The sequence below is a fragment of the Halomonas sp. FeN2 genome (genome assembly GCF_020595105.1).
Classification (GTDB): Bacteria; Pseudomonadota; Gammaproteobacteria; order Pseudomonadales; family Halomonadaceae; genus Vreelandella; species Vreelandella neptunia.
This window is the reverse complement of sequence record NZ_CP074200.1, coordinates 1-57671: the sequence shown is the minus strand read 5'-3', so window position 1 is coordinate 57671 and position 57671 is coordinate 1. Positions and strand designations below refer to the sequence as shown.

Sequence of the window (57671 nt, the reverse complement as noted above, 5' to 3'; positions counted from 1 at the left end):
GGTTGATGCATTTGGTGATGCTAGTGACGACCTTACTGAGCAGCTGGTCAACTGGCTAGCCAATCAGCAGGAAGCTAATACCCTTGATTAAGCTAGCATTAACTAAGCCAGCGTGATTAGGACGTTGTTGCCCTGCGGGCATACTCCCGCGGGTCGCGGGGGTAGTAGCGTTCCGGCTGACTTTCAAGATGAGTGAAGTATCGAGTGTCCTTGTAGGGCATTTTCATGTAGCCCGAGACGCCTAGGCCCTCGATTTGGTCTACCGAGGCGAGAATGCTCGCCAGCAGCGTACGGAACTCGCCCTTTCGAGCCGGATCCAGCAGACGGTAGTAGCTATGTATTTTGAGGTGCTGTGGCAGCGCTTCAAAAATGATCATGCCGGTATGGTGTATGTCATTGAGCTGCAGCAGCACATGCATAATCGCCTCGGGCAAAACCAACAGCTCTTCTGGGTCGGGGCCATCTTCGAAATAGCTGTGCTGACGGGTGCGATCTTCAAGCTCCGGCACTGCGCTCAACTCATAACCTATCGCCATGCTGGGTTCGCTGACAAACGCCTCATCGACAGAAGCTCGCTCTAAGTGCAGTGTTTGGCGCGCATTAAACAAGCAGCTTTTAAACACGCCCTGGCGGTGAATCGCCCGCGCCAGGTGCACCATATTATTGACCGCTTCAATAAAGGCAGGCTTCAACGCCGGGTCGTGTAAATTCAACGACGAATCGATATACACCCCTTCACGCTCCCAGCGAACCGCCAAGCCCCCCACCACCGGATATTTACCCAGTCGGCTGACCGAGGCCAAAAAGGCCTTTTCGGTTTCCCCCATACCCTGCATAAACTGCTTATAGTAGCGGTCTAACTGCACATCATTGACATCATTCAGGGTTTCCTGGGCATTCGCCTCGCGTAAAAAGGCTTTGCGCGAGCTATAGACCACGGTATCGATCTCCTGATGCGCGGGTCGCGCCCATACAGGCACCAGCGGTACATTGAGCGATGCAGGCAGATCGATCATTACCACCCTGGCCATTCGCGGCATGTTGTCTAAAAAGTAGTCGCCCGCTTTGCGCCGCACCTGAGGGTCGGGGTCGAGCATGCCATCCAGGGTGCGGGCAAACTCCATCGGCAAACCCAGCGAACTGGCGGGAATCGCCCGATGGCCAAATCGACACGACTGCGCCGACGCCAGCGCATACAGGGTTCCCGCTGCGCCCTGCTCATCGAACCGCGGCGATGACAGTGCGCCGTTTAACTGCTCTTCGCCGATAAAGTAAACATCGCCCAGGCGGGCATTGGTTTGCTGCAGATTATCCGACATCAGCTCCATGACGTTGGCGCCCACAAACTGCAGTTGAGCATCTAATTGGGCAAATACCGACGAGCCCCAATCGATCAGCGCAATAGACTCCTGCTCGGCGTCATACACCAAGTTAGAGGGCTTAATATCGCCATGCACCACCGGCCGCGCCTGGGGGCCTGACTCCCGGCGCAGGGCAGTCAGTATGTCGGCCAACTGCGCCGCTATGCGCACAATCAAGCGTGGAGAGAGGCGTCCCTGCTTAAGCGATACCTGCTCTAAATTCCAGCCGGGGGCACGCTCCATTACCAGAATGGACTGCCCCCGGGAGCGCTGGTAGGCGATCAAGCCCGGTATTCGCGGATGTGAGACTTGACCGAGCATAAACGCCTCTTCCTCGAGGCGCTCCTGCAAGTGCGTGGGCAGGGTAATGCGGGAGAACTTAAAGACATAGTGCGCTATAGCGCCTTGGTGGACGGTGCTGCCAGCAAATACAAAGCCGTAGGCGCCCTTGCCAATGAGCTCGATGTCCTGATAACCCAACTGGGTGAGCTGCGCTTGGCACAGCGCCACCCAATCTTTTAGCTTACGGGCATCGTGATGACTCAGCAGGTAGACCGACTGCTCTTCGGGTATATAAAACTGCTGAAGCGGTGCCTGATACATTGATTTACACCAACAGTGATTTACACCAACAGTGATTTACACCAACACCGTTTTCACGCCAAGTGAAGCAGCATGGTTTCAGGGGCTTCCAGGAAAGCCTTCCAGGCATTACAGAAGCGCGCAATGGTACCGCCGTCTATAAAGCGGTGATCGCCCGCCCAGGTGATGGTCATAATCGCCCGGCGCTGCACCGCGCCCTGCTCATCAAAGCGCGGTAGCCACTGGGTTTTACCAATCGCCACAATAGCGGCCTCGGGGGCGTTAATGATCGGCGCGGCGTAGGTGCCTCCAAGCGCTCCGATATTGGAAATACTAATGGTGCCGCCTTTTAGATCCGCCTGATCAACCCGCCCCTCCCGGGCTGAGTTGGTTAACCGGCCGACTTCCCGGGCAATTTCCAACAGAGTTAAGTGCTCAACGTTTTTAACATTGGGCACCATCAGGCCTGACTTGCTATCTACCGCCATACCGATATTGCACTGGTGGTAGTAGTGCAGCTCATCCCTCGCGGCATTTAACTGGGCATTAACGATGGGCTCTTCGGCAACGGCTAGCGCCATGGCTTTCATAAAAAACGGCATTAGCGTCAGCCGTTCGCCCTGGGCCTCGGCTAGCGGCTTTAAGCGCTCCCGCAGCGCCAGCAGTGCAGTTACGTCGATCTCTTCACCGTAGTGAAAATGTGGAATGGTGCTGGCTGCCTCGACCATGCGCTTGGCCATGACCGCCCGCACGCCGCGGAGGGGTTCCACTCTGGGCGCCTGGGTTTCGGTTGGGTTTTTAACAGTTTGATTGCTAACAACGTTGTTGTTCGATGAAGCTGCACCTGGGGATGCTTGGTCTAGATGCGCCAGCACATCCTCTTTTAGCACCCGACCATCTTTGCCGCTGCCAGCGATCTCCGTGAGCTGTAAAGAATGTTCACGCACCAGGCGCCTGACGGCGGGGCTGGCTGGCACCTTGTCATATAAGCGACCAGCAGCCGGGGTACTTGTAGCAGTGGACGGTTCAGTCGTCTGTGCAACCGGCTTATCTCTGGAGGCCGATTGCGCCACTTCTGGCTCGGCCTCGCTCATATTGTTACTCGCCCCATCCACTTGATAGGCATACAGCGGCGCATGCACTTTGGCAATTTGGCCCTGGGCCACATACAGCTTGGTCACGATACCGGCTTCGGGGGCGGTAATCTCCACCAGCGCCTTGTCGGTCATGACTTCAACGATAGGCTGGTCTTCTTCAATTTGATCGCCTTCCGCGACGCGCCATTCGACGACTTCGCACTCGACGATACCTTCGCCAATATCAGGCAGTAAAAAATCGCTCATTGTTTTTCTCCCCATGCGTACTTTGGCATTAATAGGCGCTAAAAGTTGACGCTTTCGCGAATCGCTTCAAAAATCTTCAGGTGATCAGGCAGATACTCTTTTTCCAGCACCAGCGGAAAAGGCGTATCCAGACCCGTCACCCGGGCAATGGGCGATTCCAGGTAGAGAAAACAACGCTCTTGAATAGTGGCTGCAATTTCACCGGCAAAGCCACCGGTTAACGGAGCTTCATGGCTCACCACGAGGCGGCCGGTTTTAAATACGGATTCAGCTACCGTGTCGGCATCCCAGGGCAGCAGTGAGCGCAGATCGATCACTTCACAGGCGATGCCCTGCTCTTCGGCTAACTCGACCGCTTTGCCGATTACCTCCATCTGCGCGCCCCAGCCCACCACGGTAATATCGGTGCCCTCTTTGGTGATTTCGGCTTCGCCAATGGGTAGCTGGTAATCCTCTTCGGGCACTTCGCCGACTGAAGCGCGATAAAGACGCTTCGGCTCCAGAAAAAGCACCGGATCCGGATCGCGAATAGCGGCGAGCAGTAGCCCTTTGGCCTGATAGGGGTTGCGCGGCACCACCACCTTTAATCCAGGTGTATGGGTGAAATAGGCTTCCGGTGATTGAGAGTGATAAAGGCCACCAGCGATACCGCCACCGTAAGGGGTGCGAATGGTCAGACCACCAACGTTAAACAGATCGCCTGAGCGGTAGCGGAACTTGGCGGTTTCGTTAACGATCTGGTCAAACGCCGGAAAGATATAGTCGGCAAACTGTATTTCTGCCACAGACACCGAGCCTTGGGCCGCCAAGCCATTGGCGAAGCCGATAATGCCCTGCTCGACAAGTGGCGTATTGAAACAGCGTGCTTTGCCGTACTTCTCCTGCAGGTGACTGGTGGCCCGAAATACACCGCCAAAAATACCCACGTCTTCACCAAAGCAGATGACTTTTTCATCCTCTGCCATGGCGATATCCAGTGCATTATTAATTGCCTGGAGCATGTTCATGGTAGCCATGTTACGCCTCTCCCTGAGTATCAGTCTCGGTGCCCACGTCTAAATCCAACGACTGCGCCCCGCGGGGATAAGCCTCTGGGTAGCGACGAATATGGCGTTTTAACTGATCGAATTGGCGCTGCAACGCTGGGGTGATATCGGCATACACATCGCTGATCAGGCTCTCTAGTGGCGGCGATGAGCGCTTCTCAGCCCGCTTCATGGTTTCTAGCACTTCACGTCGCAGGATTTCCTGCTGGGTGGCCTCCTCCTCTTCGCTCCACCACTGTTTCTTCAGGAGCCATTTTTGCAGCCGCAGCAGTGGGTCTTTGGCGCGCCACACCTCCTCCTCATCTTTCGAGCGGTAGCCAGAAGGGTCATCGGAAGAGGAGTGTGCGGCAAGGCGATAGCTCATGGCCTCGATCAATACCGGCTGATTTTGCTCAACGGCGATCTTACGTGCCAGCCGGGTTGCCTCGTAAACAGCCAGCACGTCGTTGCCATCTACCCGGATCACATGCATGTGATAGCCAAAGGCACGCGGTGCGATACCGTCTGCCGCAAACTGCTCGACGGCAGGAGTGGAAATCGCATAGCCATTGTTACGGCAGAAGAAAATCACCGGCACCTGATGCACTGAGGCCATATTCAGCGCGGCGTGGAAATCACCCTCTGAGGCAGCGCCTTCACCAAAAAACGTTAACGTGCAGTGACCGTTGCCGGCGAGTTTTTGCCCGTAGGCGTAGCCCGTGGCCTGAGGAATCTGAGTCGCTAAGGGAGACGAGATGGTCATGTAGTGCAACTTGCGCGACCCATAGTGAATCGGCATTTGACGGCCTTTGCCGTAGTCCAGCTCGTTGCCGAACAGCTGATTCATAAATTCGTCGATGGAGAAGCCACGATACATTAAAGCGCCCTGCTCACGGTACTGCGCCATAATCATATCGGCGTCATTGAGCGCAGCAGTGGCGCCCACTACGGCGGCCTCCTCCCCGGTACACTGCATATAGAAGCTCAGCCGCCCCTGGCGCTGAGCCGCCATCATGCGTTCATCGAGAATGCGCGTGGCCAGCATTGCCTGATAGATACGCCGGGCATGATCACGCTCAAGCGCGGGCTCATCAGCGCCGCTATGCAGCTCACCCTCGGGGTTAAGCAGACTGAAGGTAGGAATCGAAAATTCGTCGCCGGTCATGAAGTCCGGCTGGTGTACATACTGTGTCATCATTATTGTCCTTGTTTTACCCCTTTTGAGGGCAGTGTTGTTGGTATTGACCGTTTATGCCAGTGGATTTATCTGTCATAGGCCAACGCAACATCTAGCTACCACAACGTTAAGGACAATAACGCAGCGCAAGGACTTTAGGGATGCTACTTAAGACGCAGAGAAGTTAAAACAAAGGGTTATTAAGACACAGGAAAATTAGGCATCGGAGATGCGTGCACGCAGCTGACGCTGCAGCACTTCAAACAAGCTATCGATCGTCAGAGCCAACAACGCAATGGTCAGCGCCCCTTGCACCACATAGGCCATATTGCCGTTCACAATGCCGGAGATAATCGGGTCGCCCAGGTTACTGGCTCCCACGGTAGCCCCTAACGCGGCAGTGGCAATATTAATGGTCACCGAGGTACGGATGCCCGCCAGGATGACCGGCGCTGCCAGAGGCAGTTCAACTTGGCGCAGGATTTGCCCAGGCTTCATGCCCATCGCGTGAGCAGCCGCTTTTAAATCGCCCTCGACGCCCTGCAAACCGGCAAGGGTATTGCGCACGATAGGCAGTAGCCCGTAGAGCATTAACGCAACAATAATGGGTAAGGTACCAAACCCCAGAACGGGCACCGCCAGCGCTAAAACCGCCACTGGGGGAAACGTTTGTCCAAGCGATGCCAACTGCGCCACCAGGGGTAAAAAATCACTGCCCCAACTGCGGGTAACGGCGATGCCCGCCGCTACTCCCACGATAATGGTTACCAGTGCTGCAATGCCGACCACAAAGAGGTGGCGGCCTAGCAAGGTTACAAAGCCGGCGCGATCGTAGATGACCTGCCGGGCCTCGGGCTCTATCCAGCGAAACAGAGGCTCGGCGGCCGACATGGTAACGACGCTAATCATTAGCAGCGCTCCCCAAAGCAATGGCCATAGCCATGGCGGGGCTTTTTTGTGGGACTGGGCGACGCTTAGCGAGTTACTCACGCGGGTTTCCATTATCCAGTTGAGCCTCCTTGATAATTCTCCGCAACGATAGCTCGCCGACCGGTACATCATGTTGATCAACAACGGTCAATCGGTCGCTATGATCGCGCAGCATCATGGAGAGCGCCTGACGGAGTGAAAAAGTCCCCGGGATGCGCGACTGCGAGGGCAAAGTAGGCCCCATGGAGGTCATGTGATCTTTCACACGGGTTAACGCTGCTTGTTTAAGGCCTCTTTCCAGACCACCCAAAAGCGACTCGACAAAAGGGTCAGCGGGGCTTTGTAATAGCGCCAGCGGAGAACCTTGTTGCACGATTTGGCCTTCGCGCATTACCACCAAATGATCTGCCAGCTTAAGCGCTTCATCCATATCGTGGGTCACAAATACCACGGTTTTGTGCAACCGTGCCTGTAGCTTGGCCAGTTCATCCTGTAGCTTTTCACGGGTAATAGGATCAAGCGCGCCGAAGGGTTCATCCATCAGCAGAATATCCGGGTCTGCCGCCAAGGCACGTGCAACACCCACTCGCTGCGCCTGCCCCCCGGAAAGCTGATGCGGGTATTTATGGCCAAACTCATCCACCGGCAAACCGAGCAAATGCATCAATTCGGCTACTCGTGACTGGACGTCCGTTGCTGACCACTTCAATAACCGTGGCACCAGACCGATGTTGCGCGCAACGTTCCAATGGGGAAACAACCCGGTGTGCTGAATCACATAGCCAATCCGGCGGCGTAACTTCACCGGGTCGTAGGCGTCAATCGCCTGACCATCAAGGATGATGTCGCCTTCGCTGTGCTCAATTAAGCGGTTGATCATACGTAGCGTGGTCGATTTACCACAGCCAGAGGTACCCACCAAGGCACAGAATTTACCCTTAGCTACCCGTAGCGAAATATCGTCCACCGCGGTTTCATCTCCAAACCGCTTGGATACGTGGGAGAGTTCAATCATCTTGTTCCTCCGGGGCGCAGCGCTTCTGCCAAGGCACCTAAGCCCGCATCCACCACCAGAGCCAACATTAAAATAGGCAGCGCGCCAAGCAGCACCATATCCATGGCGGCCTGACCCAAGCCTTGAAAAATAAACGTACCCAGCCCGCCCGCACCAATCAGAGCCGCAACGGCGGTGAGTCCAATGGCCTGAACAGTGGTAATACGCACCCCTTCCAACAGCACCGGCAGCGCCAACGGTAACCGCACCTGCCAAAAGCGCTGCCCGGCACGCATGCCCATTCCTTTGGCGGCTTCTAAGGTCTCGGGACTCACTTGTTCAAGCGCGGTGTAGGTATTGCGCACAATAGGCAGCAGGCTATAGGCAATCAGTGCAATTAAAGCGGGCGTAGTGCCAATACCGCTAACGCCAAGCTGGCCTAAAAATGGCACGTTGGCGGCAAGCCAGGCTAGTGGCGCCAGCAATAGACCGAATAGCGCCAAGCTGGGAATGGTTTGAAGAAAATTGAGCACTGCGAACACGCCCTTCTGAAGCCTGGCATAGCGTCTCATCAGCATGGCAAGCGCTAGCCCAAGCACAATACTCACGCTGACGGCGATACCGACCAGCTTAATATGCTGCGCGACGGCACTTAGAAACTGCTGATCACGGGCTTTAAATTCTTGAACGAGAGCCAGCGTTTCCAGCCCAAAAGCTGCACATAGCCACCACACCACCGCAACACCACATAACAATAGCGTGGGCCATATCCGCGTGAGATTTAAGCGTAAACGCAGTTCCACTAAGCACAGCAGCAGTACAAACAGAACAACCCAATACGCCGTTCCCAAGCCTAAACGCGCTTGGGGCCTCTCAGGGTCAATCAGTAAATAGCTGCTCGCCATCAACCCCACCGGCATTAGCGCCATGATCACTATCACCGCCGCTAACAGCGCTCGATAGTGGCGATGGGTTGGCTGACACGCGAGAATACCAATAAAGGAAAGCAGTAGCGTTGCTAATAGCGCGCCTGGCCAGCCAAAAGCCTCCAGTGCGCCATACCCTGTCCCCAACACAATCCGGTTTGGGGCCATGCTGACCACATCAAAGAACCAGAATGCGGCCAGCATAATAAGGCTCAGGCTAACGAGCACAACGTTAGGGTGCCACCCTTCCCAACGAAGTCGCGGGGTGGGCAGTGCATCCATCAACGACATTAATTAGTTATCCCGAGCGTTAGCATTAATTTATAAGAGTACCAGGCATTAATTATTAAGCGTATCGAGGTAGTCGCTGGCCACTTGGGATGGAGACAGCCCGTTAACGGCGACATCGGCATTGAGCGCTTGCAGTGTGACCAGATCAAGACTGGTGAAAACCTCATTGAGCAGCGTTTCTATTTCTGGATAGCTTTCAAGCACGCTTTCACGCACTACCGGGGCAGGCTGATACACCGGTTGCACGCCCTTGGTATCTTCCAGCACGACCAGCCCCAGCGCACTTAAGCCACCGTCCGTGCCATAGGTCATAGCGCCATTAACACCGCTGGTCTGTTGGGCGGCAGCACGCATGGTAGCGGCGGTATTACCACCAGAAAGCACCAACAGTTGATCATCACTCAACTCAAAACCGTAGGCTTCCTGGAATGCGGGCAGTGCTTGTGAAGATTCGACAAACTCAGCGCTTGCAGCAAATTTGAACTCACCGCCGTCAGCCAAATAGGCGGCGAGATCTTCTAGACTCACCAGCTCATTTTCCTCAGCCACATCCTCGCGGACGCTCATTGCCCAAGTGTTATTAGCGCTGGCAGGCTGCAGCCATATCAAGCCTTGCTGCGCATCCCGATCGCGCACTGTTTCATAAGCTTGATCTGCATTATTCCATACTGGACTATCGGTCATATCGAAAAAAAACGCGCCATTACCCGTGTATTCTGGGTAAAGGTCAATTTCACCCGCTTCAAGCGCAGTGCGGACAACGCTAGTACCGCCCAGCTGTAAGCGGTTTTCGGTCGCAATGTCATTGCGCTCCAGGGTCTGAATAATCAGCTCACCCAGAACAGAGCCTTCTGTATCGATTTTCGATGACACCACCACGGGCTCGTTAGCGCTGGCTTGGGAGAATGCCGCAAGGGATACAGCACATGCAGCGATTAAGGGCTTAGCAATGAAAAAATTGGCTGAAAAGCGCATCTTTGAATTCCTTTTGAAGCGGGCTTTTAAACGACGGAGGCTCTTATATAGTCATTATAAGAGCCTCCTGCATTTAAGTTAGCGCATAAGCCACCAACGAGAGAGAAAGGTTTTGGGTTAAGGTGCTTCAAATACCCAAGACGTGCCTTCTCGGGAGTCCTTGAGAATAATCCCTAATGCGGCAAGCTCATCGCGGATCGCATCCGCCTGGGCGAAGTCTTTATTCGTCTTAGCCTCAATGCGCTGAGCAATTTTCGCTTCGATCTCGCTCTCACTGAGCGGCATACCCTGCTGCTGTGTGCCTTTTAAGAACGTTTGTGGCACCTGCTGAAGAAGCCCCAAAACAGACCCAAGCTGCTTTAACTCGCCCGCCAGCCTGGCAGCTTCATTAGGCTGCTCTTGCTTGGCGCGATTGACCTCCCGAGCCAGCTCAAACATCACTGCCAGGGCTTCTGGCGTATTGAAGTCATCGTCCATTACCTGGGTAAAGCGTTCACGGTAAGCCGAAGCGTCCCCACTTGCATCACCATTTGCGTCAGCATCGCCTAGCTCAATACCTTCCAGCGCGGTGTACAAGCGCGTTAGCGATTTACGTGCCTCGGTCAGTGAATCAACCGAGTAGTTGATCGGGCTACGGTAGTGGCTAGCCACCAGCAGAAAGCGCACCACCTCTGGGTCGTGCTCGGCCAGCACATCGCGAATGGTGAAAAAGTTGCCCAAGGATTTGGACATCTTTTCCTGATTCACCCGCACGGCGCCGGCGTGCATCCAGGTATTGACGTAGGTTTTGCCAGTGGCCGCTTCGCTTTGAGCGATCTCATTTTCATGGTGCGGGAAGGTTAGATCCGGCCCGCCGCCATGAATATCGAAGGTATCACCCAGGCAGCAGGTCGACATCGCCGAGCACTCGATGTGCCAGCCAGGCCGGCCGTTACCCCAGGGTGACGCCCAGTGCGCCTCCCCCGGCTTGGCGGCCTTCCACAGCACGAAATCGAGCGGGTCTTCTTTATGAACATCCACATCAACCCGGCTACCTGCACGCATATCGTCTAATTGGCGATTATTGAGCTTGCCGTAATCAGCAAATTTGCGCACCCGATAGTAGACATCCCCGTTATCGGCCGCGTAGGCAAAGCCTTTTTCAATCAGGGTTTCAATCATGGCCACGATATCGTCGATATGGCCGGTGGCGCGGGGCTCATGGCTGGGCGGCAATACAAACAGGCGCGCCTCGTCTTCGTGCATGGCATCAATCATGCGCTCTGTCAGCGCAGTGATACTTTCGCCATTCTCGTCGGCGCGCTTGAGGATCTTGTCGTCGATATCGGTAATGTTGCGTACGTAGTTAACGTCATAGCCGCGCTCCCGAAGGTAGCGGGTAATGACATCAAAGGCGACCATGACGCGAGCATGACCTAAGTGGCAGTAGTCATACACCGTCATGCCGCAGACATACATGCTCACTTTACCCGCTTCCAGCGGGGTGAAAGGTTCTTTGCGGCGCGTCAGCGTATTGTAAATATGCATATGGCTATCCATGTTTGTCTTAGCCCTTCTGCTTGATTTTAGCCCAGCTATCTTTCAGCCCCACGGTACGGTTAAACACCAAATGCTCTGGTGTAGAGTCGTGGCGGTCAGCGCAGAAGTAGCCGATGCGCTCGAACTGGAAGCGTGACTCGGGGGTTGCCTCTGCTAGACTTGGCTCTCCAATGGCTTGGCAAACGACCAAAGACTCCGGATTAAGATGCTCTAGAAAATCGACATCTTTATCGCGATCAGGCTGCTCAACGGTGAACAGGTTGTCGTAAAGTCGGACTTCCATTGGCACGCCGTGTGCAGCGCTGACCCAGTGAATAACACCTTTGACCTTACGGCCTTCAGGGTTTTTACCCAGCGTATCGAAATCCACCGAGCAGTGCAGTTCGCTGATCTCACCGGCGGCGTCTTTGATGACCTCGTCACAACGAATCACGTAGCTATTGCGCAGGCGTACTTCTTTACCTGGCGCCAAGCGGAAGAACTTTTTGGGCGCATCTTCCATAAAGTCGTCTTGGTCGATATACAACTCGCGGCTAAACGGCACCTGACGCACCGTCATATCTTCACGGGCCGGGTGACCAGGGACTTCGTACACTTCCTGGTGATCTTCCGGCACGTTGGTGAGCACGACTTTCAGCGGCTTTAACACACACATGGCGCGCGGGGCATTGTCTTCAAGATCCGAGCGAATAGCGTGGGTCAACATGGCGATATCCACCAGGCCACCGTCGGCACGGGTAACGCCTATCATCTCGCAAAACTTACGAATAGACGCGGGCGTGTAGCCACGACGACGCATGCCGGAGATCGTCGGCATGCGCGGATCATCCCAGCCATCGACGATTTGTTCATCCACCAGCAGCTTCAGCTTACGCTTGGACGTCAGGGTGTAGTCGAGATTCAGCCGTGCAAACTCGATCTGGCGCGGCTTCGCGGGTACCGGCAGATTATTTAAAAACCACTCGTACAGCGGACGGTGATCTTCAAATTCCAGGGTGCAGATCGAGTGCGTAATACCTTCGATGGCATCTGACTGGCCATGGGTAAAGTCGTAAGAGGGATAGATTTTCCACTTATCACCGGTTTGGTGATGGGTGGCGTGGCGAATTCGATAAATTATCGGGTCGCGTAGATTGATATTGGGTGAGGCCATATCAATTTTGGCGCGCACGACCTTTTCACTTTCACCAAACTCACCTTCGCGCATGCGCGCCAGTAGATCCAGGTTCTCTTCGGCGCTGCGTTCGCGGTAAGGGCTGGCTTTGCCCGGCGCTGTTAAAGTACCGCGATACTCGCGAATTTCATCCGGGGAAAGATCGTCAACGTAGGCTTTGCCTTCACGCATTAAGTGCTGCGCCCAGGCATAGAGCTGGTCGAAGTAATCAGAGGCAAAACGCACTGGGCCGGCCCATTCAAAGCCTAGCCAACTGACGTCCTCTTTGATCGCATCGATGTAGGCCTGCTCTTCTTTGGCAGGGTTAGTGTCGTCAAAACGTAGATGACACTCGCCACCCAGTTGCTCCGCCAACCCGAAATTTAGACAGATCGACTTCGCATGGCCGATATGCAGGAAGCCATTGGGCTCCGGCGGGAAGCGCGTCACGATCTTAGTGACCTGGCCGCCCTCGATTTCGTCGCGTACTTGGTTGCGAATGAAGTTCGGCGCTGGGGTGGTCTCGTTGGTCATGATGGTGTTGATAACCTCGTGGTGGATGGCGTGCTGAACCGTGAAGGCGTGCTTTAAAGACATAGGATACTCCTATGGCCCTTCGCGGTGCAGGGCAAAACCGCTATTATAACGTGACGCCGATGCACAGCGCCAAGGCGAACGCCTTTATTGAACAGGAATTTATCTATGATCGTATTACAGACGAACCACGGTGACATCACCATCGCTCTTAACCACGAAAAAGCGCCGATTAGCGCAGCGAATTTTGAGCAGTATGTGCGCGATGGGTTTTATGACGGCACTCTGTTCCACCGAGTCATCGACGGCTTTATGGTGCAAGGGGGCGGTTTCGATAAGGAGTTTAACCAAAAGCCGACCCGCGACCCTATCGAAAACGAAGCCGATAACGGCTTGAAAAACACCGTTGGCACATTAGCAATGGCACGCACCCAGGATCCCCACTCTGCCACTGCGCAGTTTTTTATCAATGTGGGCGACAATAGCTTTCTTGATCACAGCGGTAAAAGCCTGCAAGGCTGGGGCTATGCGGTGTTTGGCGAAGTCGTTGACGGCATGGATGTTGTGAACGAAATTAAAAACGTTGCCACTTCGCGCCGGGGTATGCACGCCGACGTCCCCTCTGAAGATGTCATTATCGAGCGCGCATACGTCAAAGACGCGGAATAACGCGGGGAGCCTTATGCGCACACTGCTTGTTGCCGATCTTCATCTAAGTAGCGATACCCCTGAGATCAATCAGGGATTTTACCGCTACCTTGAGCACACGGCCCCCGGGGCAGATGCTCTCTACATCCTGGGTGACCTTTTCGATGCCTGGATAGGGGACGACCTGCTCGACGCCACCCATCATCCGCTTAGCGTTGTTGCCCATGAGGTGATTCGCCATTTACGCAAGCTTAGTAGCAACGGTACAGCGGTGTACCTCATGCACGGCAATCGAGATTTTCTGCTGGGCGAACGCTTCATAAGTGCCTGCCAGGCATTTCTGCTACCGGATGTTGAGGAAGTGGAAATTCAAGGCGTTCCCGTCTTATTGCTACACGGTGATAGTCTGTGTACCCAGGATGAAGCGTATATGGCTTTTCGCAAACAGTCGCGCAATCCAGAGTGGCAGGCACAGATGCTTGCGCTACCTTTGGAACAGCGCGTCGCACTTGCGCAGAGCTTGCGTACTCAATCCGGTGAAGCCAATGCTAATAAAGCTGAAGCGATTATGGATGTGACGCCACAAGAAGTTATTGCGCTGATGGAGCAACACGGCTTGACCACCATGATCCACGGTCACACTCACCGCCCCAGAGTACATGACTTAACGGTTGAGGACGTGCCTGCCAAGCGCTATGTGCTAGGCGACTGGGATGACCAGCACGGTTGGGATATTATCATTGAGCGCACCGATCATACTGCGCCTAGGCTGCGTCAGTTCTCTTTAACGGAACTACCTGATTTCTGACCGCTGTTTCCGGGTAGCAAAAAGCCGATCATGTGATCGGCTTTTTGCTATTGCTGTATTAAATTCGCATTAAGCGAATCTATCGCTCTATTTCTGCATCGCTGCGCAAGTCATCAATCAGTCCCTGCAGCACCGATTGGGCACGCAACTGCTCGGCCATTTGCGCAACAAATGTCTCCATCTGCTCATCGACCTCACCGACGCTTACGCTATCCAGCGCTACCACAGCAACACCTTGCGGTAGTTCAACCGTGCGATAGACGCTCTCACCCTCTTCAGGGCGCGGCATACGGAAGGCTTCCTGGACAATCAACTGAGGCACAGTGGTTTCAGCTTGACGGCTTACGCTGTTGGCTTCGAGCCAATCCACATCAACCTGTTGATCTTCTCGTAGGCCTTCGAGCAGTGCCTGCGCTTCTTCACGCAGCGCTTGCTGCTGCTGCTCAGCGGCCACTGAAATCTCGACTTCCTCACGTACCTCATCAAGCGGCAACAGAGTCGCATCGCGCTGTTCGGCAACCCGCAGAACCAAGCGACGATCCTGATCCAGCTCGATCACTTCGCTGTTGTAGCCCTCTTCAAATACGTCGTTGCTAAAGGCTGCCGACATTACGCCAGGCTCAGATAGCACCCCTTCAGCCTCATCATCACGAGCAAGCCAATCGCTCTCCTGCAGCGTTAGATCGAGCTCATCGGCAACGCTCTGCAAGTCGTCGGCAGCGAAGCTCTCATCAATCAGCTGTTGAACTCGCTGGTTAAACTCATCATCAACTTCGCGCAGCGCTACTTCCCGCGCCAACTCATCGCGCTGCTCTTCAAAGGTGGTGCCCTGAATATCAGTTACCTGAATGATGTGAAAAGCGTTATCCAACTCAACCGGCTGGGAAACATCGCCTTCTTCGAGGCCAAAGGCCGCTTCATCAAAGGTGTCGCCAAAGAAGCCACGGCTGATCACACCCAGATCGCCGCCCTCTTCTGCGCTGGCCGTGTCGTCAGAATAGCGCAAGGCGGTATCCGCAAACGAATCACCGCTGTCCAGGGCTTCCCGAGCAGTCTCAGCCAATTGCTGCGCCTCATCGCGAGTGCGCTCATTACCAAAGGTGATCATGATATGGGATACACGCCGGTCAGCATCACGATTTTGCTCGCGCCAGGCGTCACGCAGGGCCTCTTCGTCTACCTCAACCCCCTCCGCCATGGCTTGGCGGTCAATCAGCACATACTCAAGGCGCACCTGCTCAGGACGCTCATAGCGCTCCTGATGGGCATCGTAATATGCTTGTAGATCGCCCTCACTGACGTCGATATCGGCGTCAACATCGTCGCCGTCCAGCAAGATATAGCGGAAACTACGCTGCTGGCGCTGTAATTCAGCTAGCCGCTCTTGCTCGTTGGGCAGGCTAAAATCACTGAAGGCTAAGCCTTGCTGTAAATGCTGGCGCTGGATATCGACGCGTAACTCTTCACGAAAGGAGACCGGCGTATAGCCAGCGCCGGCGAGACGATTTCTAAACACCTCAGCGGAGAAGCGGCCATCCTGATCATGAAATTCCGGCAGACTGACAATCAACTGATCTAGCTGTTCTTCTGAAACGGCAAAGCCACCCTCTTCAGCGTATTGGGATAACAGCTGCTGGGTGATGAGTTGATCAAGCATATCGTTGCGCAATGCTCGTTCTTGCTCTGGCGGTACTTGGCCCGAACGCAGCGCGCGCTGAACCTCAATTTCAACCTGCTGGCGCATAATCGGCTGACCGTTGACGCTCGCTACTTCGTTCGGATCGCTGCCAAAAAGCCCAAACAGTGACTCAATCCCGAAAAGCGCCATGGCCGCGACCATAACACCGATAATAATTTTGGCACCCCAGCTCCTGGAGCCATCTCGAATACTTTGCAGCATGCTAGCCTCAGATAGTCACAGCCAAATACAGTGGCCCGCTAAACTCTTATGAACAGTGGGCCAGAAAATAACATGGGCGCATCGCCAGTGCGATGCGCCCATTAGGTTACAGCAAACGCGGTCAAATTAGTTGACGGCGTCTTTCAGCGCTTTACCTGCTTTGAAGCTGGGTACTTTTGCAGCGCTGATCTGGATTGGCTCACCCGTTTGTGGGTTACGGCCAGTACGAGCAGCACGCTCTTTGATCGCGAAGGTACCAAAACCTACCAGTGATACGCTTTCGCCCTTCTTAAGGCTATCGGTGACAGACTCCACCATGGCATCCAATGCGCGGGTTGCCGCTGCTTTAGGAATATCTGCAGACGCGGCAATGGCTTCAATCAGCTCGGACTTATTCACTCTTCACCCCTTGACTGTTTCAAAAAAATGGCTCTGAACGGCATGGTCACCGATGGAACGATCAAAGCATAGCTGCGTTTTATAGCAATGCCTTGAAACATCTGTCAAGCAACCATGCCGCGAAATACCCGCCACACAAGCAGCGGGCATATATTAAGTAAAATTAAAGACCAACGAGGACTTTAACAGCTTAATGAGTACTAGCAACGACGTTATTACTAAACGATGCTTCGGTGCTTTGCAATGGCGCACCACCTTCTACCTGATCAGCTAGCGCTACGGCTAAGACATCATCTATCCAGCGTACCGGACGAATATCCAATGCACCTTTGATATTGTCAGGTACTTCCTTGAGATCACGGCGGTTTTCTTCAGGAATTAGCACTGTCTTTATACCACCGCGGCGGGCTGCCAGCAATTTCTCCTTCAGTCCGCCTATCGGCAATACTTCACCGCGGAGATTGACTTCACCGGTCATTGCCACATCGCAGCGCACCGCCCGCTGGGTGTAAGCGGAAACAATCGCCGTCACCATGGCAATACCCGCACTGGGCCCATCTTTAGGCGTAGCCCCTTCGGGAACGTGGATGTGCAGATCCTCTTTTTCGAACCGCTCTGGATCAATGCCATACGCTTCAGCCCTGGCGCGGACCACGGTATGGGCAGCGCTCACCGACTCTTTCATCACATCGCCTAGCGAACCGGTCTTGTTAATACGCCCTTTGCCCGGCGTCACCACTGATTCGATGTTGAGTAACTCGCCGCCCACCGATGTCCAGGCAAGCCCTGTGACTCGGCCGATCTGGTCGTCTTGCTCCGCTAAGCCATAACTGTAGCGTCGTACGCCCGCGTAGTGTTCGATTTGCTCTGCCGTTAAGCTCTGGCCCGCTTGGTCGGCTTGCGGGTCACGCTCTTTTTCTAGCCGTTCACGCAACACTTTACGTGATACCTTGGCAATCTGCCGCTCTAGCTCACGCACACCCGCTTCTCGCGTGTAGTAGCGAATAAGCTCTAAAAGTGCGCTATCTTCCAGCGTTAACTCATCGCCTTTCAAGCCGTTCGCAGCTAGCTGTTTGGGCAATAAATAGCGTTTTGCGATCGCCAGCTTCTCATCTTCGGTGTAACCCGGTAGACGAATAATCTCCATGCGATCAAGCAGTGCGCTGGGAATATTCATCGAGTTAGCGGTACAGATGAACAGCGTCTCAGAGAGATCGTAGTCGAGCTCCAGATAGTGATCGCTAAAGCTGTTGTTCTGTTCAGGATCAAGCACCTCGAGCAGAGCAGAAGCCGGATCACCGCGGTGATCCATACCTAACTTGTCGACCTCATCCAACAGGAAGAGTGGGTTTTTAACCCCGGCGCGGCTCATGCGTTGCATCAACTTACCCGGCAAAGAGCCAATATAGGTACGCCGATGGCCGCGAATTTCCGATTCATCCCGGACGCCCCCAAGCGCCAAGCGTACATATTTACGATTGGTGGCACGGGCGATGGACTGGCCAAGGGAGGTTTTACCCACCCCTGGTGGCCCAACTAGGCATAGCACAGGGCCTTTCATTTTGCGCACGCGCTTCTGTACGGCAAGATATTCCAGGATGCGCGCCTTGACCTCCTCCAGGCCATAATGATCTTCATCAAGTACCTGCTGCGCTTTGACGAGATCATGCTTTACGCGCGTACGCTTTTTCCATGGAACGGCGACTAACCAGTCCAGGTAGGAGCGCACTACGGTCGCCTCGGCAGAGTTTGAGGCCATCATTTTGAGCTTGTTGAGCTCTTGTGTGGCTTTCTCAGACGCTTCCTTCGGCATGCCGGACTCTTTAATCGCCAGCTCGTACTTTTCGGCCTCATTGGGCACATTATCCAGCTCACCCATCTCTTTCTGGATAGCTTTCATCTGCTCATTGAGGTAGTACTCGCGCTGGGTCTTCTCCATCTGCTCTTTGACACGCGAGCGAATGCGCTTCTCTACTTGCAGCAGGTCTATTTCAGACTCGATCAACGCCATCAGATGCTCAATACGATCGCGCACTCGATCCATCTCAAGCAGCTCTTGCTTGTCGCCAATTTTGAGCGACAGATGGGCACAAATGGTGTCCACCAAGCGGCTTGGATCTTCAATCCCCGACAGTGAATTAAGCACTTCATTGGGGACTTTTTTGGAGAGCTTGACGTACTGTTCAAACTGATTGAGCAACACGCGAACCAGCGCTTCCTGCTCACGGCTGGTCAGCGGCTCACTCTCTCGGGGCGTTAAATGCGCCTGAGTGTAGCCTGCGGCATTCTCTTCGACATTGAGAACATCCGCTCGGAAATTACCCTCAATGAGCACCTTGACCGTGCCATCGGGCAACTTAAGCAGCTGCATGATATCGGCCACGGTGCCCATCGCGTAAAGATCCGCGTTGTCAGGCTCATCTTGAGACGCTTCACGCTGAGCCACCAGTAGCACACGCTTATCAGCCTCCATCGCCGCTTCGAGCGCCTGGATAGACTTTTCACGACCTACAAAAAGAGGGATGACCATTTGCGGATAAACAACCACATCGCGCAATGGCAAAAGGGGTAGACATTGTGTCTGTTCGGCGTTCTGCTGCATCGCAGACGTTCCTCGACAAATCGGATGAGTACTTAAAAGAGTACTTGGAAAAGTACTGCACACCTTTAAAAAATGCTGGCGTTTGAGACGTTAGCATTGCATAGGCGAAGCAGTAACACTTCACGAATTAGGCTTTATAGCTCTCTAGCTAGACCACCAGGCTTCACAACACGCTTTATAAGGGCTCTCTACGGCAGAGCTCTACAAGAACACTCTACAACAACAAGGGGTCGCCTTGGCGACCCCTTGATTTAGCGCAAGCGGTTGAAGCTGGGCCGCGATACTCGACTAGCCACTAGCCATCAGTGCCGTCGACACGTGCTTCTTCCTGCTGAGAGTAGATCAACAGAGGTTCGCTTTCTCCGGCAATCACAGAGCCATCGATGACGACTTTGCTAACGCCTTCCAGCGAAGGAATTTCGTACATGGTATCCAGCAGCACCGACTCTAAAATAGAGCGCAGCCCGCGAGCACCTGTCTTACGCTCCATGGCTTTTTCAGCCACCGCTCGTAACGCTTCATCTCTGAACTCTAGCGTTACATCTTCCATTTCAAACAGTTTGGCGTACTGCTTAACCAACGAGTTCTTGGGCTCTGTCAGAATCTGCACCAAGGCGTCTTCGGTGAGCTCCATCAGCGTTGCAATGATCGGCAGTCGACCCACGAACTCAGGGATCAAGCCAAATTTCACCAGATCATCTGGCTCGACATCGGCCAGCAGTTCACCCACCCCACGGGAGGACTCCTTGCTTTTCACCGCCGCATTGAAGCCGATACCGCCTTTCTCAGCACGATCACGAATAACTTTATCCAGCCCCGCAAAAGCACCGCCGACAATAAACAGAATGTTGCCCGTATTGACTTGGACAAACTCCTGCTGGGGGTGTTTGCGCCCGCCTTGAGGCGGCACAGAAGCCGTCGTACCTTCAATAAGTTTCAGCAATGCTTGCTGAACGCCTTCACCCGAGACATCACGAGTGATCGAAGGGTTATCCGACTTGCGTGAAATCTTGTCGATTTCATCGATATAAACAATGCCGCGCTCGGCTTTCTCGACGTCGTAATCGCATTTCTGCAACAGCTTTTGGATGATGTTTTCGACATCTTCACCGACATAGCCGGCTTCCGTCAGCGTGGTTGCATCCGCAATGGTAAAGGGTACATTCAGTAGCCGTGCCATGGTTTCCGCAAGCAGCGTTTTACCGCTACCGGTGGGGCCAATCAGCAGAATGTTTGATTTACCTAGCTCTACATCGCCGTCGCGTACATCGGTTTTCAAACGCTTGTAGTGGTTGTATACCGCTACGGAAAGCACCATTTTGGCGCGATCCTGTCCGATAACGTAGTCATCAAGCGTATGACGTATTTCACGAGGCGTAGGTAAACGCTCCTCATCGCTCTCGGCATCGGCTTCGAGAACTTCCTCGCGAATGATGTCATTACACAAGTCGACACACTCATCGCAGATATAGACGGATGGGCCCGCAATCAGCTTACGTACTTCGTTTTGGTTTTTGCCACAAAACGAGCAGTAGAGCAGTTTGCCACCTTCGTCTTTGCCTTTGCCGTCGGCCATTCGTATACCTCTATCACTGCGGCGGCTTTAGCCGCCGGAAAAGCTCGTTAGAAAAGCAGAATCCTATCACGCTATCAGGATGTAGGCCGCTTATCCAGCACTGCATCAATCAAACCATACTCTTTGGCTTTATTGGCGCTCATGAAATTATCCCGATCGGTATCACGTGAAACGCTTTCAATATCCTGACCCGTATGGTGGGCAAGAATTTGGTTCAGTTTCTCGCGAATACCCAGAATCTCACGGGTATGAATTTCAATGTCAGACGCTTGGCCTTGGTAACCACCCAGCGGCTGGTGAATCATGACACGTGAGTTGGGCAGGCAGTAACGCTTGCCAGCAGCGCCAGCTGTCAATAACAGCGCACCCATGCTGGCCGCCTGACCAATACACACCGTAGAGACATCCGGCTTCACAAACTGCATAGTGTCATAGATCGACATACCCGCGGTGACAGAACCACCTGGTGAATTGATATACAGGTGGATATCTTTATCGGGGTTTTCCGATTCCAGGAACAGCAGCTGGGCAACAACCAGATTAGCCATGTAGTCTTCTACAGGGCCTACCAGAAAGATCACACGCTCTTTTAACAGGCGTGAGTAAATGTCGTAGGCTCTTTCCCCTTTGGCGCTCTGCTCAACCACCATGGGCACTAAACCGCCGGCGTTTTGAATATCAAACTCACTCATTCAGGTGATTCCTTGCGTCCGGGAAGGGAAAGGCGCACCGACATAGAGGTGCGCCACGTTCCAGGGTGTTAGGCGCTCGCTTGCTCGCCCTCTTCAGCACCCTCATCTTGCTCTGCCTGCTGTTGCGCAGCGGCAAGGGCTTGCTGATAAGACATTTCAACGTCTTTAATGTTCGTTTGCTCAAGCAGCTTAGCCACCGCCTTCTCTTCGAGAATGGCGGATTTCACCTGGGTTTTCAGCTGCTCGTTGCCCATGTAGTAGCTCACCACTTCATCAGGATCTTGGTACTGCTCAGCAAGCTCGGTCACTTTTGCTTTGATAGCGTCATCGTCAGCATCGAGTTCGTTAGCTTTGATCACTTCCGCCAGCAACAAACCGACCTGAACACGGCCCTTGGCCTGCTCTTCGAACAGTTCGTTGGGCAATTGGCTGACATCAAAATCTTCTCCTAGGCCAAACTGCTGCGCCGCTTGGCGCTTCATGCCGTCAGTTTCCTGCTGAACGAGCGCGCTAGGCACCGGAATTTCGTTAACCTTTTTCAGCGCATCGAGCACTTGTTGCTTAACCCGGTTATCAACGGCTTGCGCCGCTTCACGGGTCATGTTTTTCTTGATTTCAGCGCGGAATTTTTCCTGATCGCCGCCTTCAACGCCAAAACGCTCGATAAATTCAGCGTCTACTTCGGGCAATTGCTGACTGCTGACTTTGTGTACCGTTACCTTGAAGGTGGCTTCTTTACCGGCTAAATGCTCGGCCTGGTAATCTTCAGGGAAGGTGACGTTAAGGGTCTTCTCTTCGCCCGCTTTGGCACCAATTAACTGCTCTTCAAAGCCTGGAATAAAGCTATTGGAACCAATGACCAACGTGTGGCCTTCGGCGCTGCCGCCTTCAAATGGTTCATCACCAATGTAACCTTGGAAATCAATAGTTACCTGATCACCGTCAGCGGCCGCAGCGTCCACCTCTTCCCAGGCCGCGTTTTGCTTACGCAGCGTATCGATCATCTCATCGACATCCGCATCGCTAACCGAAACCACCGGACGCTCAATCTCTGTACCTTCGATAGAGGTCAGCTCAACCTGCGGGTAGATCTCCATAACCGCAACAAACTCTAAATCTTTACCAGACTCATTGACCGATGGTTCAATTTGCGGGAAGCCAGCAGGGTTCAGGCCCTCTTCGGTAATAGCGCGCACATAACGCTCACGCATTACTTCGCTGACAACCTCGTTACGTACGTCTTGGCCGTAGCGCTGCTGTACTACTGCCATTGGCACCCGGCCCTGGCGAAAACCATTCAAGCGAACGTTCTTCGCGGTGTCTTTCAAGCGAGCACTAACGGCCCCGTCAATTTCGGCCGCCGGCACTTGAATGGTAATGCGACGTTCGATCTGGGAGGTCGTCTCGACAGAAACTTGCATGAATTGTCCTCTAACGGCTGGGCGTTGTGTTGATTGCATGTAATTGTGCTGATTGGATCTAAAAAGATCAAAGGGTCAATTTTAAGAACCCCAACGCATAGTGGCAAGCGCCATGCTCGCAACATGGGGGCAGTGATTTTAAAAACAAGGGAATATGCGAGCAATTAACTGCTTTATGGCGTGTTTAGCTCAATTAGGAGCTCCACGCTGCGTCATTTTTACCATTCTACTGCTTTGTGCGTCTTGCAGCGACTTTTTCAATCGCTGCAGTAAAACGCTAGCTGGATTGACGCTCCCCCGACCACCAAAGGCTTATCGCATGAAGCAACACGCCCAGAGTGGCACCATGAGAGATGAACACTTGCCAGCTGATCCAATCAGTAAACAGCGCGTGCCAGCCCCCCATTATGGCCATCCCCAACAACAGCATAACGACTAACCGCATACAAAGCCGCGGCAATCGGCGACGCGCCTCCGCGGCCAGTAAGCGCCACTGAATAACAGTTACAAACGCCACCAGTGCTAAGGCGAAGATAATTAGCGTCTGGCGGGTTTCATGCCCGCCCGCCATATAGCGCGGCAGCGTTGCCAGCATAACGATACATAAGCCCAGCGCAACGCTAATGCGCTCAGGCGAGGTAGGCGCTCGCTGCATCGCTTAAGCCACCTCTAATTGCTGGGCAACGATCCACTCTTCCACCCAGGGCACAGCAGCATCATCGGCCATAAACGTCTCCATGGCGTCGACTTCTAATCGCTCCCCTAATCGCGTCGCGCCATGATCCGCCAGCAGCTCGTCAAGCGCACGACCAGCGCCGCAAAAAGTATCTCCATACGAGCTATCACCGAGTGCAATAAGTCCGTAGCGAAGCTTGGTAAGCGTGGGACTCTGATCACGCAACTGACGCACGAAGGGCACAAAACTGCCGGGAAAATCACCACTACCCGTGGTCGATACACAAAACAGCGCCAAATCAGCGTCACCGCTGGCAATATCATCGACAGATGGCTGTTCAACAATTTCCACAGCGTAACCGGCCTTTTCAAATAGGGGCTTCACTTGCTCTGCCACATCAAGGGCACCGCCATACATGGTGCCCACCAAAATATTCAGCTTCGGCATCGTCACTCCCCTGTCAAAGTGTCACAGTGCCAACCGTTAAGTCGACAAATACCCGATGAATTTGCTCAAATATTAACATGGCTGGTTAGAATGAGACACATCACCCACAACGGGTGATTCACAAGTAGCACACAGGAGTGGCTATGCAGCAAACCTTTGAGACCTGGATTACCCCGTTAATGATTGGCGGTCTAATCATATTTATGTGCTTTATTATCTGGGATCTGGCCAAAAAATCGAATGCAGGCAAATTTGGCACCATCATGCTATTTGTCGTGCTGGGTGCAGGCATGCTGGGCTACGTCATTAAGGTAGTCATCACTTGGCTAATTGAAAGCGGCGGTATTTAAGAGACATCAAGAAACAAGCACCACATGAGCGCTCTTATCAACATGCCCATTAAAACAGAGAAGGAGCGCCCGCAGGCACTCCTTATAATAGGCATGAGTCTTTGTCGGCATGAGCTTTTGAGACTATGATTTTTTAGAGGCGATAAGTTTTAGAGGCTATGAGCGCAGCCAGACAGCTTGGAATGGATTGCGCCCACAGCCTAAAAATAACTACTCGCCGCCTACATATTGCTCAACCTGCTGTTTGAGCTTTTGCCCTGGACGAAACGTCACGACCCTCCGAGCAGAGATGGGGATCTCTTCACCGGTTTTGGGGTTACGTCCCGGTCGCTCGCGCTTATCACGCAGATCGAAGTTACCAAACCCCGATAGCTTTACCTGTTCGTTTTCACGAAGGCAGGCTCGAATTTCTTCAAAAAAAGCTTCGACCATGGCCTTCGCTTCTCGCTTCGACATTGCTAGCTCAGCGTGCAAATGCTCGGCTAGCTCTGCTTTGGTCAACGCACCCATAAGGCTTCTCCTTATCCTTGAAGCAAAAACAGCAACAAACGCTCTGTATAAACATACAACATACAGTAGCAAACGCATTGCCAAGAACGTGATAAGCATCGTGGCGTGGCCCAGATGAATATTAGCCGCGCAGCTCCGCATCCAGCTTGACACGCACTTGTGTCACAATTGAATCGACCAACTGGTTGATTTCCTCGTCGTTTAGCGTGCGCGATGGATGCTGCCAGGTCAAGCCCAATGCAATACTCTTGTGCCCTTCGGCCACACCTTTACCTGCATAAACATCGAATAACTTGATATCTTGCAGATACTCCCCTGCCTGTTGCTTGGCACAATCCAGCAGTGCCTGCACAGGAGTCGTCTCCTTGAGTATAAACGCCAAATCACGCCGCACCTCAGGAAAGCGCGATAGCGGTTCAAAGGCAGGAATCCGGCCTTGGCTAAGCGCATCAAGTCGTACCTCAAACAGCACCGCATCCATCTTCAAGCCAAGCGTTGCGCGCACTTGAGGGTGCAGGGTGCCGATCCAACCTGCGGGCTCTCCACGATGCAGCAGCTGCGCACTTTGACCAGGATGAAGCGCAGGATGTTCTGCAGGCTCAAAGCGCCATGCGTCAGCGTCACCGCCCAAGGCCAGGACACTCTCCAAATCGCCCTTTAGGTCGTAAAAGTCTACGCGGCCTTTAGCATCACTCCAGCCCTCGGCTTCACGTGGGCCACATACCAGGGCACCGAGCATCGGCACTTGTGACAACGCATCCAACTCTCCGTTAAACACGAGCCCAGTTTCAAACAGCCGCACCCGGGTTTGCTGACGGTTGAGGTTATACTCCATGGCGCGCACCAAGCCGGGAAACAAACTAGCACGCATCACCGACAGATCAGCCGAGATAGGGTTAGCTAGCGCCGGGCTTACGGCGTCAGGCAGCATGGTCGCTTGCAGCTCGGGAGCCACAAAGCTGTAGGTAATCGCTTCCTGGAAACCGCGGGCAACCATCTGGCGGCGTAGCCGCGCATGGGTAAGCGTTGCCTCGTCTGCCGAACGAAGCGCCAAGCGTGCCGCCGGGCGGCGAACCGGCAAATTATTGTAGCCATGGATACGCGCCACTTCTTCGATGAGATCTTCTTCGATGGCCAGATCAAAACGCCAACTTGGCGCGGTGACTGCCCAACCGGCCTCCTGTACGCTCACATCAAGCCCTAGGCGCTGCAAGATATCGGTCACATCTTCACTGCCGAGAGTCTTGGAAAGCGCCTTTTCCAAACGCGCACTGCGCAACAGAATCGCGCGCTCTGCAGGCATATGTTCAGCACTTTGTGCCTCAACGACAGGCCCGGCTTGGCCGCCGCAAATCTCAATCAAAAGCTGTGTGGCCCGCTCGACGGCAACGGGCGTCAGCAGTGGATCGACGCCGCGTTCAAAACGGTGCGATGCATCGGTGTGCAGTCCGTAGGAGCGGGCTTGACCAGCAATGGCCAGCGGTGTGAAGAACGCTGATTCAAGGAAAATAGTCTGGGTATTTTCATTAACACCGGAGTTTTCACCGCCCATCACCCCTGCCATGGCTAGCGGGCCGGAATGATCGGCAATGATCAGCGTTTCAGGACGCAGCGCCACTTCATTACCATCAAGCAGCGTTAGCTTCTCGCCTGGCTTGGCCATGCGAACCACTATGCCTTCTTGCAGGTTGTCACGATCAAAGGCGTGCATTGGCTGGCCCAATTCCAGCATCACGTAATTGGTAATATCCACCACCGGGTCAATCGAGCGCACGCCACTGCGGCGAAGACGTTCTACCATCCACAGCGGTGTTTCAGCCTGAACATTGACGCCCTTGATAATGCGGCCGATATAGCGCGGGCACTGCTCGGGTGCTTCAATGCTCACCGGGAAGCTATCCTCAACCTCAGCAGCCACCGGCGCTATTGCTGGCCCATTAACCGACAATCGGTTAAGCACACCGACTTCTCGTGCCAGTCCCTTAATACTCAGGCAGTCCCCTCGGTTAGGCGTCAGGTCGACCTCAATCGTCATATCATTTAAATGCATGAACTCTCTGAAGTCGATTCCCACTGGTGCGGATGACGACAGCACCAGAATGCCGGGCGAGGTCTCTTCTTCAAGCCCCAGCTCCGACGCTGAACAGATCATGCCGCGCGACTCAACGCCGCGTAGCTTGGCTTTTTTGATTTTAAAGTCGCCCGGTAGCACGCCGCCTACCTGGGCAAAGGGAATTTTCTGACCAACATCAACATTGGGCGCTCCGCACACAACCTGCACAGGCTCAGCACTACCATCATTCACGGTGCATACATTGAGCTTGTCCGCGTCAGGGTGCTTCTCTTTACTCAGCACCTCAGCCACCACTACACCGCTGAATGCGGCGGCTACCGCTTCAACAGCGTCGACTTCCAAGCCCGCCATGGTGATTTGGTCGGCCATTGCCTGCGTTTCAAGCTGCGGCGATACCCACTCACGCAGCCACTGTTCTGAAAATTTCATCTTTGATCCTGTATTCGGCGGCGGTCTTAAGCGAATTGACGTAAAAAGCGCAGATCGTTTTCAAAGAACAGGCGCAAATCATTCACGCCGTAGCGCAGCATGGCCAAACGCTCAGCCCCCATTCCGAAGGCAAAACCGGTATAGCGCTCGGTATCAATACCCGAATGACGGAAGACCTCTGGGTGCACCATGCCGCACCCCATCACTTCCAGCCAACCGCTATGGGAGCATACTCGACAACCTGCGCCACTACACATCACGCACTGAATATCCACTTCGGCGGAAGGTTCAGTGAATGGAAAATAGGATGGACGGAAACGCACAGAAAGATCGTCGCGCTCGAAAAATGCCTGCAGAAAGTCTTCGATCGTCCCCTTAAGGTCAGCAAAGCTAACCCCCTCATCGACCAACAGACCCTCCACTTGATGGAACATGGGTGTGTGGGTTAAATCTGAGTCACTGCGATAGACGCGCCCTGGGCAAACGATACGGATGGGTGGTTCGCTGCTTTTCATAGTGCGCACTTGCACCGGTGAGGTATGAGTACGCAGCAGGCGGGTGGCATCAAAATAGAAAGTATCAGCCATACCACGAGCGGGGTGGTGCGCGGGAATGTTGAGGGCTTCGAAGTTGTGATAATCGTCTTCAATTTCAGGCCCTACCGCCACGTCATAACCAATACGTGTGAAAAGACCCTCTATGCGCTCAAGCGTACGCGTGACGGGATGCAACCCACCGCTGGCCTGGCCACGCCCTGGCAATGTGACATCGATACTTTCAGCGGCTAAACGGGCATTAAGCGCAGCACTCTCAAGCTGCTCGCGCTTAGCATCAATTTCATAGGCCAGTGTTTGCTTGGCCTGGTTAATACGCTCACCCGCTGCAGGGCGCTCTTCGGCTGACAGCTTCCCCAGGCCTTTCAGCAAGGCAGTTACCTCACCTTTCTTACCTAAGTAGCGTACTCGTAACTCGTCTAGTGCGGCGACACTCTGCGCAGCCTGTATGGCGTCGCGAGCCTCAGATACCAGAGTAGGAAGGTGATCCATCCGTTTCACTCCGAATTAAGCGGTGTCCATCCAGGAAAATGGCGTGGCACGTTGAAGGTGACAAAAAAACAGGGGAAGAGCGGCTGCTCTTCCCCTGGATGGGTCACTCTGAAATGACCTCAGGCACGTCACACGGGCGCAAGCCCTGTGCATATTACCTTATTGGGCAGCCTTGGCTTTTTCCACGATGGCTGCAAATGCAGCCTTCTCGTGTACTGCCAAATCGGCCAATACTTTACGGTCGATTTCGATACCGGCTTTCTTAAGACCGCCCACAAAGCGGCTGTAAGACATACCGTTGACGCGCGCACCGGCGTTAATACGCTGGATCCATAGCGCGCGAAACTGGCGCTTACGGTTGCGACGGTCACGATAGGCGTACTGACCTGCTTTGATAACGGCCTGCTTGGCAACGCGGAAAACGCGCGAACGGGCACCGTAGTAACCTTTAGCAAGCTTCAATACTTTTTTATGGCGACGACGCGCTACTACGCCACGTTTAACTCGAGTCATAACACACTCCTGACTTTAAGGCTGAGGCAAAAAATTTGTGCGCTCAGAAAAACAAAATCCCGACTTACAGATTCGGCAGCATACGCTGGATAAGCGCTTTGTCGGACGCATGGATCTGTTTCATTCCACGCAGTTGACGCTTACGCTTGGTCGACTTCTTGGTCAAGATGTGGCTACGGAAAGACTGCTTGTGCTTGAAGCCATTAGCAGTCTTCTTGAAGCGCTTGGCAGCGCCGCTGTTGCTTTTGATTTTCGGCATGAGGAAAACTCCGCTCGATATTTTTTAGAAAACCCAGGGCCGACCACCGGTTTAACGGTGGCCCGTTGACATCGCCGTTGGATCACTTCTTTTTCGGGGCAATAATCATGATCATTTGGCGGCCTTCCATTTTCGGAAAAGCCTCTACCACTCCGATCTCTTCCAGGTCTGCCGCGATCCTTTCCATCAGCTTACGGCCGATATCCTGGTGCGCCATTTCACGACCACGGAAGCGCAGTGTGACCTTGCCCTTGTCACCACCTTCCAAAAAGCGCGTCAGGTTTTTAAGCTTGACCTGATAATCGCCTTCATCGGTGCCAGGACGGAATTTAACTTCCTTAACCTGGATTTGCTTCTGCTTCTTCTTTTGAGCCGCTTTCTGCTTCTTGGTCTCAAAAACGAATTTGCCGTAATCCATAATCTTACAGACGATGGGGTCGGCATTCGAAATTTGCACGAGATCTAAGCTTTCAGATTCAGCACGCTCTAGCGCTTCGGTGGTGGGCACGACACCCAACTGTTCACCGTCGCTACCAATAAGGCGTACTTCTTCTTCGACAATTCGCTCGTTCATTGGTGGGCGTTTGTCTGCTGGACGCCCGCGCTGGTTGCTTCTCTTGATCGTTCCGTCTCCTTAGGCAATTGACGATGTCGCCAGGGCTGCTCTCTCGGCAGTATGGCGTTCAATAAATTCATCGACCGTCATTGTACCGAGGTTTTCGCCGCTGCGTGTTCGCACGGCCACTGAGTCAGCTTCGACTTCCTTATCTCCCACCACAAGGAGATAGGGAACTTTCTGTAACGTATGCTCACGGATTTTAAAGCCGATCTTCTCGTTCCTCAAGTCCGCTTTAACACGCAAGCCACTTTTTTGCAGGCGTTTCTCTAATTCAAGCGCATATTCACGCTGGGAATCGGTGATAGTCATGACAACCGCCTGCTGAGGCGCCAGCCATAATGGCATAGCGCCAGCATAATGTTCAATCAAGATGCCAATGAAGCGCTCCATGGAACCAACAATAGCACGATGCAGCATTACCGGCGACTTGCGCTGCCCCTCTTCGGTCACATACTGAGCGCCAAGACGCTCTGGCATCATAAAATCGACCTGCATGGTACCGACCTGCCATTCACGCCCCAGGCAATCTTTCATATGATACTCGATCTTGGGGCCGTAGAACGCACCTTCGCCAGGAAGTTCCTGCCATTCAACGCCGCAGCTTTTTAATGCGCTACGTAACGCATCCTCTGCCCGATCCCAAACTTCATCACTTCCAATACGTTTTTCTGGACGAAGGGCAATTTTAATAGCTATATCATCAAAGCCGAAATCGCCATAAACCTTCAACGCTTGGCGATGAAAAGCAGTTACTTCAGGCTCAACCTGAGCTTCTGTACAAAAAACATGGCCATCATCCTGGGTAAATGCCCGTACACGCATAATGCCGTGCAATGCACCCGAGGGCTCGTTACGGTGGCATCCACCAAACTCACCAAAACGTACGGGCAATTCGCGATAGCTTCGCAAGCCGGAATTAAACACCTGAACGTGTCCAGGGCAGTTCATCGGTTTGAGAGCATACTCACGCTTTTCGGACTCGGTAAAGAACATGCCGTCCGCGTAGTTATCCCAGTGCCCTGATTTCTTCCATAGTGAAACGTCCATAATCTGAGGACAGCGTATTTCTTGATAACCACCCTCTTTGTAGACGCCTCGCATATATTGTTCGATCTGCTGCCATAGCGCCCAGCCGTTTGGATGCCAGAATATCATCCCCGGCGCCTCTTCCTGCATGTGGAAGAGATCCAGTCGACGCGCCAACTTACGGTGATCGCGCTTCTCCGCCTCTTCGAGACGTTTGACGTAAGCCTTAAGCTGTTTCTTGTCGCCCCATGCGGTGCCGTAGATACGCGTCAGCATGGTATTGGCAGCGTCTCCGCGCCAATAGGCCCCCGCCAGCTTAGTTAGTTTGAAGGCTTTTAAGTGGCGAGTATTAGGCACGTGCGGCCCGCGGCACATGTCGGTGTACTCTTCGTGATGATAAAGCCGGATCGTCGCATCATCAGGGATATCGCGAACAATTTCCTGCTTGTAGGGCTCATCACGATGCAAAAAGGTCAGCATTGCCTGGTCACGATCAACATACTCGCGCACCACATCGTACTCACGCTCGATCAGTAACTGCATACGCGCTTCGATAGCTTCCAGGTCTTCCGGTGTAACGGATTGACCAAACTCAATATCGTAGTAGAAACCATCTTCAATAACTGGCCCGATGGCCATTTTGGCCTCGGGATACATCTGCTTAACCGCATGACCAATGAGGTGAGCGCAGGAGTGGCGAATAATTTCCAGCCCTTCAGCATCTCGGGCAGTAATTATCGCCACCGTTGCGTCTTGCTCAATCAGGTCAGCGGCATCTACCAGCACACCATCGACCTTTCCAGCGATGCAGGCCTTAGCCAAACCAGGGCCAATGGATTCTGCGAGCTGCATAATGGTTAGCGGTGCTTCAAACGTCTTTTGACTGCCGTCGGGCAGAGTAACAATAGGCATTCGGGTTCCTTGAGCGCAGTGGTGATCCATACCAAGGATCACATTTCGCTATCAATGGTCTTTGGGGAGTGCAAAACAAAAACAGCAGCAAGACTAGCAGACTTGCTGACGGCTTAAAATAAAAACGGGAGGCATAAGCCTCCCGTTTATTTACCTGTGGAATACCGCTAGCATTTTATTGCCATACAGCAAACCTCAGAAGATAAGTAAACTTAGTTCCACTCATCCAGTTCAACGCGACGATTCTGGAAGCGGCCTTCTTCAGTCTCGTTAGAAGCGATCGGACGCTCTTCACCGTAACCTACGGCACGCATACGGTTAGCTTCAACGCCACGGCTTGCTAAGTAGTTAGCAACAGATTGAGCACGCTCTTGTGACAAGTTTTTGTTGTACTCGTCAGAACCGCGTGAATCAGTGTGTCCTTCGATGCTTACGCGAACATCAGGATTGCTAACCAGACGCTCAGCAACACCGTTCAATACATCCTGCGCGGTGGAAGTCAACTGCGCAGAGTCAAATTCGAAGTTAACTTCACGTAGCACAACGCTATCTGGGCAACCCAGGGCGTTCACTTCTACGCCAGCAGGCGTATTCGGGCACTGATCACGGTAATCAGGCACACCGTCGTTATCGGAATCAAGCGGGCAACCATTGGCATTCACTTCAACGCCAGCAGGTGTGCCTGGGCACTGATCACGGTAGTCCGGCACGCCGTCACCGTCAGAATCCAACGGGCAACCTTCGGCGTCAACTGCAACACCAGCAGGCACTTCACCATAGCTCGGGCACTGAGGAGCAACCGGCTCAGGCGTACGATCAGCACATAGCAGACCGCCGATAGCAGCGCCGGCAACAGCACCAGTAGCAGCACCGCTCTCTTCATCAGAACTACTGCTGGTGGCGTAGCCAATGCTGCCACCGATAACACTGCCGGCCAGACCACATACCGCAGGATGCTGGTACCAGCTGCGGTCGCTACTAGCGCTTGCTTGGCCGGAAGACTGTGAGGCCGAGCTGGCACAGCCAGAAAGGCCAACTACCAGTGCAGAACCGATTAGCAAACCAGTCGTTGATTTTTTCATGCAAGACTCCTTCTTGATCCAATGCTGAAATGGTCATAATGACCAAATCTGTCCAATGCTTCTTATTTGCGAGAGCATCCATTTTTCGCCTGTCCTGTATCACCAGTTTTGCGCCAAGCTATCAATACTAATATCTGTGTACTAAATGCTCATCACCCAGTAAATACAAGACGGTGTGCCCATCATTAACGCTTACGCGCTGAAAGACAACAATGCCAAGATATCAACTTCTTGCCAATACCGACATCCTTCAGCATAGCAAAATTGCCGCAATGGGCACTAAAAAATAGTTTGCTATGCTTTTGGGCGGCTTAAACCGCTCAAAACCAGTCATTAATGCAGCGCTTTACTGCCTTGGGAACGCCATTTCAGCACTGCCCGAGCAGACTCTAATACAGCATCGCGCATCTCATTTTCTACCATCAACCGCTCTTTGTCTTCCTGCATACGCTCTCGGGGGGACAATTGTTGACGGGCGGTATGGGTATTCAAGTGCTGAGTGCGGCTATAATGCTCGGCAAATGCTTTAAATTCAGTTCGTTCCGTCAAACTAGGATCAATGATCTCAAGTAGCACCTTACAACGCCAGGCACCCTCGGTAATATCGACCTGCTCCTGAACCAGCGCGCTTGCTACATAATCTAGGTTGTCTAAGCTATTTTGTTGAGCACGAGCATCTTCATCGCGACGATAAGCTTCTCGACGACCTACCTCTTTGCGTAACGACCATGCGTAGAAACACAACCCTACAATGACTACAATCGCTACGATGAGTAATACCAACGCTACCGTTGAGTTCATGAAACTCCTCATTAAGCGAATAAATTACTTGACGAAAATTGTACACCCTTATACCACCATTATGCCAATGGCATCCAGAATTGAGTTTCATTTAGCTAGCTGAATGGATGCCCCACTGATCATTCGCTGGGCAGAATTACCAAACCAGCGTTGCAGCGTAGTGATCAAGTATTAACGCTCCGAACACACCCAATAGGTAGCGTATCGAGAACCAGAACGCACCGATGGGAGCCGCAGGATCCTGCCCACGCCACACTCGCCAATTCCAGACCATAAAGCGGGCATTAAGACATACCACGATGAATAGATATAGTGCGCCACTCATACCTATCATCACAGGCAATAGTGTGGTTAACACTGTTAACCATGCATACAGCCAAATTTGTAGCCGTGTAAAAGGAATGCCGTGGGTAACAGGCAGCATAGGGATACCTGCCCGCGCGTAGTCATCGCGCTTATGAATCGCCAGCGCCCAGAAATGTGGTGGCGTCCAGGCAAAAATAATCAGCATTAAAAGCAAAGGCTCGGGGGTAATTTGCCCAGTAATAGCGACCCATCCCAGCAGCGGCGGTGCAGCACCAGCCACCCCGCCGATAACGATATTTTGTGGTGTCGCCCGTTTTAAAAAAGCGGTATAAATCAGTGCATAACCAATTAAGGAAGCAAAGGTTAGCGCAGCCGTTAAATGGTTAACCTGCCATGCCAATAGCGCAACACCCGCGACCGAAAGCAAGCACGCCCAACCTAGCGCAACCGCCACGGGCAGCCGCTTACTTGCCACAGGACGGCGAGACGTTCGGGTCATGACCGCATCCAAGTGGCGGTCTATGACATGGTTAAAAGCTGCTGCACCGCAAGAGGCCAAACCGATACCCGCTAAACCAAGAATAACGTTCGTCAATGGCGGTAGGCCCGGGGTGGCTAATGCCATGCCTACGGCAGTGCACACCAACATAACGGCAACAACTTTCATTTTGCACAGGCCCAGCAGCTCTTTCCAGCCCCACACCATAGAAGGCACTGCCGTGGGTAGCGTCATTGTTATATTTCGCATGGCATGCTTCCCTTTTATTGAGCGATAACGTTGTTATACGGTGAATGAGTCGTCGTTGAGTAAACGCCAGACTCTTGGTAGCGCCAACGCCACCAGGCCCACACAAGCCCGACGGCCAGCGCAATGGCGCCTGCTGTGTGAAGAAGAGCCAGCCATAGCGGCAACCAAAGCACCACATTGGCCACCCCCAATGCCGCCTGCAGCGCATACAAACCGACAACCATTGCTAGCGGCCTTACAACACTCTGCCAATGCCGATAACGCCACCATAGTGCTATTAGCCCGACACCAAGCAACAATGCCCCCAGGCGATGAGTTACTTGAATCGCGGTACGTGCATCGGCATGTAAATGCCCATGTAGGTAATTGGGCCCCACAGTCTGGGTGAGATGAAAACCCTCGCTGATATCCATGGTGGGTATCCACTGTCCATTACAAGTAGGAAAACCTTGGCAGGCAATGCCGGCATAATTGCTGGACACCCAGCCACCGAGAGCCAATTGCACTACCAGTAAACATGCCGCAACACCCCACCACGCATTAGCTCGCCGAGGCTCACTAGTTGGCCTTGGCGCCACGGCGAGGCGTAAGCGAAGATGCAGCCAAAAGAACAGCAGCAATACACTCAAACCGCCCAGTAAGTGAAGGGTAACGACTTGAGGCCATAACTTGAGCGTAACAGTGAAGGCACCAAAGGCGCCCTGAAGCAAAATAACCACCAGCAGAATCAAGCTTAGGCGCCACGGATAATCGCGACGATGTCGCAACGGCCAGCCCAAGGCTACAACGCTAATGACCACCAATCCGAGCAGCGTTGCTATATAGCGATGCACCATTTCTACCCACGCTTTAAAGGGCTCCAACGGCACATCGGGATGGCGAAGCGTGGCGAGATCATTATCGGGAACCAATAATTTGCCGTAGCAACCTGGCCAGTCAGGACAACCTAAACCAGCATCGACTAAGCGTGTCCAGGCGCCTACCAGCATCACTACGGTAGTAAACAGAGTACCGAGCAGTGTTAATCGCACTAACCAGCGCAAGCGGCGCTCAAATGAATCGTGCATGGCGTTTCCTTAACAGCAGAGGTTAGCGCGCTTTATTGAGGATTCACTTTAAGTAGATGCTGGATATCCTCAAGCACATACTTAGTGGCTACGTTGGCCTCAAAGGCCAGTGCTGGTCGCCCCATTGGATCAAGCAACCAAACCGAGTTGGCTTGATGCCACGGGGGCAAGTGTTGCCATTCGCTGGTCGTTTCTCCTGGTAGTGGTTCGGGATCCCCGCCAATCCGTAAACGGGTCAACCTCGGCGCCTCGCGCCCTAAAGCACGGTGTAAACGCCAAAACTCATCCTTACGTTGTTCGCACTGCTGAGCGCAGTCAAAGGCCAATATCCACTCCTCTTGGTTATTGACCGCCGCTGTTGTTAAAGGCCATTCGTCAAGCATGGGCAACTCCAGCTCCACATTTCCGTGAGCGGTATGGCGATCTGGAATACCGATGCGTAACTCGACCATTCCCCAAGCAGCCACCATGGGCGCCGCAAAAACGACAAAAATAAGGATTAGCTTGAGCCGCTGACGGCGAATATATCTGGCGTCCTGCATACTTTTCACCTCTGTTTATTTTTATTAACTAACACTTTTTTATCAGCGCCGTCGCGACGCAGTTTGTATCCGCCAATAAACATAACTATCAAGGCCGCCAGTGCCAGCCCCCACCACTGAAAGGCATAGCCCATATGCCGACTGGGCGGCATCACATTGGCCTCCCACCATGGGGTCAAGACTCCATCGCCTTCGCTGGCGTGCAACCAGCCTGGGTAACTAAACGCGCCTAGCGAATCGTGCCAGGGTTCAAGGCTAAGCTGCTGCAGCCTTACCCCTTCTCTATTTTCGCCGTATAGCGGCCCGCCGGACTGAACCTCCTGCCACTCGCCTATCACTTCGACCGTACCATTGGGCGTAGCTGTCTGCGGCGTTTCGCGACGCGGCCCGGTGGCTGAGAAGCCACGCTGTACCAGCCAAAGCTGACCGAAACTATCACGCAGCGGGGTTAGTACGGCCACCCCCACTCTTCCGTCTACAACGCGATTATCCAAATAGAGCGTTTGCTCCGCCAAATACTGCCCACGCAACGTTACCTGGGCGCCTTGCGCTGGCTGCTCGGTAGGCTGCACTAAGGCAGGGGCAGCATCGCGAACGGCGATGGCTAATCGCTTGTCATCTGCCCGTTCCCACTGCCATAGTCCTAAACTAATACCTAACGCCACCAGCAAACTCCAAAACAGATACCAACCATAAAAACGCCATTGTCGAGAGGGATTCATCATGTGGTTACAACTACTCATTGCCGCCGTGTTTATTGCGATGGTTATCAGCTTGGCCGCAGGCGCCATTTTCCTGATTAGAGATAACGTCTCTTCCCGCCGCCTATTACTCTCTCTCAAATGGAGAATTGGATTAGCCTGTCTGCTCATGGCCCTCATTATTTTCGGCTATTGGTCGGGCCAGTTAGGCTAATGCCGTTATAAGACGTAGACAAAAATAAACAGCCCAACCCACACCACATCAACAAAGTGCCAATACCAGCAAGAAGCCTCAAAACCGAAATGGTTTTCGTCGCCAAAGTGCCCCTTTATAATGCGTACCAGCATAGCGGCTAAAATCAGCGTGCCGATAATCACGTGCACACCATGAAAGCCGGTTAAAATAAAGAATGTGGCTCCGAAAATCCCGGCTTCCAAGGTAATGCCGTAATGGGCGTAGGCCTCGTAATATTCGATACCCTGGATCATGATAAAGCAGCAACCCAATAGCACAGTTCCCGTTAACCAGTTGCGGCATGTTTTCCGGTCACCCACTTTTAAAGCTTCGTGAGCAACGGTGAGCGTGATGCTGGAAGTTATCAAAATCAGCGTATTGACGAGAGGCAGTTGCCACGGGCTAAAGACTTGTTCAGGGCCGGCAATGGATGTGTCTGGTGGATTTAGCAAAGGCCACGTGGCGACAAAATCGGGCCACAGTAATGCAGAAACACCTTTTGCCCCCTCACCACCTAACCATGGAATAGCAAACATGCGTACATAAAACAGCGCGCCAAAAAAGGCGGCAAAAAACATTACTTCCGAAAAAATAAACCAGCCCATCCCCCAGCGAAATGAGCGATCCATCTGCTCGTCATAAAGCCCACCACGAGACTCACTAATGACGTCACGGAACCAGAGCCCCATCACCGCAAGAATGCCCACCACGCCGATTAACACCAGCGGTAGCCCGGTGTCGTAAACGAGTTTAATACCCGTGCCGACCATCATGGCGCCTAAGGCAACCGAGCCGAGAACAGGCCATCGGCTACTCGCCGGAACATAATAGCTACCACTGCTCATATCGCTTCTCCCGCCGCTTTATTGTTTTTGGGATCGTTTTTGAGATAGATCTGGAGATCGCTCTTAGTACTGTTCTTAGAACTGTTCTTAGAACTATGATTAAGCATGTTATCTAGTGAAGCGCTTTGAATCGTATGCTCGACCGGATACAGGGTATATACCAGCGTAATGGTATTAATATCTGTAGGTAGATCACGAGATAACTGGAATACCAAAGGAATAGTTAAACGCTCATCACCCTGCAAGTGTTGCTCTTGAAAGCAAAAACAGCTGATTTTGCGTAAATGTGTGGTGGCAGTAGAGGGAGACACGCTAGGTACTGCCCGCCCCCAGCTTTCACTGGGACTATTATTGGTAAAAGTAAAATCGACTTCCGCCATTTGGCCTGGATGCACGCTCATCTGGCGCATTTCAACGCTCATCTGCCACGGCAGGCCTGGGCTGCCCCGGGTAATAAATTGCACGTTTATATAACGCGATTCATCCACCTCCTCATGCACAATGCTTTGAGCTGTGGCATCCACTTTGCCGTTAATGCCGGTAATTTGACAAAAAACGTCATAAAGCGGCACTAAAGCAAAGGCAAACCCGAACATACCGACCAGTACGGCGACTGTCCTAATGACCGTGCGGCGCACTCCCACGCTGGCCTGCTCTTGATCGTCCATAATACCTCTTAGGCCCAATGACCCGTGTGGTTTATGCCATCTTAATGAGACGTACGGTGAAACACTGGTGGTTCTTCAAACGTGTGCAGTGGTGCTGGACTAGGCACTGTCCACTCTAAATCCTCTGCACCCTCCCAGGCTTTTGCTGGCGCTTTTTTGCCGCCGCGCACGCAAAGTATGACGCCCAACACAAATAGCAACTGAGATGCGCCAAAGAAGAAGGCACCGATGCTTGAGAGTAAATTAAAGTCCGCAAACTGAAGGGCGTAGTCAGGGATCCGCCGCGGCATTCCCGCCAAGCCCGCAAAGTGCATTGGGAAGAAAGTTAGATTGACACCAATAATCGAGAACCAGAAGTGCCACTGGGCCAGCTTCTCATTAGGGTAATGCCCGGTCCATTTAGGCAGCCAGTAATAGACCCCCGCCATAATCGCAAAGATCGCCCCCGGGACTAACACATAGTGGAAGTGGGCAACGACAAAGTAGGTATCGTGATACTGAAAATCTGCCGGCGCGATCGCCAGCATAAGCCCTGAAAAACCACCAATGGTAAACAGCACCACGAAGGCCAGAGCAAATAGCATCGGCGATTCAAAACTAATCGAGCCACGAAACAGTGTGGTTACCCAGTTAAATACCTTCACGCCGGTTGGCACAGCGATCAGCATGGTGGAATACATGAAAAACAGCTCTGCCACCAAAGGTAGACCCACTATAAACATATGGTGTGCCCAGACTAAAAATGACAGCAGTGCAATGGCCGCCGTGGCGTACACCATGGAAGCGTAACCAAACAGAGGCTTACGCGCGAAGGTGGGGATGATCGCTGAAACAATCCCAAAGGCGGGCAGAATCATGATGTATACTTCGGGATGCCCAAAGAACCAGAATAGATGCTGGAACAACACTGGATCCCCACCGCCTGCTGCGTCAAAGAAGCTAGTGCCAAAGTTGATATCCATCAACATCATCGTGATAACACCCGCTAGCACCGGCATTACCGCAATTAATAGGAAAGCGGTAATTAGCCATGTCCATACGAATAGCGGCATATCCATTAAACGCATACCAGGCGCACGCATATTTAAAATGGTCGCGATGATGTTGATGGCACCAAGAATGGAACTAATACCGGCAATATGTAACGCAAGAATAAAGAAGGTTGTCGAAGGTGGAGCAAAATTCGTTGACAGCGGCGCATAAAACGTCCAACCAAAATTAGGGCCGCCGCCAGGCATAAGTAGCGTTGAAAGTAGCAATGTGAATGAAACAGGAAGAAGCCAAAAGCTGAAGTTATTCAGTCGCGGTAACGCCATATCTGGCGCGCCAATCTGTAGCGGTATCATCCAGTTGGCTAAGCCGGTAAAAGCAGGCATTACCGCAGCAAACACCATAATCAAGCCATGCATGGTGGTCATCTGGTTGAAAAATTCAGGTTCAACCAGTTGCAGCCCGGGCTGGAAAAGTTCCGCCCTAACCACGAGGGCGAATATCCCACCGATGAAAAACATGGTTAGCGAAAAAATCAAATAAAGGGTGCCAATCTCTTTATGATTGGTGGTCAGTAGCCAGCGAAAAATGCCTTTCGGCGGCGCAGCATGTCCATGGGACTGCCCATCGGCGACGGCCGTGGTGCTATGTTGCAGCGGTGGCTGAGGAGGTAGTTTGGGCGCCATGTGTCTCTCCAAAATATTGTTGTTGTCTGATTGAGTGGCAAACCAATATCACTGGGCAATTAACTCAGCTACTGCAGAGGGTTGCACTACATCACCCGTATCATTACCCCAAGCGTTACGCGTATAGGTGACCACAGCCGCTATCTCAACAGGGTTTAAAGTGCTACGGAAAGCAGGCATAGCGGCACCCGATACACCGTTGACCACCTTATCTAAATGCCAATCCATATCATTGATGAGCTGTTCATTATTCGCCAACGCGGGGAAGGCGGGTGGCGAGCCTTGACCTTCGGCCTGATGACAAGAGGAGCAGATCGATTGGTACACCGATTCGCCGCGCTCCACGAGTTCATCCATTGCCCATTCACGGTCAACCCCCATGGCTTCCTGTTCAGCAGCCTCTTTACGCTCAGCCAGCCAGCCATCAAACTCTTCTTCCTCCACGGCGCGCACCACCACAGGCATAAAGCCGTGGTCGATACCACACAGCTCCGCGCACTGCCCGCGGTAAATACCCGGCTCATTGATCTTCACCCAGTTTTCATTAATAAAGCCGGGAATCGTATCTTGCTTAACCGCTAAATCCGGCACCCACCAAGAGTGAATAACGTCATCTGAGGTCATAAGAAAGCGTACTTTACGGTTTATCGGCAGCACCAGCGGCTCATCAACCTCTAGTAAATAGTGCTCTCCGCGAGTTTCTTCTCCACTGATTTGCGTTCTCGGCGTACTCATATTGGAGGTGAATGCCACATCTTCCCCCAGGTATTCATAACGCCAACGCCACTGCTGGCCGGTGATCATTACGTCCAGCTCAGCGTCTGATGAGTCGTACATGTTTTTTAAAGTTGCGGTGGCAGGCACCGCCATACCCACCAGGATCAAGACAGGGATAGCCGTCCATAACACTTCCACACTAGTGTGCTCATGAAAGTGGGCGGCCTTTGCACCTTTGGAATGGCGATAGCGAAACAGGGAGTAGAACATTGCCCCAAACACCACCAATCCAATCACGACACATATCCAAAATATGGTCATGTGCAGGCCGTAAATATCGCTACTCACATCGGTAACGCCGACAGGCATGTTCCAACCGTTCGTTTGAGCCTGCGATCCACTTGCAGCAAGGGATACGGCCATTAGCCACCACCGTGAACGCATAGAGACCTCCAGTTTTATTGTTGTTATTTCTTATCGTTAGATTAGGGTAGGATGAAATGAGATATTAGCAGTATAGAAAATATGTGCGATTCGTCACGCTTTGCTTCTTTAACGCTATCAACGCTTTTCAGCGGGCCGCAAACATGGCCAAAAAAATAAGCATCAAAACGAACAGTAGCGTGATCACCACCCCCGTAACGAGGTAGGCCGCGGGCCTGCCACTGCTAAAATCCTCTTCCCGCTTTTGATTACTTTGAACGCCTAGCAGGGCTGCTAACACTGACTTGATTACAGACCACATACTACCTCCGTTTTTTTGGCTCTCGTATCTATCTAAGACTGAAGGGTTAGCTTCTATAATCATAGGCCTATATAAGCATTTACAGCCACGTAAATGACCACCTATAGTTTCTCAATATGACATACTCAGCTAATTCTCAGGATCAGCGCCACCCAATGGAGTGCCTTATGCTCAAGCCCCACCTCGCCTTACCCATCACACTGTTTGTGATTATTCCACTGCTACTGGCAGGCTGTACGACTTACACTTGGCCGGATGGGTCTCAGGAAACCGTCATCGGCGTGGTGCCTGAAGAAGAGAATCAACGCTATGAGGAAGAACGCGTAGATGGCGTGCGCTATCGCATTCCCGATGAAATCCCGGAAAAGCGCGGCGAGTAATTATCAAAGTGTGGGTAGCGAAACCGGTCACGCCTTTCGCTTGGTATGCGCGGTAGCGGGTGCTGTCAATGGGTCTTCAGGCCAAGGGTGCTTTGGATAGCGACCGCGCATCTCTTTGCGTACTTCGGGGTAACCCTTCTGCCAAAAACTAACTAAGTCTTGGGTGACTTGCAAAGGCCGGCGCGCGGGTGAAAGCAGATGGATCATTACGGCAACGGCACCATCAATAACGGTGGGCGTTACCCGACAGCCAAAGGCCTCTTGCAGTTTCAACGCTAACACAGGCGGCCGCTGGGAAAGACACGGCAGGTAGTCCAAGCCAACCCGCTTGCCGCTAGGAACCTCAAGCGCTAACGGGGTTAACCGCTCGAATTCATTTTGTGCCTCCCAGGTCAGTGAATTGAGCAAATAGCGTTCTAGCGGCAATTTCTCAATTTGACTCAACCGTTTAATACCGATCAGGTAAGGGGCTAGCCAGCTCTCTAATGAGGCTAATAGCGCAGGCTTCGACCAATCGGGCCACTCGTCACCCTGGTACTCGCGCAGTAGCGCCATTCGCCCGCGCAACTGCTGTAAATTATCGCCAAATAACTGCTCGGGCCGCTGGCGTAGTGCATTCAATAGCGCCTCTTTCACCGCCTCCTCAGGTAAGTCTGCTAAAGGTCTCTTGGCAATGACGAGGCTGCCGTGTGCTTGCACCTCTTCACCCATTAAACGGCCCTGTTCTTGCGACCACGCAACTCGTGGCTGCCATTGGCGAATACCAGGATATAGCGAAAGCAGCGACTCAAGTGATAACGGTTCGCCTGAGATGATCCGCGCCTGGTCGCCAGCCGCGCCATTTAATGCGACGGCGACAACATAGGCTTGATGCGCCAACGTATCGTTTAACGGCAGCGTAGCGGTTTTACCATTGGCAAGCCGAAACTTACCCGGCTCTATTGACTGGCCAAGGCGCTCAGGGTATGCCAGCGCTAAGAGTGGCCCAAGTGGAACTAGAACGGCTTTATTAAGTGCCGCTCCAGCTCGTTTAGCCAGCCTAAGCGCTTCGCGATGCCAACTGGGGAAGCGTTTAGGCTGACGAAGACGCAGTGCTAACATATCATGCAGGGATCGCTCGTTGCTGTCGCGCTCTTCAAGGAGTGCCGCCACCCCACAGGCTAGTGGCACAGCATTAAACTCTGAAGCCCGCTCCAGCATCACAGCAACTCTCGGTTCAACTGGCCACTTGGCACAGCGACTACCTAGAGGAGTAAGCTTGTGCTCGTGATCTAACACGCCTAACTGCTGGAGCAGTGATTGGCCACTGCGCCAGGCTCCCTCCGGCGGGGGCGTTACCCAGCTTAGCGATTGGGGTGAGGCGACGCCCCAACACGCCAGTTCGAGCACTAGCGAAGAGAGATCCGCCTGCTGAATTTCCGGCTCACCATAAGGTGCCAACGTTTGCTCCTGGGCCCAGAGCCGAAAGCAACTGCCTTCCCGCTGGCGCCCTGCACGCCCCCGACGCTGATCAGCACTGGCGCGATTGATCCGCCGGGTCGTTAAACGGGTTAGCCCGGTACGCGGCTGAAAAAGCGGCACTCGCTCCAGGCCACCGTCAATCACCACATTCACCCTCTCCACGGTAATGCTCGACTCGGTGATCGCGGTGGAGACAATAATTCGCTGCTTGGATGTGTTCGCCGCCAGGGCTGACTGCTGTTCAGCAATACTCATTCTGCCGTGCAGTGGTCGAATCGCCAGATCAGGAAATGTCTTTTCCAGTACTTGCACTAAGCGATTAATCTCAGCGACACCGGGCAAGATGACCAGTATGTCCTGGGCATCGGGCAGTGACAGCGCCTCTTCAACCACCCGAAGCGCGTGGCGGGCACTCTCTTCACCGCTTAGTGAAGGTCGATAAGCTGTTGTCACCGGATACTGGCGCCCATGGCACTCAATAACAGGCACCTGCTCGCCCAACACCCGCTTGAGCGCTTCGACATCTAGGGTTGCCGACATCACCAGCAGGCGCAAATCATCGCGAATACTGGTCTGCACATCCAGCGTTAGCGCCAAGCCCAAATCGGCGTCTAAACTGCGCTCGTGAAACTCATCAAAAATAATCCCAGCAACGCCTTCTAGCAGCGGGTCATCTTGCAGCATGCGGGTGAGCACGCCCTGGGTCACTACTTCCAAGCGGGTTTGCGCGCTCACACAGCTGTCACCGCGCATGCGATATCCCACCGTTTGACCAACGTCTTCACCCAATTGCTGTGCCATAAAGCTGGCCGCCAATCGCGCAGCTACACGCCGTGGCTCCAGTAACAGTAGCTTGTGCCCTTTGACCCACTCTTCTTCAAGTAAGCAGAGCGGCACGCGGGTGGTTTTACCCGCCCCCGGCTGGGCAATCAGCATCAGCCGATTATGGCTAGCCAAGACGTCTTTAAGCTGATCAAGATACTGCTCAATAGGCAAAGCGCTCATGTGAGGTCAATTCCCCGCACTGTGGGCGTCTGCACTGTTGTTAGGCGCAGAATTGGGCGCGGAGCCAGTGATGCCGCAGCCTTTTAGAATAACGTGCTCAAGAAAGGTGGAGATGGATTCAAGATCCTCCTCTGTTAACGCATCACGGCCTAGAATACCGCCAACCTGGGCACTATATTCAGTGTAGTGCTGGGTGGCAGACCAAATTAGGAAAATCAGCCAGCGCGGGTCGACAGCATCCATTTTTCCCTGGGCAGACCATTGTCGAATGATCGCGGCACGAGAGGACACCCAATCGCGTAGCTCTCCCGCCAAATAATCACTTAAGAAGGGAGCACCGGCTAAAATTTCCGCCGCAAAAAGTTTTGAGCCTTTGGGGTAGCGCTGCCCCAGCACCATTTTAGTGCGAATAAAATCACTGAGTACTGTCGCGGGATCACTATCCGGAGTAATGTCCTCGAGCACTTCGTTCCAACGATGCATCATGCGGTTAAGCAGTCGCACATAAAGCGCTTGCTTACTGCCCATGTAGTACAAAATATTGGCTTTGGGGAGACCGGCTCGATCAGCGATCATTTGCAAGCTCGCCCCGCGGTAGCCGTGCTGAGAGAACACCTCCTCAGCGGCCAACAGAATACTTGCTTCTATTCTTTCCCGGCTAGGGCTTTCATGAGTGGCAGAGACGGCAGTCATTAACAGTATTTCCCAATAGCATGAGTGATTGTTAGCTTGAATGTTTCGTTACACACGAATGTTTGGCTGGGTGAGTGAATAGACTGGGCTGCCCCAAAAGTTAGCATTTCTCACCAGCTTGCCCCACTCCTGTGCAGTGAGCAAATACTTGCAAGGTACGGCGTTTTGTCCCAAGCTCAACCCATATTGACCGATCGGTCAGCATAATCACGGTCTATACAATTACAGTGGAGTTCGGCATGGCAACGATTGCGTTCCTGCTCAATGGTACCCCCCAGCGGTGTAACGTTTCACCCGACACCAGCATTTTAACGCTACTGCGCGAGCATTTGGCCCAAACGGGTACCAAAGAGGGCTGCGCATCGGGCGATTGCGGCGCTTGCACCGTGGCGATAGGTGAGCCAACGGCTGGCACGCAAAGCTTTACCAGCGCAAACGCCTGCATTACGCCTGCTCATCAGCTACAAGGCAGGCACTTGGTCACCGTTGAAGGGTTGTCGGAAAAAGGACGCCTACACCCAGCTCAGGAAGCGATGATCGAATGCCATGGCAGTCAGTGCGGTTTTTGCACGCCAGGTATCGTTATGTCGCTGTTCACTCTGCATAGCGATCTGACTCAACGCCCTGCTCCACTATTACGAGAACTCTCACCTGAACGTTTAGAAGCCGCCCTGGGCGGCAATTTGTGCCGCTGCACCGGCTATCGTCCTATCCGCGATGCGGCGCTGCGTATGAGTGATACGCCCTATGAGCGCCCTCAGTGGTTCGACGCGGCGTTGCCAGCGTCAGAAAGCGACACTCAGACCACCGATTTGGCTGGGACAGTGCCATTTTTTGCTCAACCAGTGTCTTTGGTGGAGCTAACGCAATTGCGTCAAGAGGCTCCCCAGGCGCGCTTGGTGGCAGGCGGTACTGATCTTTGGCTGGAAATTACTCAGCGCTTGGCGCCGCTCAATCAGTTGATTGATGTTTCTCGGGTTGCTGAACTACTAACAGTTGAAAAAGCCAACCATGCAGATCAAACCGGCTGGTGGATAGGCGCCGGGGTTACCTATACCCAGCTCGAGCCGCTGTTTGAAGAGCACTTTCCTGCATTTGCTCATCTGCTGCACCGGCTTGGCTCCCAGCAAATTCGTAATCGGGGAACGCTGGGTGGCAATATCGCCAATGCCTCCCCCATTGGTGATACGCCCCCCGTGCTACTTGCCTTGGGCGCTCAGGTGGAACTTGCCAGCATAAACGGTAAGCGTTGCTTAGCGCTGGAGGATTTTTTCCTCGATTACAAAAAAACCGCCTTGGCAGCGGATGAAGTCGTTTCGCGGATTTTCATTCCCGAGTCGGTTGAGGACAGTCAACTACGCGTCTGGAAATTATCCAAGCGTCGCGAAGATGATATCTCTGCGCTACTCGGTGCCTTTAGCTACCGCATTGAACAAGGTACCTTGCATGATGTACGCATCGCTTTTGGGGGAATGGCTGCGACGCCCAAGCGCGCGAAAGCTGCTGAAGCAGCGCTCGAAGGTTGCACCATGACGAAAGAAGCTTTTCGCGCCGCTCAGCAGGCACTCGAGGATGATTTCCAACCTATGAGTGATGTGCGGGGCAGTCAGCATTATCGCCAACAAGCCGCCAAGAATTTGCTTGAGCGTCTCTATCTTTCTCTCTCAGCGCCCGACCACGAGGTGATGCTCCATGCGTACGCTCACTAAACTGGACGGCGATAGCAGCCGTGCCCGCCGTGAACTACATGACCACATTCAAGGCTCTGGCCCCTTAGCGCGCCATACGGTAGACAGTAGTGGCCAGCGACAGGCGGGAAGCGCAAGCTTTCATGAGAGTGCCGAAAAGCACGTCACCGGCAAAGCCGCTTATATTGACGACTTGGCTCTGCCCGCCGACGCTCTCCATGTTGCGCTAGGCCTATCGCCCGTCGCCCACGGCACCTTAACGCAGCTTGACCTCAGCAAGGTGAAAGATTCGCCAGGAGTGGTCGATGTGATTACCTTTCATGAGGTGCCGGGCCATACCGATATCGGGCCGGTCTTTCCGGGCGATCCTATTTTTGTCGATCAAGAGATCAGCTACGCAGGGCAATGCCTCTTCGCCGTTGCCGCAACGTCGCTGCAGGCGGCACGCCGTGCCGTCAAGTTAGCCGCCATTAGCATCGATGAGCAGCCTGCCAGTTTAGACCCAGTGGCCGCGACGGAGCGTGAAGAGTTTGTACGCCCGACTCATGTGCAGACCCGTGGTGATTGGCAACGGACGCTTGACCAAGCTGAACAGATTGTCGAAGGCGAGCTGTTCGTCGGTGGCCAAGAGCACTTCTATCTGGAGGGCCAGGCCTGCGTGGTTCACCCCACCGAGGATGAGGGCGTTATCGTCCACACGTCCAACCAGCACCCCAGCGAAACCCAGAAGCTGGTGGCGGAGGTGCTCGATATTCCTTTCCATGCCGTGACCGTAGAAGTACGCCGTATGGGCGGTGGCTTTGGTGGTAAAGAGACACAGGCGTCTCCCTGGGCGTGTATTGCCGCGATTATTGCCCGCCGCACCGGTAAGACGGTTCGACTCCGCTTACCGCGCAGTGAAGATATGCGCGCCACGGGTAAACGCCACCCCTTCCATAACCGTTACCGGCTGGCTATTGATGCTGAAGGCGTTATTCAGGGTGGTGAGATTACGGTGATCGGTGACTGCGGCTACTCGCCGGATCTCTCCGACGCCATCGTCGATCGCGCTATGTTCCATGCCGACAACGCTTACTCGCTGGGGGATGCCCAGGTAGTCGGTCATCGAGCAAAAACCCACACCGCCTCTAATACCGCATTCCGGGGCTTTGGTGGCCCCCAAGGGATGATGATTATCGAAGCGGCCATGGATGATATTGCTCGCCAGATTGGCGAAGACCCACTGACCGTACGTAAGCGCAACTTCTACCGCGATGGCCGCGAGGTGACTCACTACGGCCAGCAGGTCGACCAGCGGCAACTCCTGCATACACTTGTTGAAACCCTCGAAAGCGACAGCGATTACTGGGCACGGCGCAAAGCGGTCAGTGACTTCAACGCCACCAGCCCTGTGATTAAAAAAGGACTGGCTCTTACCCCGGTTAAATTTGGCATTTCGTTTACCGCCCAACACCTTAATCAGGCAGGTGCCCTGCTGCATGTTTACACCGACGGCAGCGTGATGATCAATCACGGCGGTACCGAGATGGGCCAAGGGCTACATACTAAAATTTGTCAGGTGGTGGCTCGCGAGCTGGGCCTGGATCTGGAGAAGGTGCGCATTACCGCTACGCGAACCGATAAAGTTCCCAACACATCCCCTACCGCTGCCTCTAGCGGTGCTGACTTAAACGGTATGGCTGCACGGGATGCCGCCAGCAAGCTGCGAGAACGCCTGTTTGATTTTGCCGCCGCGCACTATTCAGAAGGCTTGGATCGCGAAGGAATGCGCCTGGAAGATGGCATGCTAGTGGCTGGGTTCGGCGAGAGCGAGCGCCGCATACCCTGGGGGGAGTTGGTGCAAACAGCCTACCTCAATCGCATTTCGCTATCTGAAAAAGGTTTCTACGCCACACCGCTTATTCACTACGATCGTTCAGTGGGTCAAGGCCGGCCCTTCTACTACTACGCGTTCGGCGCGGCAGTGGCAGAGGTAAGCGTGGATACCTTGAGCGGGGAGTATCAGGTAGACCGTGTCGATATATTGCATGACGTGGGAGACTCACTAAACCCGGCCATTGATATTGGCCAGGTGGAGGGCGGCTTTATTCAAGGAATGGGCTGGTTGACCAGTGAAGAGCTTAGGTGGAACGACAAAGGCGTGCTGGTCAGCGATGGGCCGGCGACCTATAAAATCCCTACCTTTGGCGATCTACCGCCTATCTTCAATGTCGCGCTACTGGAGGGGCACCCTAACTCTATGGCCAGTCTCTACCGCTCAAAAGCAGTGGGCGAGCCTCCTTTTATGTTGGGCATTTGTGTCTGGTCGGCGCTACGTGACGCACTATCAAGCCTGACTGATTACGCTACATCACCCCACTTAGATATACCGGCCACGCCGGAGCGGGTCATGCTGGCAGCCAACGCTATCAGGAAGAAAGCGCTGTGAGTTCTAGTCAAACAGAAAGCTGGCATGCGGCGCTACACCGCTTACAGCGCGACGGCATACCCCATGTACTAGCCACTCAAGTGACCAGCGCAGGCTCCACTCCCCGGGAGCCTGGCGCACGCATGGTGATCACCGACGATGATATCTTCGATACCCTAGGTGGCGGTACCTTTGAATGGCAGACCATTACCGCCGCACGCGCTTGTTTGACAGAAAAACGCTACGGCATCAGCTTGGAAGCCTTCTCTCTGGGCGGGCGAAGCGGTCAGTGCTGTGGTGGATTCGTTAATATCCTTTTGGAAGCCTTTCCAGGCACTACAACGCACATTGCGATCTTTGGTGCAGGCCACGTAGGGCAGCAAATTGTGAAGCTAAGTGCACCACTGCCCTGGCAGTTGCACTGGCACGATAGCCGTAGCGATGCGTTTGCTGAACAGCAGCAGCCGCGACTTAGCTGTTATTCACTCAAAGACGCACAGCAAAGTGTTGCCGCCTTGCCTGCTGATAGCCACGCGCTGGTATTGACGCATAACCACGACGAAGACTATGCGCTGATCAAAGCGCTGATCGAGCGCGATGACATCACATCGATTGGGCTGATTGGTTCTGACAGCAAACGGGCAAGCTTTGAAGGACGCCTTAAGCGCGATGGTTACTCCGCCGGACAAATTGCGCGGGTGCGATGCCCCATCGGGCGCATCCATGCCACTAAGCTGAGTAATAAAACGCCCTATGCGATTGCTTTAACGGTGGTGGCCGAACTGCTTTGGCTAACGGACACGCCCTCTTTTCAAGAAAACCGCGGCCTTGACTCCCAGGCAGTGCGGACGCTAATGACCGACTCTCCGACGACCCCGAGTTAATATGAATTCTTCTGCTGATACGTTTATTCGTGCCGAATTGATTAGTTTTGCCCGCGACCCTGGCGATGGCAATACGCCCGAACCAGGCAGCTTAGAGCATTACGGCGACGGGCTGCTCTGGTTGAAAGGCCAGCATATTCATGCCGTCGGCCATTTCGCTGAGCTCTCATCTTCGCTACCCAAAGGAGCTGACGTTGTCGACTATCGTGACAAGCTGATTATGCCGGGGTTTATCGATACCCACGTGCACTATGTCCAGCTGGATATCATGGCTTCTTATGGCCGCCAACTGCTTGACTGGCTAAACGACTACACCTTTCCTGAAGAGTGTCGCTTTGCTAATCATGCCCATGCTGAAGCGCTGTCTAACGCTTTTTTGGATGAAATGCTACGTGCGGGCACTACCACCGCCCAGGTATTCGGCTCTAGCCACCCTGGCTCCGTAGATGCATTTTTCACCGCCTGCCAAAAACGCCAGCTGCGCATGCTGGTGGGTAAGGTATTGATGGATCGTAATGCGCCGGAGGCGCTGCTGGACGGTGCATCAGGCATTGCTGAAAGCGAGCGACTGATTGAGGATTGGCACGGCAATGGCCGCCTGGGCTATAGCGTCACACCGCGCTTTGCGCCGACTTCAACTAAAACGCAAATGGACGCTGCCGGCGCTCTCTTACGTAATGATCCTAGCCTTTGGTTACAGACCCACTTGGCTGAAAACAGCGGTGAGTTAGATTGGGTAGCCGAGCTGTTTCCAGGCAGTCGCGATTATTTGGCCGTTTATGAGGAGGCAGGCTTAGTCGGCCCCCGTAGCACCTTCGCCCATGGCATTCATCTCGATAACGGCATGCGCAAACGCCTGGCGGATCGAGGCGCCAATATTGCCTTTTGCCCCAGCTCCAATCTTTTTCTGGGTAGCGGGTTATTCGACCGGGAAGCAGCCAAGCAAACGGGCATGGCATATACGTTTGCTAGCGATATCGGCGCAGGCACTGATTTATCGGGATTTGGCACACTTAAAGCAGCCTATCAAGTGGGTCAATTAGGCGGTCAACCCCTTACCGCATGGCAGGGGTTTTATGGCTTAACCATGGGGAATGCCAAGGCTCTTTCGCTGGATAGCCACATCGGTCAACTCGCTCCAACCCTTGAGGCTGACTTTGTGGTGATTGACACCCAGGCAACATCGCTACTCTCTCGACGAATCAATCATTGCACCACGCTTGGTGAGCGGCTGTTTGCGCTAATGATGCTGGCTGACGACCGCGCTATTTATGAAACCTGGGCGGGTGGCATTTGCCAACACCGCAGGGATAAAGCCTAAACATTGCGGCTAGCTTAATAGCTCCACCTTGGGAGGTAGCTTTAGCTCGCGACCGATGGCTACCAGCTTAGTAAATGCACCGTGGGAGGGCGCTTCAGCTCGCGATTGTTTAGGCTGTCAGCCTAATAAAACCGGGATGCCTTCGCGCGCTGAAGCGCCCTCCCACAACTAGCACTGAGTCTTGTGGCTTTGATTTGGGCCGGTAGACCACTTTTGCTTTGCCCATAAAAAAATCCCCCAAGGCATCAGCCCTGGGGGATTTTTCATAATAAGTGCCTGACTATGAGCCGGCCGGCGCTCCGGGACTTTACTCGTCTCGTCCTGAAACTCGCCCTTCGGGCCCGCTAAAGCGGTTCCCGTTTGTTCCCGACAAACGGGTTCATGGGGAGACCCCTTGTTTTTCTTTCGCGCAAACAAAAAACCCAGCCGGTTGGCTGGGTTTCTTGTTAAATAAGTGCCTGACGATGACCTACTCTCGCATGGGGAGACCCCACACTACCATCGGCGCTAAGCGGTTTCACTTCTGAGTTCGGCAAGGGATCAGGTGGTTCACGCATGCTATGGTCGTCAGGCGTAACTGTTAATGCATATCATGCTGACTGTTTTAACTAAATTGTGAGCGTCTCATTGCCTGCCGCCCTGGCAGTCTGTTGCCTGGGCCACACGCTGCGTATCCGGCATTCATTCACGTCATCATTACGACCAGACCCCTTGGGTGTTATAGGGTCAAGCCTCACGGGCCATTAGTACACGTTAGCTCAACGCCTTGCAGCGCTTCCACACCGTGCCTATCAACCAGCTGGTCTCGCTGGGCCCTTCAGGAGGCTCTAGGCCTCAGGGATGTCTCATCTTGAAGGGGGCTTCCCGCTTAGATGCTTTCAGCGGTTATCCCGTCCGACCATAGCTACCCGGCAATGCCACTGGCGTGACAACCGGAACACCAGAGGGTCGTCCACTCCGGTCCTCTCGTACTAGGAGCAGCCCTTCTCAAACATCCAACGCCCACGGCAGATAGGGACCGAACTGTCTCACGACGTTCTAAACCCAGCTCGCGTACCACTTTAAATGGCGAACAGCCATACCCTTGGGACCGACTTCAGCCCCAGGATGTGATGAGCCGACATCGAGGTGCCAAACACCGCCGTCGATGTGAACTCTTGGGCGGTATCAGCCTGTTATCCCCGGAGTACCTTTTATCCGTTGAGCGATGGCCCTTCCATACAGAACCACCGGATCACTAGAACCTGCTTTCGCACCTGCTCGACGTGTCTGTCTCGCAGTCAAGCACCCTTATGCTCTTGCACTCAATGCACGATGTCCGACCGTGCTGAGGGTACCTTCGTGCTCCTCCGTTACTCTTTAGGAGGAGACCGCCCCAGTCAAACTACCCACCACACACTGTCCTCGATCCGGATAACGGATCCTGAGTGAGAACGCCAATGATGCCAGGCTGGTATTTCAAGGTTGGCTCCGCCCGAACTGGCGTCCGAGTTTCAAAGCCTCCCAGCTATCCTACACAGGCAACATCAGCGTCCAGTGTGAAGCTATAGTAAAGGTTCACGGGGTCTTTCCGTCTAGCCGCGGGTACACCGCATCTTCACGGCGATTTCAATTTCACTGAGTCTCGGGTGGAGACAGCGTGGCCATCATTACGCCATTCGTGCAGGTCGGAACTTACCCGACAAGGAATTTCGCTACCTTAGGATCGTTATAGTTACGGCCGCCGTTTACCGGGGCTTCAATCAAGAGCTTCGCCTTGCGGCTAACACCATCATTTAACCTTCCGGCACCGGGCAGGCGTCACACCCTATACGTCCGCTTGCGCGTTAGCAGAGTGCTGTGTTTTTAATAAACAGTTGCAGCCACCTGGTATCTTCGACCGGTTCGGGCTTAGAGAGCAAGTCTCATCACCCTACGCCGGCGTGCCTTCTCCCGAAGTTACGGCACCATTTTGCCTAGTTCCTTCACCCGAGTTCTCTCAAGCGCCTTGGGATTCTCACCCTGACCACCTGTGTCGGTTTGGGGTACGGTCGCACATGATCTGAAGCTTAGAGGCTTTTCCTGGAAGCGTGGCATCAGTGACTTCCTGACCGTGGTCAGTTCATCTCGTGTCTCGGCCTTAAAGGATCCCGGATTTACCTAAGATCCAAGCCTACTCACTTTCACCAGGACAACCAACGCCTGGCTCACCTAGCCTTCTTCGTCCCCCCATCGCAACCATGTCCGGTACGGGAATATTGACCCGTTTCCCATCGACTACGCCTTTCGGCCTCGCCTTAGGGGCCGACTCACTCTGCTCCGATTAGCGTCGAACAGAAACCCTTGGTCTTCCGGCGAGGGAGTTTTTCACTCCTTTATCGTTACTCATGTCAGCATTCGCACTCGTGATACCTCCAGCGAACTTCTCAATTCACCTTCATTGGCTTACACGACGCTCCTCTACCGCGAATCCATATCGAAATATGAACTCACCCGTAGCTTCGGTACCTGGTTTAGCCCCGTTACATCTTCCGCGCAGGCCGACTCGACTAGTGAGCTATTACGCTTTCTTTAAAGGATGGCTGCTTCTAAGCCAACCTCCTAGCTGTCTGAGCCTTCCCACATCGTTTCCCACTTAACCAGGATTTCGGAATCTTAGCTGACGGTCTGGGTTGTTTCCTTTTCACGACGGACGTTAGCACCCGCCGTGTGTCTCCCACGCTCTACTCACCGGTATTCGGAGTTTGCCTCGGGTTGGTAAGTCGGGATGACCCCTAGCCGAAACAGTGCTCTACCCCGGCGGTAATACGTGAGGCGCTACCTAAATAGCTTTCGAGGAGAACCAGCTATCTCCGAGCTTGATTAGCCTTTCACTCCGATCCACAAGTCATCCAAATCTTTTTCAACAGATCCTGGTTCGGGCCTCCAGTTGATGTTACTCAACCTTCACCCTGCTCATGGATAGATCGCTCGGTTTCGGGTCTATATCCAGCGACTGTGTCGCCCAGTTAAGACTCGGTTTCCCTACGGCTCCCCTATACGGTTAACCTCGCCACTGAATATAAGTCGCTGACCCATTATACAAAAGGTACGCAGTCACAGAACAAGTCTGCTCCTACTGCTTGTACGCACACGGTTTCAGGATCTATTTCACTCCCCTCTCCGGGGTTCTTTTCGCCTTTCCCTCACGGTACTGGTTCACTATCGGTCAGTCAGGAGTATTTAGCCTTGGAGGATGAATTCCCCGTCTTCAGTCAAGGTTTCTCGTGCCCCGACCTACTCGATTTCACATGATCAGATTTTCGACTACGGGGCTATCACCCGCTACGGCCAGACTTCCCAATCTGTTCGCCTAATCATTCACATGCTTAAGGGCTGAATTCACGTTCGCTCGCCGCTACTAGGGGAATCTCGGTTGATTTCTTTTCCTCAGGGTACTTAGATGTTTCAGTTCCCTGGTTCGCCTCTTACACCTATGTATTCAGTGTAAGATACTGACCTTATGGCCAGTGGGTTTCCCCATTCAGAAATGTCCGGGTCACAGGTTGTTGCCACCTCACCGAACCTTATCGCAGGCTACCACGTCTTTCATCGCCTCTGACTGCCTAGGCATCCACCGTGTGCGCTTAATTGCTTGACCCTATAACCCGAAGGAGTCTGGGGTTCGCAATAATCACGTTTCATTTTGCCGGATACGCTGACGCGTATCACAATTTAGAAGCACTTCTTGCGAAGTGTTCTTGTCAGCATGATATACATTGTTAAAGAGCAGCTGTTCAATGAACAGTGATAAAGCAGTGTGCGATAACTAAAACAACAGCACAGTGACTTATCAGTGGTCACGAAACATTCACAAACGGTATTGAAGGTTAAACAGGCTAGTAATGTAATGGTGGAGCCAAGCGGGATCGAACCGCTGACCTCCTGCGTGCAAGGCAGGCGCTCTCCCAGCTGAGCTATGGCCCCATCTAGTAGTCACTCTTCGTCACAGTCACCTCTGGCCAATTTTATTTAGCGCAAGGCATTTTATGACGACGCATAGCCTGCTATGCGAGTTATAAAATAACGCAGCGATAGATAAAATTTGGTGGATCTGGGCAGACTTGAACTGCCGACCTCACCCTTATCAGGGGTGCGCTCTAACCAACTGAGCTACAGACCCAAGAGGGGATCGTGCTTTTACCGTTTGCTCTATATCTGATCAGGTAATTCATTGTGGACGCTTACCGACTGTGACGCATCGGTTAAGGAGGTGATCCAGCCGCAGGTTCCCCTACGGCTACCTTGTTACGACTTCACCCCAGTCATGAACCACACCGTGGTGATCGCCCTCTTGCGTTAGGCTAACCACTTCTGGTGCAGTCCACTCCCATGGTGTGACGGGCGGTGTGTACAAGGCCGGGAACGTATTCACCGTGACATTCTGATTCACGATTACTAGCGATTCCGACTTCACGGAGTCGAGTTGCAGACTCCGATCCGGACTGAGACCGGCTTTAAGGGATTCGCTGACTCTCGCGAGCTCGCAGCCCTTTGTACCGGCCATTGTAGCACGTGTGTAGCCCTACCCGTAAGGGCCATGATGACTTGACGTCGTCCCCACCTTCCTCCGGTTTGTCACCGGCAGTCTCCTTAGAGTTCCCGACATTACTCGCTGGCAAATAAGGACAAGGGTTGCGCTCGTTACGGGACTTAACCCAACATTTCACAACACGAGCTGACGACAGCCATGCAGCACCTGTCTTACAGTTCCCGAAGGCACACCAGAATCTCTTCCGGCTTCTGTAGATGTCAAGGGTAGGTAAGGTTCTTCGCGTTGCATCGAATTAAACCACATGCTCCACCGCTTGTGCGGGCCCCCGTCAATTCATTTGAGTTTTAACCTTGCGGCCGTACTCCCCAGGCGGTCGACTTATCGCGTTAACTTCGCCACAAAGTGCTCTAGGCACCCAACGGCTGGTCGACATCGTTTACGGCGTGGACTACCAGGGTATCTAATCCTGTTTGCTACCCACGCTTTCGCACCTCAGTGTCAGTGTCAGTCCAGAAGGCCGCCTTCGCCACTGGTATTCCTCCCGATCTCTACGCATTTCACCGCTACACCGGGAATTCTACCTTCCTCTCCTGCACTCTAGCCTGACAGTTCCGGATGCCGTTCCCAGGTTGAGCCCGGGGCTTTCACAACCGGCTTATCAAGCCACCTACGCGCGCTTTACGCCCAGTAATTCCGATTAACGCTTGCACCCTCCGTATTACCGCGGCTGCTGGCACGGAGTTAGCCGGTGCTTCTTCTGCGAGTGATGTCTTTCCTAATGGGTATTAACCACTAGGCGTTCTTCCTCGCTGAAAGTGCTTTACAACCCGAGGGCCTTCTTCACACACGCGGCATGGCTGGATCAGGGTTCCCCCCATTGTCCAATATTCCCCACTGCTGCCTCCCGTAGGAGTTCGGGCCGTGTCTCAGTCCCGATGTGGCTGATCATCCTCTCAGACCAGCTACGGATCGTTGCCTTGGTGAGCCATTACCTCACCAACTAGCTAATCCGACATAGGCTCATCCAATAGCGGGAGCCGGAGCCCCCTTTCTCCCGTAGGACGTATGCGGTATTAGCCTGGGTTTCCCCAGGTTATCCCCCACTACCGGGCAGATTCCTATGCATTACTCACCCGTCCGCCGCTCGTCAGCATCTAGCAAGCTAGATCTGTTACCGCTCGACTTGCATGTGTTAGGCCTGCCGCCAGCGTTCAATCTGAGCCATGATCAAACTCTTCAGTTTAAGATCTATGTGATCCTTACATGTCACCCGAAGGCAACAAAAGCGGATCAAACTTGGCTCAAGGTTCAAACGAATTCATTCAAAACAGATTCCAAAGGACGAATCCTTTAAAACCTTATTGCTTGAGTCGCTTGCCTTGATATTGGGTGATTTGTCACCAACATCAGCAAGCGCCCACATGAATTACCTGATCAAATTGTTAAGAG

General features: G+C 53.4%; 48 protein-coding genes, 2 tRNA genes and 3 rRNA genes (1 of these 53 running past the window's edge). 10 read left to right on the top strand and 43 right to left on the bottom strand.

Annotation, left to right across the window (positions count from 1 at the left end; translation table 11 throughout):
- Positions 1 to 91: the 3' end of an ABC-type transport auxiliary lipoprotein family protein gene (locus tag KF947_RS00265; RefSeq protein ID WP_133732877.1), read on the top strand. It extends 530 nt beyond the left edge of the window; 91 of the gene's 621 nt are visible here — the last part of the coding sequence; its start codon lies off the left edge, out of view; its stop codon occupies positions 89 to 91.
- Between the two features lie 25 nt (positions 92 to 116).
- On the opposite strand, the gene KF947_RS00260 is transcribed toward KF947_RS00265, so the two are convergent.
- From KF947_RS00260 to KF947_RS00215, 10 genes are all read right to left on the bottom strand, one after another.
- Entirely contained in the window at positions 117 to 1964 is a 1848-nt protein-coding gene (locus KF947_RS00260; RefSeq protein ID WP_227405146.1) for a protein kinase domain-containing protein, read from the bottom strand.
- Between the two features lie 53 nt (positions 1965 to 2017).
- Entirely contained in the window at positions 2018 to 3286 is a 1269-nt protein-coding gene (locus tag KF947_RS00255; protein WP_227405145.1) for a 2-oxo acid dehydrogenase subunit E2, read from the bottom strand.
- 38 nt (positions 3287 to 3324) lie between these two features.
- Positions 3325 to 4302, bottom strand: coding sequence for an alpha-ketoacid dehydrogenase subunit beta (locus tag KF947_RS00250; RefSeq protein WP_227405144.1), 978 nt, complete (start codon positions 4300 to 4302; stop codon positions 3325 to 3327).
- Between the two features lies 1 nt (position 4303).
- A complete protein-coding gene (locus KF947_RS00245) occupies positions 4304 to 5506 on the bottom strand; it encodes a thiamine pyrophosphate-dependent dehydrogenase E1 component subunit alpha (protein ID WP_227405143.1) in 1203 nt (400 codons plus the stop codon).
- 198 nt (positions 5507 to 5704) lie between these two features.
- Complete coding sequence (locus KF947_RS00240) at positions 5705 to 6490, bottom strand: ABC transporter permease (protein WP_133732882.1); 786 nt, start codon at positions 6488 to 6490, stop codon at positions 5705 to 5707.
- Positions 6471 to 7433, bottom strand: a complete 963-nt coding sequence (locus KF947_RS00235; RefSeq protein WP_227405142.1) for an ABC transporter ATP-binding protein — start codon at positions 7431 to 7433, stop codon at positions 6471 to 6473. Before KF947_RS00235 ends, KF947_RS00240 begins: the two co-directional genes overlap by 20 nt.
- A complete protein-coding gene (locus KF947_RS00230; RefSeq protein WP_227405141.1) occupies positions 7430 to 8629 on the bottom strand; it encodes an ABC transporter permease in 1200 nt (399 codons plus the stop codon). Before KF947_RS00230 ends, KF947_RS00235 begins: the two co-directional genes overlap by 4 nt.
- A gap of 48 nt (positions 8630 to 8677) precedes the next feature.
- Positions 8678 to 9604: an ABC transporter substrate-binding protein gene (locus KF947_RS00225; protein WP_227405140.1), complete on the bottom strand. Its 927-nt coding sequence runs from the start codon at positions 9602 to 9604 to the stop codon at positions 8678 to 8680.
- Between the two features lie 117 nt (positions 9605 to 9721).
- Positions 9722 to 11131 carry a cysteine--tRNA ligase gene (cysS, locus tag KF947_RS00220; RefSeq protein ID WP_223289022.1) on the bottom strand — a complete coding sequence of 470 codons (1410 nt, stop codon included), beginning with the start codon at positions 11129 to 11131 and terminating at the stop codon, positions 9722 to 9724.
- A gap of 19 nt (positions 11132 to 11150) precedes the next feature.
- Positions 11151 to 12830 carry a glutamine--tRNA ligase/YqeY domain fusion protein gene (locus tag KF947_RS00215; protein ID WP_133732922.1) on the bottom strand — a complete coding sequence of 560 codons (1680 nt, stop codon included), beginning with the start codon at positions 12828 to 12830 and terminating at the stop codon, positions 11151 to 11153.
- A gap of 168 nt (positions 12831 to 12998) precedes the next feature.
- Here KF947_RS00215 and KF947_RS00210 point away from each other — a divergent pair, with 168 nt between their 5' ends.
- Both KF947_RS00210 and KF947_RS00205 read left to right on the top strand, forming a co-directional pair.
- Positions 12999 to 13499, top strand: coding sequence for a peptidylprolyl isomerase (locus tag KF947_RS00210; protein ID WP_133732887.1), 501 nt, complete (start codon positions 12999 to 13001; stop codon positions 13497 to 13499).
- A 13-nt stretch (positions 13500 to 13512) separates the two neighbouring features.
- Entirely contained in the window at positions 13513 to 14286 is a 774-nt protein-coding gene (locus KF947_RS00205) for a UDP-2,3-diacylglucosamine diphosphatase (protein ID WP_227405139.1), read from the top strand.
- Positions 14287 to 14365: 79 nt separating this feature from the next.
- Here KF947_RS00205 and KF947_RS00200 read toward each other — a convergent pair whose 3' ends face one another.
- The 8 genes from KF947_RS00200 to KF947_RS00165 form a co-directional block, all read right to left on the bottom strand.
- Positions 14366 to 16186, bottom strand: coding sequence for a SurA N-terminal domain-containing protein (locus KF947_RS00200; protein ID WP_223289023.1), 1821 nt, complete (start codon positions 16184 to 16186; stop codon positions 14366 to 14368).
- 126 nt (positions 16187 to 16312) lie between these two features.
- Positions 16313 to 16585: an HU family DNA-binding protein gene (locus KF947_RS00195; RefSeq protein WP_035579518.1), complete on the bottom strand. Its 273-nt coding sequence runs from the start codon at positions 16583 to 16585 to the stop codon at positions 16313 to 16315.
- Between the two features lie 190 nt (positions 16586 to 16775).
- On the bottom strand, positions 16776 to 19187 hold the full coding sequence (lon, locus tag KF947_RS00190) for an endopeptidase La (RefSeq protein WP_223289024.1): 2412 nt from the start codon (positions 19185 to 19187) through the stop codon (positions 16776 to 16778).
- A gap of 295 nt (positions 19188 to 19482) precedes the next feature.
- Positions 19483 to 20763 (bottom strand): ATP-dependent Clp protease ATP-binding subunit ClpX, encoded by a 1281-nt coding sequence (clpX, locus tag KF947_RS00185; RefSeq protein ID WP_007114335.1) that lies wholly within the window; start codon positions 20761 to 20763, stop codon positions 19483 to 19485.
- 74 nt (positions 20764 to 20837) lie between these two features.
- Positions 20838 to 21455: an ATP-dependent Clp endopeptidase proteolytic subunit ClpP gene (clpP, locus tag KF947_RS00180; protein WP_133732892.1), complete on the bottom strand. Its 618-nt coding sequence runs from the start codon at positions 21453 to 21455 to the stop codon at positions 20838 to 20840.
- A gap of 68 nt (positions 21456 to 21523) precedes the next feature.
- Positions 21524 to 22876, bottom strand: coding sequence for a trigger factor (tig, locus tag KF947_RS00175; RefSeq protein WP_133732893.1), 1353 nt, complete (start codon positions 22874 to 22876; stop codon positions 21524 to 21526).
- 277 nt (positions 22877 to 23153) lie between these two features.
- A complete protein-coding gene (locus KF947_RS00170; protein WP_223289026.1) occupies positions 23154 to 23531 on the bottom strand; it encodes a hypothetical protein in 378 nt (125 codons plus the stop codon).
- Positions 23532 to 23534: 3 nt separating this feature from the next.
- Complete coding sequence (locus KF947_RS00165) at positions 23535 to 23999, bottom strand: flavodoxin (protein ID WP_227405138.1); 465 nt, start codon at positions 23997 to 23999, stop codon at positions 23535 to 23537.
- A gap of 143 nt (positions 24000 to 24142) precedes the next feature.
- On the opposite strand from KF947_RS00165, the gene KF947_RS00160 reads away from it, so the two are divergent.
- On the top strand, positions 24143 to 24349 hold the full coding sequence (locus KF947_RS00160; protein ID WP_133732896.1) for a DUF2788 domain-containing protein: 207 nt from the start codon (positions 24143 to 24145) through the stop codon (positions 24347 to 24349).
- Between the two features lie 210 nt (positions 24350 to 24559).
- Here the strand turns inward: KF947_RS00160 and KF947_RS00155 are convergent, their stop codons facing one another.
- From KF947_RS00155 to KF947_RS00095, 13 genes are all read right to left on the bottom strand, one after another.
- Entirely contained in the window at positions 24560 to 24859 is a 300-nt protein-coding gene (locus KF947_RS00155; RefSeq protein WP_133732897.1) for an integration host factor subunit alpha, read from the bottom strand.
- Positions 24860 to 24980: 121 nt separating this feature from the next.
- Positions 24981 to 27362, bottom strand: coding sequence for a phenylalanine--tRNA ligase subunit beta (gene pheT / locus KF947_RS00150; RefSeq protein WP_133732898.1), 2382 nt, complete (start codon positions 27360 to 27362; stop codon positions 24981 to 24983).
- 26 nt (positions 27363 to 27388) lie between these two features.
- Positions 27389 to 28408, bottom strand: coding sequence for a phenylalanine--tRNA ligase subunit alpha (gene pheS, locus KF947_RS00145; RefSeq protein WP_227405137.1), 1020 nt, complete (start codon positions 28406 to 28408; stop codon positions 27389 to 27391).
- Between the two features lie 159 nt (positions 28409 to 28567).
- On the bottom strand, positions 28568 to 28921 hold the full coding sequence (gene rplT / locus KF947_RS00140; RefSeq protein WP_007114344.1) for a 50S ribosomal protein L20: 354 nt from the start codon (positions 28919 to 28921) through the stop codon (positions 28568 to 28570).
- A 64-nt stretch (positions 28922 to 28985) separates the two neighbouring features.
- Positions 28986 to 29180 carry a 50S ribosomal protein L35 gene (rpmI, locus tag KF947_RS00135; RefSeq protein ID WP_009724291.1) on the bottom strand — a complete coding sequence of 65 codons (195 nt, stop codon included), beginning with the start codon at positions 29178 to 29180 and terminating at the stop codon, positions 28986 to 28988.
- Positions 29181 to 29262: 82 nt separating this feature from the next.
- A complete protein-coding gene (gene infC / locus KF947_RS00130) occupies positions 29263 to 29754 on the bottom strand; it encodes a translation initiation factor IF-3 (RefSeq protein WP_009287797.1) in 492 nt (163 codons plus the stop codon).
- Positions 29755 to 29814: 60 nt separating this feature from the next.
- Entirely contained in the window at positions 29815 to 31737 is a 1923-nt protein-coding gene (gene thrS / locus KF947_RS00125) for a threonine--tRNA ligase (protein ID WP_227405136.1), read from the bottom strand.
- A gap of 212 nt (positions 31738 to 31949) precedes the next feature.
- Positions 31950 to 32819, bottom strand: a complete 870-nt coding sequence (locus KF947_RS00120) for an OmpA family protein (protein WP_133732900.1) — start codon at positions 32817 to 32819, stop codon at positions 31950 to 31952.
- A 333-nt stretch (positions 32820 to 33152) separates the two neighbouring features.
- A complete protein-coding gene (locus KF947_RS00115) occupies positions 33153 to 33620 on the bottom strand; it encodes a DUF2489 domain-containing protein (protein WP_133732901.1) in 468 nt (155 codons plus the stop codon).
- Between the two features lie 136 nt (positions 33621 to 33756).
- Entirely contained in the window at positions 33757 to 34674 is a 918-nt protein-coding gene (cyoE, locus tag KF947_RS00110; protein ID WP_133732902.1) for a heme o synthase, read from the bottom strand.
- Positions 34675 to 34688: 14 nt separating this feature from the next.
- Positions 34689 to 35741 carry a COX15/CtaA family protein gene (locus tag KF947_RS00105; protein WP_227405135.1) on the bottom strand — a complete coding sequence of 351 codons (1053 nt, stop codon included), beginning with the start codon at positions 35739 to 35741 and terminating at the stop codon, positions 34689 to 34691.
- A gap of 32 nt (positions 35742 to 35773) precedes the next feature.
- On the bottom strand, positions 35774 to 36283 hold the full coding sequence (locus KF947_RS00100) for a hypothetical protein (RefSeq protein WP_227405134.1): 510 nt from the start codon (positions 36281 to 36283) through the stop codon (positions 35774 to 35776).
- Positions 36284 to 36288: 5 nt separating this feature from the next.
- A complete protein-coding gene (locus KF947_RS00095) occupies positions 36289 to 37008 on the bottom strand; it encodes an SURF1 family protein (RefSeq protein WP_133732905.1) in 720 nt (239 codons plus the stop codon).
- On the opposite strand from KF947_RS00095, the gene KF947_RS00090 reads away from it, so the two are divergent.
- A complete protein-coding gene (locus KF947_RS00090) occupies positions 37007 to 37198 on the top strand; it encodes a DUF2909 domain-containing protein (protein WP_133732906.1) in 192 nt (63 codons plus the stop codon). The genes KF947_RS00095 and KF947_RS00090 overlap by 2 nt on opposite strands.
- A gap of 5 nt (positions 37199 to 37203) precedes the next feature.
- Here the strand turns inward: KF947_RS00090 and KF947_RS00085 are convergent, their stop codons facing one another.
- The 5 genes from KF947_RS00085 to KF947_RS00065 all read right to left on the bottom strand — a co-directional run bounded on the left by KF947_RS00085 (position 37204) and on the right by KF947_RS00065 (position 41870).
- On the bottom strand, positions 37204 to 38064 hold the full coding sequence (locus tag KF947_RS00085; RefSeq protein ID WP_133732907.1) for a cytochrome c oxidase subunit 3: 861 nt from the start codon (positions 38062 to 38064) through the stop codon (positions 37204 to 37206).
- Positions 38061 to 38732 carry a cytochrome c oxidase assembly protein gene (locus KF947_RS00080; RefSeq protein WP_133732908.1) on the bottom strand — a complete coding sequence of 224 codons (672 nt, stop codon included), beginning with the start codon at positions 38730 to 38732 and terminating at the stop codon, positions 38061 to 38063. Before KF947_RS00080 ends, KF947_RS00085 begins: the two co-directional genes overlap by 4 nt.
- 41 nt (positions 38733 to 38773) lie before the next feature.
- Complete coding sequence (gene ctaD, locus KF947_RS00075; protein WP_133732909.1) at positions 38774 to 40408, bottom strand: cytochrome c oxidase subunit I; 1635 nt, start codon at positions 40406 to 40408, stop codon at positions 38774 to 38776.
- A gap of 48 nt (positions 40409 to 40456) precedes the next feature.
- Complete coding sequence (gene coxB, locus KF947_RS00070) at positions 40457 to 41569, bottom strand: cytochrome c oxidase subunit II (protein WP_133732910.1); 1113 nt, start codon at positions 41567 to 41569, stop codon at positions 40457 to 40459.
- A 127-nt stretch (positions 41570 to 41696) separates the two neighbouring features.
- Entirely contained in the window at positions 41697 to 41870 is a 174-nt protein-coding gene (locus KF947_RS00065; RefSeq protein WP_133732911.1) for a DUF2970 domain-containing protein, read from the bottom strand.
- A 167-nt stretch (positions 41871 to 42037) separates the two neighbouring features.
- On the opposite strand from KF947_RS00065, the gene KF947_RS00060 reads away from it, so the two are divergent.
- Positions 42038 to 42250 carry a hypothetical protein gene (locus KF947_RS00060; RefSeq protein WP_133732912.1) on the top strand — a complete coding sequence of 71 codons (213 nt, stop codon included), beginning with the start codon at positions 42038 to 42040 and terminating at the stop codon, positions 42248 to 42250.
- Between the two features lie 27 nt (positions 42251 to 42277).
- Here KF947_RS00060 and hrpB read toward each other — a convergent pair whose 3' ends face one another.
- Positions 42278 to 44716 carry an ATP-dependent helicase HrpB gene (gene hrpB, locus KF947_RS00055; RefSeq protein WP_133732913.1) on the bottom strand — a complete coding sequence of 813 codons (2439 nt, stop codon included), beginning with the start codon at positions 44714 to 44716 and terminating at the stop codon, positions 42278 to 42280.
- 6 nt (positions 44717 to 44722) lie between these two features.
- Positions 44723 to 45409, bottom strand: a complete 687-nt coding sequence (locus KF947_RS00050) for a TetR family transcriptional regulator C-terminal domain-containing protein (protein ID WP_133732914.1) — start codon at positions 45407 to 45409, stop codon at positions 44723 to 44725.
- Positions 45410 to 45648: 239 nt separating this feature from the next.
- Here KF947_RS00050 and xdhA point away from each other — a divergent pair, with 239 nt between their 5' ends.
- From xdhA to guaD, 4 genes are read left to right on the top strand one after another with little or no spacing between them, the layout of a single operon-like run.
- Positions 45649 to 47118, top strand: a complete 1470-nt coding sequence (xdhA, locus tag KF947_RS00045; RefSeq protein ID WP_133732915.1) for a xanthine dehydrogenase small subunit — start codon at positions 45649 to 45651, stop codon at positions 47116 to 47118.
- Entirely contained in the window at positions 47102 to 49525 is a 2424-nt protein-coding gene (xdhB, locus tag KF947_RS00040; protein WP_227405133.1) for a xanthine dehydrogenase molybdopterin binding subunit, read from the top strand. The genes xdhA and xdhB overlap by 17 nt, the downstream gene beginning before the upstream one ends.
- Entirely contained in the window at positions 49522 to 50388 is an 867-nt protein-coding gene (gene xdhC / locus KF947_RS00035; protein WP_227405132.1) for a xanthine dehydrogenase accessory protein XdhC, read from the top strand. The genes xdhB and xdhC overlap by 4 nt, the downstream gene beginning before the upstream one ends.
- Before the next feature lies 1 nt (position 50389).
- Positions 50390 to 51709, top strand: a complete 1320-nt coding sequence (guaD, locus tag KF947_RS00030) for a guanine deaminase (protein WP_227405131.1) — start codon at positions 50390 to 50392, stop codon at positions 51707 to 51709.
- Between the two features lie 456 nt (positions 51710 to 52165).
- Here the strand turns inward: guaD and rrf are convergent.
- The 5 genes from rrf to KF947_RS00005 form a co-directional block, all read right to left on the bottom strand.
- Positions 52166 to 52281: ribosomal RNA gene (gene rrf / locus KF947_RS00025) — 5S ribosomal RNA — on the bottom strand.
- Positions 52282 to 52431: 150 nt separating this feature from the next.
- Positions 52432 to 55328, bottom strand: a 23S ribosomal RNA gene (locus KF947_RS00020).
- Between the two features lie 250 nt (positions 55329 to 55578).
- Positions 55579 to 55654 (bottom strand) — tRNA-Ala (locus KF947_RS00015).
- Positions 55655 to 55773: 119 nt separating this feature from the next.
- A tRNA-Ile gene (locus tag KF947_RS00010) sits at positions 55774 to 55850 on the bottom strand.
- Positions 55851 to 55933: 83 nt separating this feature from the next.
- Positions 55934 to 57465, bottom strand: a 16S ribosomal RNA gene (locus KF947_RS00005).
- Together the 16S, 23S and 5S rRNA genes with 2 tRNA genes alongside form the textbook arrangement of a ribosomal RNA operon.
- Positions 57466 to 57671 lie beyond the last annotated feature (206 nt).

Coding starts and splice junctions, on each gene's coding strand:
- tig (WP_133732893.1), bottom strand. CDS start 22,876: ATGCAAGTTTCTGTCGAGACGACCTCCCAGATCGAACGTCGCATTACC.
- KF947_RS00260 (WP_227405146.1), bottom strand. CDS start 1,964: ATGTATCAGGCACCGCTTCAGCAGTTTTATATACCCGAAGAGCAGTCG.
- pheS (WP_227405137.1), bottom strand. CDS start 28,408: ATGGATCACCTTCCTACTCTGGTATCTGAGGCTCGCGACGCCATACAG.
- KF947_RS00160 (WP_133732896.1), top strand. CDS start 24,143: ATGCAGCAAACCTTTGAGACCTGGATTACCCCGTTAATGATTGGCGGT.
- KF947_RS00065 (WP_133732911.1), bottom strand. CDS start 41,870: ATGTGGTCTGTAATCAAGTCAGTGTTAGCAGCCCTGCTAGGCGTTCAA.
- KF947_RS00235 (WP_227405142.1), bottom strand. CDS start 7,433: ATGATTGAACTCTCCCACGTATCCAAGCGGTTTGGAGATGAAACCGCG.
- rpmI (WP_009724291.1), bottom strand. CDS start 29,180: ATGCCGAAAATCAAAAGCAACAGCGGCGCTGCCAAGCGCTTCAAGAAG.
- KF947_RS00115 (WP_133732901.1), bottom strand. CDS start 33,620: ATGAACTCAACGGTAGCGTTGGTATTACTCATCGTAGCGATTGTAGTC.
- lon (WP_223289024.1), bottom strand. CDS start 19,187: ATGCAGCAGAACGCCGAACAGACACAATGTCTACCCCTTTTGCCATTG.
- xdhA (WP_133732915.1), top strand. CDS start 45,649: ATGGCAACGATTGCGTTCCTGCTCAATGGTACCCCCCAGCGGTGTAAC.
- KF947_RS00250 (WP_227405144.1), bottom strand. CDS start 4,302: ATGGCTACCATGAACATGCTCCAGGCAATTAATAATGCACTGGATATC.
- rplT (WP_007114344.1), bottom strand. CDS start 28,921: ATGACTCGAGTTAAACGTGGCGTAGTAGCGCGTCGTCGCCATAAAAAA.
- KF947_RS00155 (WP_133732897.1), bottom strand. CDS start 24,859: ATGGGTGCGTTGACCAAAGCAGAGCTAGCCGAGCATTTGCACGCTGAG.
- KF947_RS00205 (WP_227405139.1), top strand. CDS start 13,513: ATGCGCACACTGCTTGTTGCCGATCTTCATCTAAGTAGCGATACCCCT.
- clpP (WP_133732892.1), bottom strand. CDS start 21,455: ATGAGTGAGTTTGATATTCAAAACGCCGGCGGTTTAGTGCCCATGGTG.
- hrpB (WP_133732913.1), bottom strand. CDS start 44,716: ATGAGCGCTTTGCCTATTGAGCAGTATCTTGATCAGCTTAAAGACGTC.
- KF947_RS00240 (WP_133732882.1), bottom strand. CDS start 6,490: ATGGAAACCCGCGTGAGTAACTCGCTAAGCGTCGCCCAGTCCCACAAA.
- KF947_RS00230 (WP_227405141.1), bottom strand. CDS start 8,629: ATGTCGTTGATGGATGCACTGCCCACCCCGCGACTTCGTTGGGAAGGG.
- KF947_RS00170 (WP_223289026.1), bottom strand. CDS start 23,531: ATGCAGCGAGCGCCTACCTCGCCTGAGCGCATTAGCGTTGCGCTGGGC.
- KF947_RS00165 (WP_227405138.1), bottom strand. CDS start 23,999: ATGCCGAAGCTGAATATTTTGGTGGGCACCATGTATGGCGGTGCCCTT.
- KF947_RS00215 (WP_133732922.1), bottom strand. CDS start 12,830: ATGACCAACGAGACCACCCCAGCGCCGAACTTCATTCGCAACCAAGTA.
- KF947_RS00120 (WP_133732900.1), bottom strand. CDS start 32,819: ATGAAAAAATCAACGACTGGTTTGCTAATCGGTTCTGCACTGGTAGTT.
- KF947_RS00210 (WP_133732887.1), top strand. CDS start 12,999: ATGATCGTATTACAGACGAACCACGGTGACATCACCATCGCTCTTAAC.
- KF947_RS00095 (WP_133732905.1), bottom strand. CDS start 37,008: ATGATGAATCCCTCTCGACAATGGCGTTTTTATGGTTGGTATCTGTTT.
- xdhB (WP_227405133.1), top strand. CDS start 47,102: ATGCGTACGCTCACTAAACTGGACGGCGATAGCAGCCGTGCCCGCCGT.
- KF947_RS00080 (WP_133732908.1), bottom strand. CDS start 38,732: ATGGACGATCAAGAGCAGGCCAGCGTGGGAGTGCGCCGCACGGTCATT.
- ctaD (WP_133732909.1), bottom strand. CDS start 40,408: ATGGCGCCCAAACTACCTCCTCAGCCACCGCTGCAACATAGCACCACG.
- guaD (WP_227405131.1), top strand. CDS start 50,390: ATGAATTCTTCTGCTGATACGTTTATTCGTGCCGAATTGATTAGTTTT.
- KF947_RS00050 (WP_133732914.1), bottom strand. CDS start 45,409: ATGACTGCCGTCTCTGCCACTCATGAAAGCCCTAGCCGGGAAAGAATA.
- KF947_RS00090 (WP_133732906.1), top strand. CDS start 37,007: ATGTGGTTACAACTACTCATTGCCGCCGTGTTTATTGCGATGGTTATC.
- KF947_RS00100 (WP_227405134.1), bottom strand. CDS start 36,283: ATGCAGGACGCCAGATATATTCGCCGTCAGCGGCTCAAGCTAATCCTT.
- clpX (WP_007114335.1), bottom strand. CDS start 20,763: ATGGCCGACGGCAAAGGCAAAGACGAAGGTGGCAAACTGCTCTACTGC.
- pheT (WP_133732898.1), bottom strand. CDS start 27,362: ATGAAATTTTCAGAACAGTGGCTGCGTGAGTGGGTATCGCCGCAGCTT.
- KF947_RS00225 (WP_227405140.1), bottom strand. CDS start 9,604: ATGCGCTTTTCAGCCAATTTTTTCATTGCTAAGCCCTTAATCGCTGCA.
- coxB (WP_133732910.1), bottom strand. CDS start 41,569: ATGCGTTCACGGTGGTGGCTAATGGCCGTATCCCTTGCTGCAAGTGGA.
- KF947_RS00085 (WP_133732907.1), bottom strand. CDS start 38,064: ATGAGCAGTGGTAGCTATTATGTTCCGGCGAGTAGCCGATGGCCTGTT.
- cyoE (WP_133732902.1), bottom strand. CDS start 34,674: ATGCGAAATATAACAATGACGCTACCCACGGCAGTGCCTTCTATGGTG.
- thrS (WP_227405136.1), bottom strand. CDS start 31,737: ATGCCTATTGTTACTCTGCCCGACGGCAGTCAAAAGACGTTTGAAGCA.
- KF947_RS00200 (WP_223289023.1), bottom strand. CDS start 16,186: ATGCTGCAAAGTATTCGAGATGGCTCCAGGAGCTGGGGTGCCAAAATT.
- KF947_RS00255 (WP_227405145.1), bottom strand. CDS start 3,286: ATGAGCGATTTTTTACTGCCTGATATTGGCGAAGGTATCGTCGAGTGC.
- KF947_RS00060 (WP_133732912.1), top strand. CDS start 42,038: ATGCTCAAGCCCCACCTCGCCTTACCCATCACACTGTTTGTGATTATT.
- infC (WP_009287797.1), bottom strand. CDS start 29,754: ATGAACGAGCGAATTGTCGAAGAAGAAGTACGCCTTATTGGTAGCGAC.
- KF947_RS00105 (WP_227405135.1), bottom strand. CDS start 35,741: ATGCACGATTCATTTGAGCGCCGCTTGCGCTGGTTAGTGCGATTAACA.
- cysS (WP_223289022.1), bottom strand. CDS start 11,131: ATGCATATTTACAATACGCTGACGCGCCGCAAAGAACCTTTCACCCCG.
- KF947_RS00245 (WP_227405143.1), bottom strand. CDS start 5,506: ATGACACAGTATGTACACCAGCCGGACTTCATGACCGGCGACGAATTT.